This window comes from Acinetobacter sp. ANC 4558 (assembly GCF_002135375.1).
Taxonomy (GTDB): Bacteria; Pseudomonadota; Gammaproteobacteria; order Pseudomonadales; family Moraxellaceae; genus Acinetobacter.
The window spans coordinates 288357-346027 of sequence record NZ_NEGH01000001.1; the positions used below are offsets into that span (position 1 = coordinate 288357).

The window sequence follows — 57671 nt, forward strand, 5'->3', positions numbered from 1 at the left end:
TGCCGAACCATTTAAATCAATTGCAATATTTGCATCTACTTGCATTCGTGAATTTGGAGCATAAATCACACCAGAGCCAAGTGAATATTCAACACCTGTACCTTCTGCTTTACGATAAACTAACTCAGAGAAACCAGACCATTTATCCGTTAATCTATAACCAATATTAGGTATTGCAGTCACTGATAGTTTATTCCCTTCATGCTGATAAAGCATTGTAATTGCAGTATTTAAGTCAGGAGTATATTTATATGATACTGAGCTACCTAAAGTATAAATATCATCATGGTTAGTAAAATATTGATTACCCGTTGCAATTTGAGCTTCTGCTAAAACAGCCATCGATAATTTTTCATCATTTAGATCTATCGCTTGTTTTAAACCAACGCTGATATCTCCTAAGCCATGTTCTTTATCCGTACGCCCTGCTGTTGTACTACGCGACCAACCTGGCCCTTGCCAACCTAAACGAAGTTCTAAATTTTTCATTAACCCCGTTCTAAGCATCATGTCTGCTTTGACTGTGGTTGTTTCTGTAGATTCACTCCCTTGCGTCGTTTTGGTATAGCTGACTGAAGGAAGCGCTTGTTCCCAAGCTAAACTTCCGACTGGCGTAATTCCTGTGCTTATGCTTTTTCCTGGTCGATCAAAAGAAAAATCTGCAGCAAAAACCTGTGAACTTAAACCTGCAACAACCATGAATCCAATTTTTTTTAATACCGACATATTTTTTCTCAATTAAATATTTAATTCTTTCGTCATTTTTGCGCCATGACTACGCAGAAGTTCCAAAGTTTCTTTCTCTTCAGCCAATGCATCTGACCAATCAATTTCATCAAAATCACAATCAAAAAATAGATCGCTAATCGAAGATAAAATCGTTAAGCCTTCTTCATCTACTGTATTCGGGTCTACTTTTTCATCTAAAAGACGTTTAACAACTGGAACACAAGCAGAACTGGCAGCATCCCATAAAGGTCCATATATTTCTTCTACATCCCATAAATGCAAATTCGCTTTGGCATGAATTAAAGCATCTAAAATTTCAAGATGGGCGCGAAGATTTTCTTGCTTTTCACTTTGAGTCAATGCTTCTCCGGACTCATATGCTTCGCAAATCTCTTCCCACCATTTAAATAATCCATCTGACCATACAGAAATAGCTGGTCCTTTTTCAAGAACTATAAAATTAGGGTCAAGACCATTTGCTAAAAGTTCTTGTACTTGCACCACATTTAATTCTTCTATTGCTTGCACAAGTGCTTGTTGAAGGTCTGTCAACATGGAAATAACTCATATCAATAATTCATCACTATTATGCAGAATAAACGACGTTTTGTTGCAAAAAATATGTAAAAGCATAAATTAAATATAAAAAAGCCCAAGTGATTTTGGGCTTTTTAAATCTTATTTGATATTACATGAAGTTATTCATCAGCATCGACAAACTCAGGTTGCACACCACGCGGATTTTCACTTTTTTCGATTACATGCTCAAGACTGCGTTTTAAGCGATCAATTGCACCATGAATAGCCGTATCAATATTATGTCCACGGTGATGAACAACTACAGGCTTTAATCCAGCAGGACGAGCTTCAATCATACATTGAATATCATCATCTCCGCCTTTTGCACCATTTTCATCACTGAAATGAACAGAGAAACTGGTAATTTTTTCACTATAACGTTGAAATTCTTGATTAAGTTCCTCACGCACATATGTAATCAAACGATCACTATTTTGAATGTTTTTATCTGTACGGATTTCAATGTTCATATAATACCATCCTCTTTCTTGCTTTTTGTCTAAATCTTTTTATGTAAAGTTAAAGTAACTTTACACATTTTTACTAATACAATGCACCATATTAGAACATCTTCAATTTATGTTGGAACCTCTCCTTCATATTGAACGATGAACACCTTTTAAGTCTGCAGATTTGTGTTCTTATATCTTGAATATCGGGCCTATATTAAAAATATGCAAGTGAAATTTGAAAAAAATATCAAAAGGATAAATAATAATGACAACATATTACGCATTTGATCAAATACCGATCGATCCATTAAAGACCAATGTCAATGAAACACATTATTAATAGTATGCCGTATATTTTTTATAAAAAAGGTTATTTTTCTTCTTCAAAATAAAGTTTATATTTCATTTGAAATTATATTTTCTTAATATGTTGCATGATTAAAAGTTAAATAATAATAAATATCTATATTAAATCATCAAGTTAAATTTATTTAAAAAGCAATTTATAACATCATAAAGTTGAATCCTTTTTCAGCATTTTAATCATAATTTGGCTTTATTTTTGCTTAATAACCTGTATGATTTACACGCTTTTTTTGGGGAAATCCATCTTTTATGAAATTTTATCAATTTGCTACCACCCTAGCACTTTCTTCTCTTGCAACACTCTCCCATGCGGCGCCAATTTGGCAAGATTTTAACTTAGCTGCATTATATGGCAAAAATTATGCCCTTCCAGACAACATGCGTCATGACAACAACCAAACCACCATTACAGCTGAATATACAGCTAAATTAAAGTATGGTGATTTTTTTGGTTTCGTCGATCGTACTGAAAATGATTTTAGTAAAGATACTTACTTTGAAGCATCACCACGTTTAAGTCTTGGTGCTATCACAGGTAAAAAATTGGAACTTGGTCCTATTAAAGATGTACTGATCGCAGGAACATGGGAAGGTGGTAATAACTTTAATAATTACCTTTATGGTATTGGTTTTGATGTGGAAATCCCATATTTCCAATATGCGCAATTCAATTTTTATAAAGCTAAAAATGATTTAATTAAAGATGATTACCAACTCACATTCGTTTACGGCATTCCATTTAAAATAAGTAATGAAGAATTCCTTATTGATGGTTTCTTAGATTGGTCAACATCTACTTCAGACTCACGTAGCGAACTGAATTGGACAGGTCAATGGAAATGGAATTTAGGTCAACATATTGCGCCAGACACTCGCTTATACTTAGGTGTTGAGTATTCAAGATGGCATAATAAATATGGTATTCCTGGTCTAAATCAAAATGATGTGAGTGCATTAATTAAATATCATTTCTAGTCCTAACCTTTCAAAAAGCAAGGTCAAATCCTTGCTTTTAAGCCTGCCAAGCTCATCATCAAGCTATTTATTGGACTTTTCTATGTCATTCCTTATACGATCTGCTGAAAATCGGGACTTAACTGCGATTCAAGCCATTTATAACCCAGAAGTACTCAATGGTTTTTCAACATGGAATGAACAACCATTCGATTTAAAACATTTTGAGAACCTGCTGATTGAATTAAAAAATCAAAATTTTCCATTTTTGGTCGTCGAAGATACAGAAAATCAAAAAATTGCAGGCTATGCAGATTATTCTTTTTTTCGTTCTTTTACTGGATATCGCCACACCGTAGAACATTCAATTTATGTTTCACCTGAATACAGTGGTCGAGGATTGGGAAAATTACTACTCCAAAGTTTAATTGAACACGCACAGCAAAATAATATTCATGTCATGATTGCAGGTATAGATCATGAAAATGTAGTTTCAATTTATCTTCATGAAAAATTCGGTTTTAAGCAAACAGGATATATGCCTCAAGTTGGCAAAAAGAAAGGATTATGGCGTGATTTAGTACTCATGCAGTTAATGATAAACGCATAACTTTAAGGAGAGGTAAGAAACCTCTTCTTTGATTTTAATACGATCATTTATATTCTCGTTATGTAGTTTTTAAATGCTATGAATATAAAGTAAGTGAGAATTTTAATAACACAGCTCCTATTTTTAATACGTTTTATGACCATATTAACATCTCTCTCAGCCTGAAATGATCTCTGATATAAAGATGATAATAAATTTATTTTGTGCTTAAAATAATATACTTTGAAACTAATTTTTTTTGATGGATACCCTTAAACACTAGTTATACATACTAAATTATCTTAATCATTACATATTTAAAAGTTACTACTTTCATCTAATATTTATTACATTTTTTTAAATAATTCAATAACATGGTATTTTATTGTGCTATCTATATTTTTGTTTGATTGCGCGTAGATAGCGATATGTTAAAAAATTATTTTTAAAGTTATTAAAATATTTTAGGGGAAATAAATGTCTCAATTTTTAAGTTCCAAAGAAACTCATTTTTGTCTTGAAGACTTAATTAAAAATGCTAAAACACAGCTCATTCTCATGAGTCCTTATCTACAGTTAACTACTTTAATTAAAAAACTACTGATCAATAAAAATCATTCAAAAGTTAATGTTCATATTATTTATAGTAAAAGTGACTTACACCCAGATGAAGTGGAATGGATACTTCAATTAGATTATGTCCATTTAAGTTATTATAAAAATCTGAATGCAAAATGCTACATGAATGAAAATGAATGCATTATTTCAAGCTTAAACTTATCTGAGTTTAATCAAATGAATAATAATGAAATGGGAATATTAATTCATAAATATGAAGATCATCATGCTTATAAAGAAGCTTATGATGAAGTTCAAAAAATTATATGTCGTAGCAATACAGTTAATATGACATTAAACAATTTAAAATCAGAAATAACCTTATCGGAGGTCAAAAAAACTCAGGATCCTCCAAGTGCATCAAAGCTAACAACCTCTAAACTTGCTGCTAAACATAAAGTTAAAACATCTAATTTACTCGAAACCTTTGCTGTAAAAGGCTTAATTACGCTTAATGAGAACAATAAATATCATTTAACAAATTTAGGTAAATCTTATGGCGGAGAATTCAAATCTAGTCAATTTGGTGGTTATTTTATTTGGCCTGAAAATATGAATATTTTAAGTTCGCAGGAAGTCTCTTAAAGAGACTTTTATATTTTGAACATGATACTTAAGCCATTATAATTTCATTCAAAAATAGAAATGGTAAATATTACTTCAGACTTTTAAAAGCCCATACATGATGGGCTCTATTTGATGATTTAGTGTGGTTATAGCGTAATATCTGCTAAATTACCTTTTTGCTCTAACCAAAACTTCCGATCAGAAGAACGTTTTTTTGCAAGTAATTTATCTAACAAACCTGTTGTAAAATGACTATCGTCTAGATCCAGTTGTACCAAGCGTCTGGTGTCTGGATCCATTGTTGTTTCACGTAACTGACTTGCATTCATTTCACCCAAACCTTTGAATCGAGTAATCTGAGGACTCTTGGTTTTACACTTTTTCAAGATAGATGTTAGTTCATCATCGTCTAAAGCATAATGTACATCTTTAGCATCATCAATTCGATACAAGGGTGGCATAGCAACAAATAAATGCCCCTCTTCTACTAAATTTGGAAAATGTTTCACAAATAATGCGCAGAGTAAGGTTGCAATATGTAAACCATCAGAATCTGCATCTGCCAAAATACACACTTTTCCATAACGTAATTCAGATAAATCATCTGAACCTGGGTCTACGCCTATTGCAATAGCAATATCATGGACTTCTTGTGAAGCCAAAACCTCATCTGAAGAAACTTCCCACGTATTTAGAATTTTTCCACGAATCGGCATAATCGCTTGGAAATTTTTATCTCGCGCTTGTTTTGCTGAACCGCCTGCTGAATCCCCTTCGACAATAAATAACTCAGATTCTTCTAAGGTATGCCCAACACAATCTGCCAATTTCCCAGGTAATGCAGGACCCGAGACAATTTTTTTACGCTCAACTTTTTTAGCAGCTTTTAATCGTCGACCTGCTTTAGAAATGACCATTTCAGCCAATTGCATCGCAATATCTGAATTTTGATTTAACCAAAGTGCAAAAGCATCTTTCGCAATATTCATCACGACTGCTGAAGCTTCTCGACTAGACAAACGTTCTTTAGTTTGTCCTGAAAACTGTGGTTCTTGAAACTTCAAAGATAAAATAAAATTAATACCATCCCAGACATCATCTGCGGTGAGTTTTAAATTACGAGGTAATAAGTTACGTAATTCACAAAATTCACGAATCGCATCGGTCACACCAGAACGTAAGCCATTTACATGTGTTCCACCTTGTGCCGTTGGAATTAAATTCACATAACTTTCTTGAATTTGCTCACCACTTTCTGCATTCCAACAGATCGCAAAGGCCGCACTTGCCCTCTCAACTTCACCATTAGCTACAAAAGCTGGTGAAGGTACAATTTCACGACCTTCCAACTCATCCATTAAGTAATCGACAAGCCCATTTTCAAATTGCCATACAATTTTTTCATTGTTAATTTGATCAATATACGTAATTTCTAAGCCGGCTGCCAAAACTGCTTTTGCTTTTAAATTATGTTTAAGTACTTTTAATGCAAACTTTGGAGAATCAAAATATTTAATTTCTGGCCAGAATTGAACAGTGGTTCCAGTTGCTCGTTTTGGTGCTTTACCTTCTAATACTTCCAGACCAGAAATGGCTTCACCGTGCTCAAAAACCATTTTGTACAGGTTTCCTTGGCGTTGAACTTGAACCTCTACTCTTGTAGATAAAGCATTAACGACTGAAATTCCTACACCATGCAAACCACCAGAGAACTGATAATTATCGGTACTAAATTTACCACCTGCATGAAGTTTAGTTAAAATAATTTCTATACCACTCTGACCATATTCAGGGTGAATATCAACAGGCATACCACGACCATTATCTTCAACAGATAAAGATCCATCCTTATATACCTTCACTATAATTTTATTTGCATAACCAGCTAATGCCTCATCCACAGCATTATCAATCACTTCTTGAGCCAAATGATTTGGCCTTGAGGTGTCTGTATACATGCCTGGGCGGCGACGTACTGGATCTAAACCAGATAGAACTTCAAGTGATTGAGCCGTATATTGAGACACGTGTTTCGGTTTCCTTATTTTATATTGTCTGACAAAAACTGAATAATCATGGGAATTTTTTCTTCAAAATTATCCATTGCATGATTTCCACCCATTTCAGTAATTAGCATAGACTGATGTGTTGTTAGACTATAATACCGCTGTGCTTCACGATAATCCAAAATTTCGTCTTCTTGTTGTAATAATACCAATAGTTTGCTTGCATCTTGCACAAATGGTACAGCAAGTTTCTCTAAATCGTTTAATTGAGCTTCATCTAAAGTCCAATGTTCTGTTACTTTAAACGGTATTTGTGTTTTTCCATATAATTTTCTAAATAATTTCCAAGGTTGTATTGCAGGATTAATTAGCACAGCTGGAATATTATAATCACTTGCCAATTGTGTTGCATAAAATCCACCTAAACTACTTCCAATGAGAACAACACATTCTAACTGTTCTATTTGCTGTGATATTTTTTTTAAGGTTAAAATTGGTGGCATATTTAAATCAGGTAAATATAACTGATGCTGTGTATTTTTTTCAATGTAAGACCTAAGTAACAACCCCTTCATTGAATTTGGATTGCTCAAAAAACCATGCAAATAGATAATATTCATATTTTGACTACAGAAAATTTTAAATTACAAGCCGTAATTTCATAATAAAAATCCTCTTTTATTTGCACATCTAAAAATTAAAGTTTATATAAATAGAATTATATTCTTTAATATAGTGAAAATGCGTAAAAGATAATATCAATTTTAATATTTTAATCATCAAACAAAATAAAGTGTATCTTCAAATATAGGATGCAAAATCACAATGCCAAGTTTAACACCTCTCCATGAAACATATTGTAAATGGGATCATACACCACCCAGCCAAGCTGATGTGCTTGAAGGTATTTCACAATTAGTCAGCACGCCTCTTAATGATGCTGTGAGAGATATTATTCAAACCGTTCAAGGTGAAATAGCCGTCAATGTTCTTGGACTCAGTTTATATAAAATGCAACAATTACAAAAAAAAACGTATATTCAAAAATTTTATAGAATTTCCTTCGATTCTTTGCAAAATTATGGACATTATTTTATTGCACCAGGGCTACGCCATATTATTGCAAAGTTTCCTAAACTACATAACAAGCCATTAACCCCAAAACAACATCTATTTCTCGGTGCTTTAAATGGAATTTTAGGTGATTACTTACTTGAAAAACATAATCCCATTGGTTTACCTATGACACTATATGACCATTATGGTTGCCTACAACATGGGGAGCTTACGGGACATATTGTGATCTTTATTCACGGTTTATGTATGACTCACCTAGACTGGTCGCATCAACAATATGGCGATATTGGAGAAAAACTTTTAGCTCAGCGTGATCATAACACCATGTTATATCTTAATTACAATACAGGACGACGAATTTCTGCAAATGGACATAGCTTAGCGAACATATTAGAAAATTTGGTTTTAAAAAATCCTAAAATTACGGAAGTTAGCTTAATCGGGCACAGCATGGGAGGCTTAGTTGCTCGCAGTGCTTTATTTTATGGAAAACAGGGTATTCATCAATGGATTCATCACGTAGAAAACTTAGTCTGTATTGGATCTCCACATCATGGCGCCATGCTAGAGCGCTTCAGCTTTAATTTACAAGATAAATTAGGACGACTCCCTATTATTAAAATTATTGGGCAAGTAGTGAATGTCCGTAGTAATGGAATTTTAGATTTACGCTACGGCAGTGTGCGTGATGATGACTGGGAACACAATCAAGCGCGTATAGGTTCTTTAGAAGATAATCGTAAACCCGCTCCTTTACCAAGCCATGTGAATACCTTCTTTATTGCAGGTACAATTGAGCATAAACATAAAAATAATCCAACACGAAAAGTCATTGGCGATTATTTAGTAAGTATCAAAAGTGCATTCGGTGAACATCCAGATCCTAAATTTTATTTAAAAGTTCCAATGTCACATAAAGCTATTTTTTATGGTTTAAATCATTTAGAAATTCAGTATCACCCGCAAGTGGCTGAACAAATTGCACGCTGGTTTTACCCTGCTAAAACTGAAAGAGAAAGTGAATCTATTCTAGAATATATTATTGATATAGACACAGCGAAAGAAAAGATTTTACTTGATCAAAAGCACATTTAAAAAAAGCCAACACATGTTGGCTTTCAATGATTAATGAGAATATCGTCTAAAGAGTTGCCATATACTTACAATAGCAAGCAAGCTAAAAAATACCAAAGACCAAACAGGCAATGATTGCCCTAAGAATGTCCAGTCAACTGCGGCACACTCTCCAGAACCTTGTAGAACTTGCTGAAAAACAGACTTTAAAGGCAAGGTATCTAACCAGTAATCTAAGCCTGGTCCGCAACTCGGAACTTGATCGGGTGGTAAATTCTGTAACCAGACATGGCGAGCCGCTACGCCAGCAGACCATAAAATTCCAACTGTACCTAAAAATGTATAACTACGCTTAAATACATTCGAAATAGGATTATGAATGAATGCAATTAGAGAGAAAAAGCCTAATGCAATTAACCCAATACGCTGAAATATACATAAAGGACATGGTTCTAAGCCTTGCACATGTTCTAAATACAAGGCAAATGCCATACCTATGACACTCGCCAAGAATAACAAACCGCTAACGAAGCGATAACTCCACTGCATCGATAACCTCTTAATTTTTATCTATAATCAGTAAGGTATTCTTGAAATGTCTTACTGGTATCTTTTTCAAGTTGTTTTTGATTTTGAATAGAAATTTCTGCAACTTCATCAAAATACGCCAAAGTTTCAGGGCTTAAAATATGCGCATCATAAACTGCAGCATGCTGAGCAGCTAGATGGCTTCCTAAACCCCATGTTCCACCATGTTCTAAAGTTTCTTCAATCACACTAATAGATAAAGTTTCATCTACATCATGCGCTCGTGTAAGCATCGTTTGCAATGCCTGAACATATAGTTCTGTTTGATATGTTCCATCTAATAATTCAGCTAGAGGTTGCATCTGTTCAAGATGTATCTGAAGCCATTCTTTTACAGCATATTCGTGATTATTCTCTAAAATTTTAGCATTCGGAGCACGACCGCGGTTCACAATTTCTGTTTGGTTTTGTTCAATTTGGTTTTGTTCATCATCGAGTAGTTCTGGGCTATCTTTGAGTAAACAATATAATGCCAATACCTCTAAAAAGCCTGCTGTAACATCATCAATCCCAATAGGACTATATGGGTTCACATCTACAGCGCGTAATTCTACATACCCTACACCACGATTTTGTAGTGCTTGCGAAGGTGTTTCTCCATCTTTAGGCACTTGCTTCGGTCGAACTAAACTATAATATTCATTTTCAATTTGAAGTACATGATCATTGATTTGAGTCGGCTCACCCTGCGCATTTTCCAGTCCTAAACGACTGAATCGTTTATAAGGTGTTTTAACTGCTTTTTGTAAACCTTCTAAATAACCGGATAAATGATTGTAGTGAATACCTAACTCTTTTTGTGCTGAGTTTTGATAACCAAAATTTCCCATTCTAAGTGCAGTTGCATAAGGAAGGAATAAGGTTCCACTTACTAACGGTAATAAATGATGTTCACGTCCAGTCATAAAACACTTACACACTGACGGACTTGCACCCACTAAATATATGACCAGTGGTGTTAAACGAATAAAATTACGAATTAAACCAAAATAACGATGACTACGATAATCTTGTAGAGATAATGCTTTTAATTGTTCATCAACTTCATGTTCTTGAAGCTTTTCAAATAATTGATCTGGAAATGATAAATTATAATGTACACCAGAAATCGTTTGCATTCGACGACCATAACGAATGCCTAAACCATGACGATATAAAGTTTTAAAACGACCAATATTTGATGTGCCGTATTGAGCTAAGCGAATATTTTCCTCTGCATCATCTAACATACACGGCATGGACAGTGGCCATAATTTTTCACCGTTTTCTAAATGACGATGTGCAACCGCATGTATATCTGTTAAATAATGTAAAACTTGCTCAATTGTTTCTTGCGGTGGAGTAATAAACTCCATCAATGCTTCAGAATAATCTGTTGTAATATGAGGATGTGTTAAGGCTGAACCTAAGGTTTTAGGATGATCCGCTTGTGATAAAAAACCATTACTTTGCATCCTTAAACTTTCACGTTCAATGCCACGTAACATACCGATGAAGTGAGAAGAGTCCACCCAGCTTGGTAAAATATTTGCAATATTAGTTTGGGGTTGACTCATTACAATCTCGCTTTTTAAAAGGAACCATTAAAACCATCTATTGATTTAAATTGACCATGATATTTAGGTGACAAATTACAACTAGAAAGTCATTTAGGCAAATTAATTCAATTGTTTTTTGAAGTTTTTATCACAAACTTACTCTATAAGACAGAATGAATTTGTGATTTCATTGGCAATATACAAGTAATAGGTTGTAAATATTATGGATTATGAGCATATTCTAGCATTTTGGTTTCATCCAGATACAGTACCTTTTCATTTCACGCAAAATAATATTTTTGATCAAAGTATTCACGATAATTTTCATAAAACTCATCATCAAGCGAGTCAATGTGAGCTATGGGAATGGCGCAACACAGCACAAGGGCGTCTTGCTGAAATCATTATTTTAGATCAATTTTCTAGAAACTTATATCGTGATTCACCACAGGCATTTGCGCAAGATTCTCTTGCCTTATGTTTAGCTCAAGAAGCCGTTGCATTAAAAATAGATCAGCAACTCTCACCCGAGCAGTGTGCATTTTTATATATGCCTTTTATGCATAGTGAATCTAAACTTATTCATGAAAATGCTTTAAAATTATTCACAGCATTAGGTAATCAAAATGCCTTAGAATATGAAAGAAAGCATAAAGTCATTATCGATCATTTTGGTCATTATCCGCATCGAAATGAAGTTTTAGGTCGTATTTCTACTGCTGAAGAACTTGAATTCTTAACTCAACCCAATAGTCGGTTTTAGTCTCCCCCCTTTACCTACAAAGGAGTACAAAATGAAAAAAATAATCCTCGGGTTACTCATCGGTACTGGTCTTATCATCAGTGGATGTACAACCCTCTCCAAGCCGTTGACTTTCAATCAATTAGGACAGTTTACAAGTCTGCCATTAAACAGCAATATTTTTCGTATTGGTTTTCAAACGAATGCAAATATCAGTTATGGTTCAGCTGAGGAAATTGCATTATTAAAGGCGGCTCAAACGACTGTTCAAAATGGGTTTCAATTTTTTAAAGTAATGAGCGATCCAAGCAACACAGTGCAACAACCAGCACGTCAGGCAGTGGTATATCCTGCTCCAGTGTATTACCCACCTAATTATTACCATCGCTACCCAGGATACTGGTCAGATCCATTTTATAATATGCCACAAGTCATAAATGTAGAACCAGCTCAAGTTGCCTATACCATTGAATGCTTTAAAAATCAAAAAACGGCACCAAATGACGCATTTGATGCAGCACTAATTTTGAAATCTTTAGGACCAAAATATGGACTAAGCCCAACAGGCGAAGTATTACAGCCATCAACTCAAACACCAACTAAAAAATAAAATTTGGACAACCATATGACCATAGAGAGATCAAGCTCGCCTAATCTACAACGGAGTAAAAAACTTGCAACAATTGCATTAATTGTTGCAATAGTGGCGTGGTTTGCTCTCATTCTAAGTGTTAAATTATGGCCCGAATATTCATGGATCATCCATATTTTAATGCTTGCAGCAGAAGCAGGTGTCGTAGGTGGTTTAGCAGATTGGTATGCCATTACGGTATTATTCCGTAATCCTTTTGGTAAAATTCCAATTCCTCACTTTTTACGTGATCATACTGAAATTATTCCACGTAATAAAACACGCATAGCCGAGTCTATGGGGCATTTCGTACAAGAAAACTTTCTATCTCCACAAATTGTAGAAAAAAGTTTAAAAAATACTGACTTATCTTTAGCCATCGGAAATTGGTTGGCTCAAACAGAGAATAGTCAACAAATTACAAAGATGATTCAGCAAACAACACCGAAAATTTTTGAGTTTATTGGGCAAGAACAAATTAGTCATTTTATTCAAAGTAACAGTGTACAGTGGGTTAAAAATACGGAAATTAATATGCTGAGCAGTGAAATGCTACGCGCAGTATTAGACAATGATTTCCATCAAGATGTGCTACAACGAGGACTTGATCTCTTACATGACTGGATGTTAGCACATCCACAAAAAGTTCAAGAATTGACCAAAAAAATGTTCAAAGAATTAGGCGTATGGGGTTTAGCGAAAAGTGCCAGTTGGTTCGGGTTTGATATGCAACAACGCTCCATTGATTCATTTATTCAGAAAATTGAATCCATACTTGCAGATCCTACACATCCTTGGCGCATTCAAATTGAAACCTATGGTCAACACCTGATTACACAGCTCACCGATCATGAAAGTGAAACAAGTAAAAAATTGAATCAGACTAAAAATGCACTGCTCGATAGCCCTCAAGTTCTCAACTTTATTGGTGGTGCCGTTGCAATTTTATGTACTGCAATCAAAGAAGATTTAGAAAAACCAGATTCAGGTATAGCACAAAACATTCGCATTGCCATTCAACAAGTAGGGCAAAATATTATTGAAAATAAGAATGTTAGAATACTCTTGAATGATAAATTTAGCCATGTTGCGATTTCATTGTCAGACCAGTACAGCGAGAAAGTAATTCGTTTTATTAGTGAACGTATTCATGAATGGGATTCTCGTGAAATGATTGATAAGATTGAAAATGAAGTTGGCGGTGATTTACATATGATTCGCGTCAATGGGGTTGTTGTTGGTGCAGTGATTGGTTTAACACTTGGAATTATTCGTGCAATAATCGATCTATTGTTATAACCTTTTGATCTTCATTTACTTATCTAAAATATTGACAAAATAATATAATCAACTCATGTTATGTTTAAGGTACTTTTACGCCTTTTAATTCACGCTATGATTGAAATTCATTCTAAACTTCCCTCCCAAGGCGTCACTATTTTTAGTGTGATGTCTGCACTTGCACAAAAATTAAATGCATTAAATCTATCTCAAGGGTTTCCAGACTTTCCTGCTCCCGCTGCTTTACTTGAAGCACTGAGTCAAGCAACATTGAATGGTCATAATCAATATGCCTCTGGAGATGGTCTATTCAATTTAAGAGCATTATTAGCACAACAGTTTTTAAAACGAGATCATATTCAGCTTGATCCCCTTCAAGAGATAACGGTTACACCAGGCGCAACCATTGGTATTTTCAGTGCAATACAAGCAACTGTTCATGCGGGTGATGAAGTTATTATTTTTGATCCAAGTTATGATAGCTACGCTCCAAGTGTTCAACTGGTCGGTGCAAAAGCAATTCACATTCCGCTTCAAGTACCTCATTTTCATGTAGATTGGGATCTCGTCAAGCAAGCAATTAATGAAAAAACACGAATGGTGATTGTAAATACGCCTCACAATCCAACGGGTTCAAGTTGGTCAAAACAAGATTGGTACAATTTAATTGATTTAATTCAAGATAAAAATATCATCGTCCTATCTGATGAAGTCTATGAACATCTCATCTATGATGGTCAACAACACTACTCAGCATTATCATTTCCTGAATTACGTCATCGTAGTTTTGTAGTAGGTTCTTTTGGAAAAACGTTTCATGTCACAGGTTGGAAAACTGGGTATTGTATTGCTGCACCAGAATTAATGACCGTATTTCGTCAAATCTATCAGTTTGCCAATTTTTGTGGTGTAACACCCATTCAAATCGCACTTGCACAATTTATGCAAGAGCATCCTGAACACATTGATGAGTTGGCAAATTTTTATCAAAATAAACGCGATTTATTTAATCAAGGTATTCAGAAATCTCGATTTTTATTTACGCCATCGCAAGGTACTTATTTCCAAAATTTAGATTATTCGCAGATTAAACCAGAACTCAATGATGTCGACATGTGTCAATATTTAGCAGAGCAGCATGGTATTGTTGCTATTCCTGTTTCTGTGTTCTATCAAAAACCACCGTCGAACTTAAAAATGATTCGTTTTTGTTTTGCTAAAAAAGATGAAACTTTAATTCAGGCAGGCAAAATTTTATCTCAAATTTAAGTCTCCATTTTAGTTTTATTCAAATTTAAACTTCATGCTGATCATGCACGCAATTTTTAGCTTTAATTTGTGTTAGTGTATGGTCACTTTAAAGTATAAAAATGTAATAAATTGGATATCATGAATGTCGTTAAAACAGCAACCACTTGTTAATCAACCTAACCTTTGGAAAACCTTTTTCGTTTTTCTTCTTCCTCTGATAGCGACAAATATTTTACAGAATTTATCGGGTACGATTAATACAATTTTTGTTGGACAAATGCTCGGTGTTCAAGCAATTGCTGCTGTTTCCGTCTTCTTTCCTATTTTATTTTGCCTCATGGCTTTTGTGATTGGTTTATCTGTAGGTGCAACCATTTTAGTCGGTCAAGCTTGGGGTGCCCAAGACCTTGAAAAGGTTTACGACATTGTTGGATCAACATTATATTTAACACTCATTGGCGGAACAGTAATCGCCATTTTGAGTGTTGTATTTGCTGAACCTATTTTAGTGGCTTTAGGGACAGATCCAAGTGTTCTTCATCTATCCCTTTCATTTGTGCAATGGATGTTAGCGAGTAGTCCTCTATTATTTATATATATTGTTTACACGTCTATTTTACGTGGCGTAGGCGACAGTAAAACACCTTTATTAGCGTCAACAATCACCATTATTGTGGGAATGATTATTACACCTGTTTTAATTGCTGGACATTTTGGATTCCCCAAATTAGGGATTATTGCACCAGCTATTGCAACAGCAATTGGTTTTTTTAGTGTCCTCGTTTTTTTAGTCATCTATTTGAATAAGCGAGACCATCCTTTAAAACTCAATATGCTACTCATTCGTCGTATTCGTTATCAGCCCCAGCTCATTAAAGCCATTTTACACTTAGGTGTTCCGACTGGTATTCAAATGGTGACCACTTCATTTGCTGGATTAGTCATTGTTGGTTTAGTCAATAAACATGGTGCAAATGCAACCGCCGCTTATGGTGCAGTCAATCAAGTATTAAACTATATTCAATTTCCTGCATTATCTATTGCGATTGCAGCTTCAATTTTTGCTGCTCAAGCTATTGGAGCAGGTAAATCGGATTTATTGGCGAAAGTTACTCGCACCGCATTAAGTATGAATATATTGTTCACAGGGTCATTAGTGATTTTAGCTTATTTATTCTCTAAATATTTAATGGCTTTGTTTATTACAGATTCTCATGTAATAGATTTAGGACAACAACTTCTATTTATCGTTCTGTGGTCACTTCTCTTTTTTGGCGCAAGTGCAATTTTTGCATCAATTATGCGCGCAAGTGGTACGGTTACTGTTCCAATGATTATTAATATTGTCGCAATTGTTGGAATAGAGCTTCCATGTGCTTATTACTTTAGTGAGTGGTGGGGACTAAAAGGAATTTGGTACGGATATGCTGCAGCATTTGTCAGTTTGTGTTTAATGCAGGGTTTGTATTACCAATTTGTTTGGAAAACAAAAACCATCAAAGCGCTTGTTTAAATTTATAATATCTTTTCACCTATTTTAGAATTTTCATACTGCATTAAGTAAATTTAAATACCTATTTTGAAAGCTATTAATCATTCAATATTAATAGCTTTCAATCTAAATAAATCTTCTCAAAACTACCCTTGATAACCCACAGAAACTGAACCATTAAAACTGTGCTTCAGAAAGCTTCTTTAAATCAATGTATTTCATCCGTAGGTTATACGTGAATACTTACAATTCTACGGTATAAATAACAAGCAAAAGGTCGGCTGTTTTTGATTTATGAATGAAATTTTTTAACTAAAAACTTTACAGATCCACTGATTATTAATTCTTATTTTTTATAATATTCCCCCCTAGCTCCACTTTTAAAAAGATAAAGTTAGAGGAAACTATTTACAAATATTAATTAATTTTTTTCTGCCCAGTACCTTTCTTTTTTCTAATAGTTGTCGCCAATTCAATCACTTTTTGATAGTGTGTCGGCAAAATACGTTGGATCAAATCAAGTGCTTTAGCATCATTTCCAATTAATAAACGTCGTTTATTTTTTTGTACTGCTTCTAAAATTTGACGAGCAGCATCCTCTGGTGGGCATCTCAATAATTTATTAAATGATCTTGTTGCTCTTTCTGGATCTACTCCTAATGTTTTTAAGCTACTATTTGACCGTGCAGAATTCGCAATATTAGTTCGGATACCTCCAGGATGAACACTTAACGCACTTACTCCACTGTTTTCTAGATCTAATTCTTGTCGTAAAGATTCAGTAAAGCCGCGTACTGCAAATTTTGTTGCGTTATACGCAGATTGTGTTGGCTGAGCCATTAAACCAAATAAGCTTGATATATTAATAATATGACCATCACCCGTTAATTTAATTAATGGTAAAAATTCTTTTGTGCCATAAACTACACCCCAGAAATTAATATTTACTATCCATTCCAATTCTTCATAACTTTCACCTTCTACTGTCGAAGCCAAAGCAACACCCGCATTATTAAAAATCATATTCACCCCCCCATGATCATGTACGGTTTGCTCAGCCCAATGTCTGACCTCTTCTAATTTGGCTACATTTACTTTTTGAATCGTCACATTCACACCAGAGGCTTTCATGCGTTCAAGTGTTTCAGCCAAACCTTGCTCATTGACGTCTGCCAATGATAAATGACAACCCTGTTGAGCTAAAAGAATTGCTAACTGTTGTCCTATCCCTGAACCTGCTCCCGATATTGTAGCCACCTTATCTTTAAAATTTTTCATTCATTATCATCCAGTTATTAAAAGTATTATTCGCCTTGAGATTCATCATATTCTATTTTACCGTGCAGTTTATTGTCCTTTAGTGACTCATTCGATCAGCATAAAATGGATCATTTTATCTCTATAAACATTTCAAAATTAATTTCATAAATTATGTGATTAAAATATTAATTATTTCGAATATAAATCAAAAAATTTAAGGAACTTTTTATCTTCTTTTTTATTATGTTGCGCATGAAATGAATTAAAAAACAGAAATCAAAAAAATATAAGCCAAATTGCAATATGTTAAAAAATTCACATAAAATAATAAAAGATTTATTTATAACACGATATTGGTGTAAAATTTGCCATATATTTATTTAAAAAAATCAATTCCTGTACCTTTTGCAATGATATTGTCATAATTAGTCTTTGTAATAAGCCTGTCATAAATAGAAAACGGCTCACCGTTAACAATATAGGGTATTGCTTTGTGAAAGATGACTATATATTAATCGTCGATGACGAACTTCCAATTCGAGAAATGATCCATACCTCTTTAGATATGGCAGGATTTCATTGTTTACAAGCAGAAGATGCTAGACAAGCGCATCAAATGATCGTTGATCAGCGTCCGTCATTGATTCTTTTAGATTGGATGATGCCTGGCGGTATTAGCGGTGTAGACTTATGTCGCCGACTCAAACGAGATGAAAGTTTTTCCGAAATTCCAGTGATTATGTTAACTGCACGTGGCGAAGAAGATCATAAAGTTCAAGGTCTAGATGCTGGTGCAGATGATTACATGACGAAACCTTTTTCTACACGTGAGTTAGTCTCAAGAATTAAAGCTGTGCTCAGACGCTCAAATGCACTTAATGGCGAGAAAACCATTGATGCAAATGGTTTAATTCTAGATCCAGTTAGCCAACGCGTAAGTTTTGGTCAAAGTATTCTAGAAATGGGTCCAACAGAATATCGCTTACTTGCCTTCTTCATGACACATCCTGAACGTGCTTACACACGTGCACAATTATTAGACCAAGTTTGGGGTGGTAATGTGTATATTGAAGATCGTACAATTGATGTCCATATTCGACGCCTACGTAAAGTTTTAGAACCTTTTGGTGCCGATCGTTATGTACAAACTGTCCGTGGTACAGGATATCGTTTTTCTACTCGAGCAGATGTTGCATTAGGTTAAATGTGTTGTTATGTATGAGCCCTACCCAATTCCAGATCTTGCACGCGACCATAAAAAGACTCGATACAGTAGTTTATGGGCGTTTGCCAAACAAGATCTTAGGCTCCTTGCACTCTTTATTGTCATTGCAGGATTAGTTGGATTTGGAGTTGGTTATCTTGGCATTTGTCTCTTAGCCGCTTTTGGGGCTTTTTTTGCCTTACAACTTCGATCATTGTATTTAGTCAATGATTGGATTTCTCATCGCCCTTATGATGTTCCACCTAATTTAAATGGAATTTGGGGAGCATTATTATTTAATGTTTATCGTGCACAGCGCCAAGAACGTATTGTACAAGCTGAAATGGTCGGACTCATCGATCGTGCACAATCATCTCTGATTGCCTTAGATGAAGCTGTTGTTTTAATTGATGATAATCATCAAATAGAATGGTGGAATGTTGCAGCGGAACGCTTATTAGGTATTCAATCCTTAGATCGTGGTCGAAATATTTTAACTATTTTGCGCCAACCCACATTTATTGAATATTTTAATCATATCGATCAATATCCAGATGGCTTAAAAATTAAATCATCGATGCAAGATGAACATTATGTACAAGTGAAAATGACTCGTTTTGGTAGTGAAAGTCGTTTATTAGTCGCGCATGATGTTACCCGTATGCATAACCTTGAACAAATGCGTAAAGATTTTGTTGATAATATTTCACATGAATTACGTACTCCCTTAACTGTACTCAGCGGATATATTGAAACATTCACAGATCAAGAAGATATTAATCCTCGCTGGAAACGTGCATTCGATCAAATGCAATCTCAAACACGTCGAATGAATGCATTAGTCAATGATTTACTTCTATTATCACGTTTAGAAAATGAAAAAAGTATCGCTAAAAATCAAATTATTGATATGCCTAGTTTAATGAATCAACTCTTTGATGATGCGCAAGCCTACAATATAGATTACGGCCATACATTAAACTTAGATATTGATAGCCATTGCGATTTAATTGGTTCAGATATGGAGCTTGCAAGTGCATTTAGCAACTTGATTACCAATGCAATTAAATACACTCCCAAAGGTGGAACCGTCACCATTGGTTGGCATGATGACGGTGATCAAGGTTACTTTACCGTTGAAGACACTGGTATCGGTATTAATCCTAAACATTTACCCCGCTTAACGGAACGTTTTTATCGTGTAGACAGTGCACGTAGTCGACAAACAGGTGGGACAGGATTAGGTTTAGCAATCGTTAAACATGTACTCATGCAACATAATGCCCACTTAGAAGTTGAATCTAAAGAAAATCAGGGCTCTATATTTAAAGCTGTTTTTCCTAAAGAACGTTTATATGACATTGCAACACAAGCATAAAAAAAGCACCTGAGGTGCTTTTTTTATGCTTTATAGATGATTTAAATTAAATGCCCTAAAGCTTTACCCATTTCTACTTCAGTGGTTGCCTTAAAAGCATCATCCCACTGCATTTTATTTTCTTCAAACAAAACAATTGCTGTAGATCCTAGATAAAAGCGTCCTAACTCTGCACCTTTTTCTAAAAATAAATCATGCTGATTTACTTCTAAACGACCTGTCGGTTTTACTTTACCTGTTGCGACGGTCTCAATTCCAGCAACAATCATCGCACCAACCAAAACAACAGCCATACGTCCCACAGACGTATCAAACAAACAAACCATTCGCTCATTACGGGCAAATAGTCCTGGAATATTTTCTGCAGTCGTTTGATTAACTGAAAATAACTCTCCAGGTACATACAATGTTTCGGTCAATGTTCCTGCAAATGGCATATGTACACGGTGATAATCTTTAGGTGATAAATACACTGTAGCAAATTGGCCATTTTTAAATGGTGCAGCCAATTGAGGATCTGCGATCAAATGATCAACTGTAAATTTTTGACCTTTTGCTTGAAAAATATCTCCACTTTCAATAGTACCAATTTGAGAAATTGCACCATCTGCAGGTGAAATAATACTTTGAGGATCTGCATCAATTTCACGAACCCCATTTTTTAATGAGCGCGTAAAGAAATCGTTAAAAGATTTAAATTTTAATGCATTCGTCTGTTCAGCAATGGACATATCAATGCCATATTGTGCTTTAAACGCAGAAATAACCACATTTTTTATTAAAGGATTTTCACTTGCAGCCAACTTTCCAACAACACGTGATAATTGATGTTGTGGTACAACATTTTGTGCCTGAATGAAAATCTGTTTTTTTAAATGTGATGCAAAACTCAAGATGGTGACTCCCCTGTAATGATAGGACTATCGAGGCGATTGCCCCATTCACTCCACGCACCATCATACGCTTGAATGTTCCAACCTAAAAGGCGTCCAATAATATAAGCTAAACCTGATCGATGATGTGACTGACAATACACCACAACAGGCTGGTCTAAATTGAAGCCAAGTTGTTCCAAACGCTGCTGAATACGTTCTAAAGAGTGCAATTTTAAATGATTTTGACGATTAAGGGCAGTACTCCATTCAAAATGTAATGCACCCGGTATATGTCCACCTTTTCTTGCAGCTAAACGTTGCCCTTTATACTCATCCGCTGTTCGGCAATCCCATAATTGTACTTGTTGAAGATTTACTTTTTCTAACAGACTGTCATATTCAATTCTATAAGTCGAATCTAATTGAATAGGTAATAAATTTTCAATTGGTTGAACTTTTTCAGTCTCTGATGATGTCGGTAAATTTTCACCTAACCACGCATGAATCCCCCCATTTAACAAACTGGTATTTTTGAAGCCTAAGCAATGTAGATTCCAAATTAAGCGTCCTGCCCAAGCACCACCTTCATCATCATAAGCAATAACATGATGATCGGGTGAAATATTCAAATAACGTACCAAAGCTTCTAAATCTTCTTTTTCAGGTAATAAACCCGATGTATGTTCTTCTTGTCGAACCAATAATTTAGGCTGTACATGAATCGCATGTGGAATATGAAGTTGTTCATAAACAGAACGGCGACTTAAATCTACAATACGTAATTTTTCATGCCCAAGATAGGGTACAAGTGCTTCAGCTTCAATCAATAATCCGAAGTTAAATGTAGGAACAGTCATCTTCTTATCATATATATTAAATTAATTCTTTTAATCTTATCACAGTTATATTTTACCAATAATGCTTTAAAAAAAATTCATTAGCAAAATATAAGATATAAAAATATGTTTATTCAAAAAAACCAAATTTATTCAATTTGGTTTTTGGCATTTATTTCTTTTAAATTTATTCTGTAATCTCGAATACCTGCTTTAAATAAGCTAAGAAAGTATCGTTATCTGTCATCGTTTTTCCAGGGCTATCTGAAATTTTTGCAACAGATTGACCATTACATTCAACCAGCTTTAATACAATATTCAAGGCAGTTTGCCCCATATCATTGGTCAAGTTGGTTCCAATACCAAAACTGACTTGAAAGCGATCTTTAAAATATTGATGTAATGCCCATGCTTTATCGATATTTAAACCATCACTAAACGTTAACATTTTCGTTTTACTGTCAATTTTTAGCTTTTTATAGTGGATATATGCCTTATCTCCCCATTCATATGGATCACCACTGTCATGACGTAATCCATCAAATAATTTGGCAAAATACAGATCAAAATCACGCAAAAAAGCATCCATTCCAACGACATCAGTCAAAGCAATTCCTAAATCACCACGATACTCTTGTACCCATGTTTCTAAAGCAGATTTTTGGAAATTTCTTAAACGAACGTCTAACGCTTGAAATGCTTGCAAAAACTCATGTGCCATAGTACCAATCGGAGTAATCCCCAACTCTTTTGCCAACAGCACATTACTGGTTCCCCGAAATACCTCAGGTACAGCTAAATGAAAAGATTGAACCACATGTTTTTGCCATTCAAAACTATAACGACGACGTGTACCAAAATCTGATATTAAAAGTGGAGGTTCTGTTATTTTTTGCTCTGTTTTATACTGCTGAATTTGTTTAATTTTTGCTGTAAGACGACGCTGACCCTCTTCTAAAACTTCTGCTGTCCGTATTCGCCTAAAATATAACTCATTCACAATCGCTAATACAAATATTTCAAACATCATCGCTTGAACCATAGGGCCTTCGACCCAAATGTCTAGACGGCCTTGTTCATCAACACCTGCTTTAATAAAACGACGTTTAAGTTGAAAAAGTTCTAAATAGTCGACAAAATCACTTTTTATAAAACGTAAGCTACGTAAATATTTTAATTCATCTTCTTTATATTTTAATTCACAGAGTAAATCGAGTTGCTGATTCAATTCATCTAAAATATCAACGAGTGGATAAGCTGTATCTTCAAGATTACGACAGCGAAAGTGATACACACTATGCGTTTGCGGAAATTTATGCAATACCACCTGAAGCATTGTAAATTTATACAGATCCGTGTCGAGTAACGATTGAATTATGGATTGCATGTTCTACTCATAAAGATATCCTTAACACACTATAAAAAATTAATTCTTAAATGCAAATAAAAAATGCTATTGATATCGTTTTAACACTTTTAGCTTATATTTTGTTTATTTTTTATCTCTATTAATTTTGAACCTGAAACTTTAACCCTTGATCATTCTCTCTACCATTTTAACAACAGATGGTAAACAATATGCTGAATAGATTCCGTTTGCCTCTATCTAATCAAATTTCATTTTTTTCAATTCTAAAGATATTTAATTTCAGTTTTAAAACCTGATAACTTTTGTACCCTTAACTCTCGTTTTGCTACAATCATGCTCGACAAAATATTATAAACGGTAAGCTATGCGCGCATTATTACAACGGGTTGTTGAAGCTAAAGTCATTGTCAATAATGAAGTTACAGGTCAAATCGGACACGGAATTTTAGTTTTTTTAGGTCTTGGAAAAGATGATAATCTAGAAAAGGGTAAAAAACTGATTGATAAAATATTAAAATATCGTTTCTTTGATGATGAGCAAGGGAAAATGGGCTGGAACGTCAGCCAAGCCAATGGTAGTGTATTAATTGTTTCCCAATTTACATTGATGGCCCAAACACAAAAGGGTTTACGTCCAGATTTTGGTCCAGCAATGCCTCCATCAGAAGCAAAAGCACTCTATGAAGAATTAGTTGATTACGCTCAATCTTTATTTCCCAATATTGAAACAGGCATCTTTGCTGCTGACATGAAAGTACATCTCATTAACGATGGTCCAGTCACATTTAATTTAGAAATTGAATAAACCAATCTTGAAAAGCCCTCATAAAAATAGAGGGCTTTATTTTTTATTTAAAATTAGCGACCTGTTTTACTTTTAATAAATTTACGTGCTACTGCAATTTTCTCTTTCACAGGTTTCGGTAATCTTGGTGGAATTAATTTGGCAGCTTGATTGAACCAAACCAGTAAACCAAAGTCACCTTCCATTTTAATCGAACCATCTTGCATGCCTGCCATGAAAAGAGAAGCATCACCTTTAATCAAGGTTTTTACACCTTGCTCACTATCTGCAAATTGCAAAGTGAAGTCTGCAGGTTGCGAATTTCCTGATGCAGTACTGATATGTCCATGATCAACAATAATTTGACGAGCAACACCTAAATCCGTTCCAATTTGAATGCGAAACTGACGTTCATGAACTAATTCGATAAATTTAGGATTCGTACGAGAAAGTTGTTTCATACGTAGCACTAAACCCGCAACAAGAAGATCTAATGGATCTGTACTAACGTCAATTAATGGAAGTTTCACGACAGGGATCGAAGAAAGATTCATGACAGTTAAGCCTATTGTAATTTTTAAAAAGTAAACATGAACATGCTACCACAGCATTCTAATTTTTTAGCTTAAATTTGTACGACATTCACTACTTTAATGCAAAAAAAATGTACGCACTCGTACATTTTTAACGCTTTATTTTCAAATATTATTAGCGACTAGAATATTGTTGACTCTCATCTTCATGTACAGGCGTGTGTTCAATATAATGTCGTTTTGCTGTAGCTGTACGTTCTGCTTTACGGTCTTCTCTTATCAGTAATAACGTCATGCATATCATTGCAAAACAAATTGCAGATAAATAACTATATGTTACTGGCCATTCAAGAACCACTTGCACGCTATATCGAACTGATTCAAGTAATCCCCAAAAGATCATGCCCGCTAACATAAAATTTAACCACCGACGATAAGGAGAAAAGAAAACAGCAATCAAAGCAGCGGCCAATAAGCTTAAGCCCAATATACTTGCTAAATTCGCTGTGGTCATAAAAACCTCCATTAAGCTGGACAGAATACAATTTTAATCTTTCATTCCACTCCTCTTATTACTTTTTTTAAATAATAAGACTGGGTTTGTCTAACGCTTACCAGTGCATTATGATCAGTTTTTATAAGAAAAAAAGAGCTGTATTTTTATTAAACGACATATCTTGTCGCTATATTATATTGTAATTACATTTTTTTACTGATCGAGATTATGAAAAATCAAGTCACTCCTATATTCGAGTGTCATTACAAAAAAATACACCGTATTTTTTTACTGAAAAAAAAAATTTTCAATCCTAATTATTGTTGATTTATATTCTTATGTGACATCTCCATCATCTTTGTTTTTACGACATTTTTAAAAAAAAGTGTGACTAATTAGCCACACTAATAAAAACGATGTATCGCTGATGCAAGAAGTTCATCATGCACGTGTTAGATCTTTATCATGTACCCCTAATAAATAAAGAACACCGTCTAAGCCAACACTTGAAATTGCTTGATTTGCATTTTGTCTAACCAATGGTTTTGCTCTAAAGGCAACCCCTAAACCTGCGATTGAAAGCATAGGTAAGTCATTTGCTCCATCACCTACTGCAATTGCTTGCTCTAACGAAATGCCCATTTCTTCAGCAATTTGTCTCAATAAGAATGCTTTACGCGCGCCATCAACAATATGACCTTTAACTTCACCAGTCACTACCCCATTTTGTACATCTAAAATATTGGCATGAACTTCATCAATTCCAAGTTTTGTCTGTAAATATTCGGCAAAATACTGAAACCCCCCAGACAAAATTGCAGTCCGATACCCCAAAGCTTTTAACGTTGAAATTAAATATTCTGCTCCTTCGGTCACTGTTAAGCGCTCCGCTATTTTAGGAAGTACAGATGCATCCATTCCTTTGAGTAAGGCAACACGCGCTCTAAAACTTTGTTGAAAATCTAACTCACCTTGCATAGCGCGTTCAGTGATTTCAGCAACTTGTTCACCTACACCAGCTTGTATTGCTAATTCATCAATGACTTCTTGCTCTATAAGGGTTGAGTCCATATCAAAACAAACTAAACGTCGATTACGACGATAGATATTATCTTCCTGAACAGCAACATCTACATTTAATTCACTTGATAAGCTCAAACATGCTGCACGCATTGCTGCTGCATCCAACATTTGCCCACTTAAACCAAACTGTATACAAGCACGTTTTGGTTTCGTTGATGACTCATCTAATGATGGGCGTCCAGATAATCGTGTTACTGTTTCTATATTAAAGCCTTGGCTAGACACAATTTTTGTGACAGCTTGTAAATGTTCAGCCTCTAATTCTGGAGCTAAAGCAGTCACAATATAACGAGTTCTACCACCTTCATTGACCCATTGTGCATAATCTGATGTAGATATTGGTTTAAAACGCACTGTTAAGCCAATTTCATGTGCTAAAATCAAAATATCCTTCATGGCTAGGGCTGTTGCAGTCTGATCATCAGATGATACAACAATACCTAAGGTCAGCTGATTATGTATCACAGCTTGACCTACATCGAGGATTTGTAAGGATTGAGCGGACAAAACCTGCATTAATCGGGTGAATTGATTAGGTTGGTCGGGTCCTAAAAATGATATAAGAATGATTTCTCGCATGAATTGACTCTGGTCTGAGCTACAACTATTGTAAGAATCATAATCGAAATTCAGTAAAATTACTTTGGAAGTTTACGTTGAATGCGCCTAGACAAGGGCTATTTGCTAGCCTATTAATTGTTAGTTTTATTTTGCAAACCTTTATTTTGGTTCTTGCAACAACTCATCAGTTAAATGAAAACCGTGCCAATCAGGGACAATTGGTTACGAGTCAATTGGTTACCGATAGTCTTTCTGAACTTGAACCTGCAAATACAGTATCGCTTGCATTACTGGTGGATCGTTATGCGACAAATCCAAATATTGCCTCAATTCGAATTTTGAATGCAAATAATCAAGTGCTTGCAACTGGTGGAATGTCAAAAACACGCCCAGGTGAGATATTCGTTCGTGATGCTTTACTGAATGAAAAGAAAATTGGTGCAATAGAAATTACGTTAATTAAGCCAAGTATTGGTGAAATTTTACGTACTCAATGGTTGGCAATATTGGCTTCATTCATCATTCATGTTCTACTTTGGTTAGCTTACCGCGCTATTGCTCGTCCAAGTCGGACAGAATATTTAGCACGTATTAATAACGAAGCACGTCTTAAACATGAATTACAAACACTTACTCAGGCACTAGAGCAAGAAAAACACAATACAGCCGTTGCAATCGCACAAGTTCAACACAATACACCTCCAACATTAAAAGTCACCAAAGATCTATCATCTGAATATCAAAACGATCATCATCTCGCACTGAATATTCAGTTCTATGATCCGAAACAGCTTTTAGAAACTGTAACTCCCTCTGTATCTATTCCTTATTTTAATCTTTGCCAAATTTTCTTAAATAAAAGTATTGAACGCTGTGTTCAACATTATAAATTGAATTGCTCAGATCTTAAGACCATTCAAGCCTTTTCTACTGATGGTGCAATCATTTCAATTCCTGCCGATAAGCCTGATGCAGCTAAATGCTTAACGATGATTAGTACTGTATTTCAACTCCTTTCTGAAGTGCTCTACAAACGTTATCGTGAAGATAAACGCTTTGTTTTACAAACACGAAGCGCGGTTTCAAGTAGTGTGGAATCTATGCAACTCTCAGCGGCACAGGCAGCGGTACGTTTAGCAACTCAGCTCTCAGCAAAAGAAAGTGCTGTTCACTTATCAAACGAATTATTAAAAACATTGTCTAATCATTATGAGTTGATGAGTTTACCGTCTCCAACCAATGTACTCACTCGTCATGCTTTTATGATTAATGGAATGGATAGTGAATATGCCGAGTTGGCTCAAAATATTCGTACAGAAATTTTAAAAGCGAAACAATCTAAAGCCTCTTAAAAAAAGTGAATAATAAAAGCCTGCAAATGCAGGCTTTTATTATTTTGATCGATCTGCCTTTGCAGCCCAATAACTCGCTAAAGTTGCACCAGAAATATTATGCCATAGACTAAATATTGCACTTGGAACTGCGGTAATAGGTGATAGCGCAAAATGAACGGCTGCTAATGCAACCCCAAGACCTGAATTTTGCATCCCCACTTCAATTGAAATTGCCTTACAATCAGGTTCTGATAAATGAAAGAATCGCCCAGCCCAATAGCCGAACAACAGTCCCAAACCATTATGTAAAATTACGACACCTAAAATGAGCAAACCAGATTCAAGAATTTGTGCTTTACTTCCCGCAATAATCGCCGCAACAATAAATACAATAGCAACAACAGAAATCACAGGCATAACCTGAATATAATGATTTACTTTTTTCTTTAAAATTGCTCTAAAAATAAGCCCTAAAGCAATCGGAAATAATACTACTTGTAGAATAGATGCCAACATCGCAAAAGCATCGATTGCAAGCCACTGACTGGCAAGTAGATAAAAAATTGCAGGTGTCAGTATTGGCGCCAAAATGGTTGAAATAGATGTACAAGCAACGGACAAGGCCGTATTACCTTTTGCCATATAGGTAATGACGTTTGAAGCTGTTCCGCCTGGGCAACAGCCAACCAAAATCACACCAACGGCAATTTCAGTTGGTAAACTAAAAACTTTACATAAAATAAATGCCAATCCTGGCATTACAATAAACTGTGCAAAGACGCCAATTGCAACTGCTTTGGGATGATATAAAACACTTTTGAAATCATTTAATGTCATGGTCATTCCCATCCCAAACATAATAATGCCTAGCATCCATGTGATATATGTTTTTAACCAAATGAATGCTTCTGGATGATATAAAGCCAATCCTGAAAATAAAATGACCCAAAATACAAATGTCTTTTGAATGAATTGCGTAAATTGGGTAAGAAATGACATTTACTGACTCCCGTAAATAATTTCAACTTGTTCTAAATCTTTAACTTGATCCATACAAAATGGAAAGCATTAACCAATTCAGCGCTTCTATGTAGGTATGTAGTGACTATAATTATGCTAAATCTTTCATATATAGACGTTTTACACCTTTCACCAACATATTCTGCCATGCGTGTTGTAAAGAACCATTTAAATCAATTGCACGAGTTGCATCAGCAATGACAAATGTTTTAAACCCAAACTCACAGGCATCTATTGCCGTCCATGCAACACAAAAATCTGTAGCAATTCCAACAATAAAAACAGTATCAATATGTCGTTCTTTTAAATACCCTGCTAAGCCAGTTGATGTTTGATGATCCGCTTCTCTAAAAGCGGAATAACTGTCAATATTTTTGTTAAACCCTTTACGAATAATCAGTTGAGCTGTAGATAGTTGGAGTGCAGGATGAAACGCAGCATCTTTTGTTCCCTGAACACAATGCTTGGGCCATAGCACTTGCGTACCATATTCCACATTAATAGTTTCAAAAGGTTTTTTATGCGCGTGATTTTCTGCAAAAGAAATATGGTCGTCTGGATGCCAATCTTGTGTTAATACAATATTATTAAAATAGTTTGCTAGTTGATTGATATTTGGAATAATTTCATCAGCATGCGCAACTGCTAAATTTCCCCCAGGCGTAAAGCCATTTTGAACATCAACAACAATTAAAGCCGCATTATTGTACATCTATGTTATCCCTATCAAATATTATACGATTTATTCAAAATACATCAGAATTTGAAATACAATTTTATATTCATATAAATAAATTTATAAAGTTTGTTATTGCTTTGATTAAAACATATTGTTCTAAAAGGCTGAATCAGTCATAATTTGCATAAGCATTATTCAATAATTGCTTATTGAATTTTATTCAATCAAAATACTGCAACCATCCACAATTTCTGTTTGTCTACTTTTATTCACGTGGATGGAAAAATAGGATATTTTTAAAAAATGACTCAGCAAGCACAGATCATTCGAGGCTCTATCGTCGCAATCGTCACCCCAATGTTAGAAAATGGCAGTGTAGATTGGAAGGGTCTAGAAAAGCTCGTTGAGTGGCACATAGAACAAGGCACTAACAGTATTGTTGCAGTTGGAACAACTGGTGAAGCTTCAACTTTAAGCATGGCTGAACATGCACAGGTGATTAAAGAAATCATTCGTGTAGCAAACAAACGCATTCCGATTATTGCTGGAACTGGTGCAAACTCAACACACGAAGCTATAGAACTTACAAAAGAAGCAAAAGCATTAGGTGCAGATGCAGCATTATTAGTCACACCTTATTACAACAAACCAACACAAGAAGGTTTATATCAACATTATAAAGTTATTGCTGAAGCTGTAGACTTGCCAATCATTTTATATAACGTTCCAGGTCGTACTGGTGTTGATTTGCAAAATGAAACTGTAATTCGTCTTGCAGATATTCCAAATATCGTTGGACTTAAAGATGCAACTGGTGATATACCACGTGGTCAAGCACTTATTCAAGCATTACAAGGTAAATCACTGACCGTTTACTCTGGCGATGATGTTACCGCTTATCAACTTATGGCTCATGGTGCGCAAGGAAATATTTCTGTTACAGCAAATGTTATTCCAAAGCAAATGAGTGAAATTTGTGCTGTTGCTTTATCTGGTGATCATACACAAGCTGAACAACTGAATAATCAAGTTGCAGATTTACATGACATTCTATTTTGTGAATCAAACCCAATTCCTGTGAAATGGGCACTTCATGAAATGGGTCTTATTGGGACAGGTATTCGTTTACCGCTTACTCCACTTGCAGAACAATATCGCACTCCATTACGTGAAGCACTTCATGTACTGGATGCTATCAAATAAAAAAGAGCTCGTCTTATGCAATTACGTTTTGGTTTCATCGCTGCACTTTCAGCATTAAGTTTTGTTGGTTGTAGTTCATTGAGCATTGGTAATGGCTCTTTAGACTATAAAAAAACGACAACTGTAGAACCTCTAAAATATCCTGAAGGTTCAGTGGTTCGACCAGCAACGCCATTGTATCCCGCTCCAATAATAGATCCGCTAGCATTAGAAAATGCACCGAAGGTTGAGAATCAAAAGGGGAATCGTTTTTCAGCCCCTCGCCCTTCTTCACTCTCTACGGCTAAAGCACCTCAAGTAAGCACAGAAACAAGTAAAATTGCGCGTCCGCAACCTTTGTCAGATGAAAATTTAAATCCACTACTTAAAGTTGATGGAAACTCAGCAACCATCTGGCAATATACACTTTCTGCGCTAAGTAGCCTGAACTACCCTATTACTGGACAAAGTAAAAACCAGTATGAGGTAACGGTTAAGGCTGATGGTCATAGTTATATCGTAAAATTAATGCCAATTAACTCAAGCAATATGTTAATGGTGTTTAATGTTGATCATAGTGTAGCCGAGCAACAAGCTGCTGCTGATCTGTTAGCCCAAATTTACCAAAATTGGCCAGCCTAGTCGTACTAGGCATTTTTTTTGAAGAAGGTTCCTCCATGTTAAAACAAACCTTGCTCTATACTGGTAAAGCGAAATCTGTATACGAAACTGATAGTGCAGATCACTTGATTTTAGTCTTCCGTGATGATGCATCAGCATTTAATGGTGAGAAAATCGCACAACTCGATCGCAAAGGTAAGGTGAACAACCGTTTTAACGCCTTCATTATGGAAAAGCTTGCAGCAGCAGGCATTGAAACTCATTTTGAAAAACTTTTAACACCAAACGAAGTTTTGGTGAAAAAGTTAAAAATGATTCCAGTTGAATGTGTCATTCGTAATTATGCAGCCGGTTCTTTATGTCGCCGTCTTGGTGTTGAAGAAGGCAAAGAACTTGTTCCGCCTACATTTGAACTTTTCTTTAAAGATGATGCTCTTGGCGACCCAATGATTAATGAGTCACAAGCGATTGCTTTAGATTGGGCAACGGCTGAACAGCTTGCACAAATGAAAGAGTTAACTTATAAAGTCAATGATGTTCTAAAAGCTTTATTTGAAGACGGCAACATGTTACTTGTTGACTTTAAACTTGAATTTGGTGTTTTCCACGATCGTATTGTTTTAGGTGATGAATTCTCTCCAGATGGTTGCCGTCTGTGGGATAAAGACACTAAGAAAAAACTTGATAAGGATCGTTTCCGTCAAGGCTTAGGTGGCGTTGTCGAAGCATATGAAGAAGTTGCTGCTCGAATTGGTATCGATTTAAGCGATATATAAATTCGTAGAAATTTTAAAAGAACCGAACATATTGATGTTCGGTTTTTATTTTGCAATAGACATATCGATAATATCGCTCTATTGAAATTTTCAATCATGTGTTTTTTATTGCTTAATCTAATTTTTTTCTTCATTTGGGCGTTTCATTTGAGTGCAATTAAAAAATATTTGATTAATAATTATACAAATAAAAATAATTAATTAAAGATTATAATAAGTTATCAATTTAATAATAAAACCGTACGTCTTTTCGTATTAAAATTCACGTTACCTTTAATTAACCCAATTTCAAGACAGTAATATTTTGCGAAATAAAACACATTTTAAATTAAAAAATGATAAAAATATTCGATAAAAAGCAAATAAATAATCAAATTAAAGCCAGATGAAAAATATTTCATTGATTTATCTTTATATTGTTATCTCTTAATGTGATTAATATTGTAGAAACTTTATTTAGAAAGAATAACAAATATTGCATTAATCAATCGAAATTTTTAATAATTTAGATATCAATATTCACTTTCATAACAAAGTCTTTTGATGAATAATACATACAACAGATAATCTGAATCACCCTTTTATTGAACAGTTACCCTCTAGGATGTGATCTCCCAAAGAACATCCTCTTTTATAGCCCAATTCTCCCCTGAATTGGGCTTTTTTTTATGAAATTTTACAGTAATTTCTAAATCTCTTACATTTCATAAAGCAAATAGTTATTTATAAATATATGTTATGTATTATCTGAAAAATTAAATAAATATTATGCAAATAAACTCTTTTCAAATCATTTTTTTTTGGTTATTATATACGCATATTAAATGATCTTAGCATTAAATATCATTTTCAACCTATATTCCGTTTTATAGCCCAATTCATCTAGAATTGGGCTTTTTTTATTCATTTTAATTGCTCTTGCATCCAACGGCGTTGTTGTAAACGCTCACTTTCAACTTCACGCTTATTCCTTGCAGCTTCATATAATTTTGTATCTTTTAACTCTGGTGGTAAATATTCTTGAGTAATGAAATGCTCTGGATAATTATGAGGATATAAATAATCTACTCCATAACCTTGCTCTTTCATTAGTTTGGTCGGTGCATTTCTTAAATGTAATGGAACAGGTAAATTTGCTGTTTTTTCAGCCAAATCCATGGCTTTATTTATCGCTAAATAAGTACTGTTACTTTTTGCACTTGTTGCCAAATAAACTGCACATTGACCTAATAAAATACGTGCTTCAGGCATACCAATCACTTGCACTGACCGAAAGCATTCGCCAGCAAGTAGCAGAGCATTTGGGTTTGAATTTCCAATATCTTCTGATGCTGCAATTAACATTCGACGTGCAATAAATAGTGGGTCTTCTCCACCCTTTAACATTCGTGCCATCCAATATAATGCAGCATCTGGATCACTACCACGAATTGATTTAATAAAGGCTGAAACTAAGTCATAGTGCTGTTCTCCAGACTTATCGTATCGCGCAATACTTTGTTGTGCTACTTTCACAACTTTGGCATTTGTAATGATATTTTCAACATCAGACTCAAAAGTACTCGCAATTAAATCTAGTAAATTTAAGGCCTTTCTTGCATCACCTGCTGAAAATTGAATTAAAGCATCATAGTCTTCAATTTGAATATAACGTTCTTTTAAAAAAGCATCATTTTTTATCGCATTTTGTAATAATATTTGAATGGCCTCTTCACTTAATGCATTTAATGTATAGACCTGACAACGTGATAATAAGGCACTATTAACCTCAAAAGATGGATTTTCAGTCGTTGCACCTACTAATGTAATCTTACCTTTTTCAACTGCATGTAATAATGCATCTTGTTGCGATTTATTAAATCGATGTATTTCATCAATAAACACTACGGGTGTCAGTAAATCCCCACTATCTGTAATAATTTCTCTTAATTCTTTTACCCCCGTATTAAGCGCAGATAAACTAATAAATGGACGATCTACCGCCTGCGCTAAAAGTAATGCAATTGTGGTTTTACCAACGCCAGGCGGTCCCCAAAAAATAATGGACGGCAAATGCCCTTGATCAATCATCTGACGTAAAGGTGCTCCTTCTCCCAATAAATGATCTTGTCCGATAATTTCGGACAAATCTCGAGGACGAAGGCGTTCAGGAAGTGGAATATTGCTATCTGACATCTTGTTATTACTGTGCTGTGCTTTCAATGAGTCTACTATGTTAGTGCAAAATGGTATATTTCCCTATAACGTTTTATTTATAGCGTACAATACCCATATGAAATATTTAATTAGTGCTTGTTTAGCCAATCAACCCGTTCGCTATGATGGACAAGGTTACAAATTTGAAAAAATTCTCAAATTGTTAGAAAACCCCAATATCATCCTAGCTTGTCCCGAAACATTAGGTGGACTACCAACCCCTCGTGCTCCTGCTGAAATTATTGGAGGTAGCGCAGCTGATGTACTAAAAGGTGTTGCTCAGGTTGTTGATCATGCAGGCAATGATGTTTCAAATGCCTTCATTCAAGGTGCCTTTAAAACATTGGCATTAGCACAATTGCATGCGATCGATATTGTTGTATTAAAAGAAAATAGCCCATCATGCGGCTCACATTTTATTTATGATGGTTCATTTACAGGGCAAAAAATTGTTGCAATGGGTGTCACAACAGCTTTATTGCAACAACATGGTTTTAAAGTGATTTCTGAACTTGAATTTTTAGAACAGCTTGAAAAAGTTTAACGAATCCAACGTACGATATAATCTTCAATATCTTCTTCACAAATGTCTTTTTCAGAAATACAACGTCCACCTGCCGACTTCCTTGCCTCTTTTACACTTAAGCGAGAGCCTGTATTTAAATGATGCCATGTGGGTAATTTTTTTCCTTCATACAATCGTCTATAGGCACAGCTTGAAGGTAACCATTGAATTTTTGTAATAATTTCTGGTGTTAATTGCAGACAATCAGGTACTTTTTCTTTCCGATTTGAATAGTCTGAACATTGTGCAGTAGTACAATCTAAGAGTTTACATGCAACTTTGGTATAGGCAATTTCATTGGTTTCATCATCTTCTAACTTGATTAAACAACATAATCCACATCCATCACATAATGCTTCCCATTCTGCGGCATTTAATTCTGTTAATTGATATTTTTTCCAAAACTGAGATCGTATCTGCGCGGTCATAATCTGCTGTATTTCATTTATATTCCTTTATTATAGCAAGCTTAATATATTTATATAAATTTTATTTATATCAAATAATTATCGTTAAATATGTACATTTTTAAAACAAATAATCACACGTTTAGCTTAGATTCTATGTATATTTTAAATGATCAGACACAACTAAATATAGGGAGAATACCATGTTTCGTTGGGCTATTATTTTTGCTGTGATTGCACTCTTTGCAAGCCTTTTAGGATTAAGTGGGGTTGCAGGTATTTCCAAAGATCTCGCTATTATTCTATTTATTGTTGCAGTCATACTCGCTATTGTTGGTTTTTTAACACGTAAATAAAATTGAATATAAATTGAAATAAAAAAAAGAAGGGTTTACCTTCTTTTTTTTCATCGCAATGTGATACAAATAATTATTCACTTTTATTTTCATGGAATTGATTTTTAAATTGCCATAAAAATTTCATTATACTTTAGTCAAATTCACTTTCATATTAAGGATAGGTCATGACGTCAGCCATTACGACACGTGAAGTTAAATATGTTGCAAAAGATGGAACTGAGCTTATAGGTTATTTTGCTGCACCAAGCTCTCACATCCCTGTTGCAGGTATTCTTGTTGCACCTGAATGGTGGGGACGCAATGAATATACTGAACAACGTACACGTGAACTTGCAGAACATGGCTATGCTGCTTTAGCCATCGATATGTACGGCGACAAGAAAGTGACGACCACTTCTGCTCAAGCCTATGAGTGGATGATGCAAACGTTTGCAGAGCCAGACACTATCGTGAACCGTGCATCTGCTGCATTAGAAACATTAGCGCAACAAGATGAAGTTAATCCTCATACACTTGGTGCAATTGGTTTTTGTTATGGTGGTAAAGTGATTCTCGATTTAGCACGCTCTGGTGCACCCTTACAAGCTGTCGTTACATTTCATGCCAATTTAACATCACAAATTCCAGCTCAAGAAGGAAAAGTGCAGGCAGAAATTCTCGTCTTACATGGCGAACTCGATAGCATGGTGAGCTTAGATGATGTTGCCCATTTCCGTGAAGAAATGCATGCGGCAAAAGTAGAGCATGCAGTGATCATTTTCGAAGACGCAAAACATGGATTTAGCAATCCTTTAGCAGATGAAAGAGCAAAAGCAAATAATGTCGATTTAGGCTATAACGCTGAAGCAGAAAAGCAAGGCTTAGCTGCAATGTATGAACTGCTTGATCATCATTTTAAAACACAATAAATGTTTAAAAATTAATAGTTTATTTAATTTTAAAAGGAGCATAAAGGATGACTGTAAACTGCCCATACTGTAATCATGATGAGTATGACATCATTGATAAAAATGATTTTGGTATCATTTTACCCGAACCTCATGCATTGTCTAAAGGGCATTGTGTGATTACTCCATTGCGACATACAGATTCTTTTTTCGATTTAACCGATAAAGAACGAAAAAGCATGACCAACTTACTTGATTTAGCACGTAATGAACTTAAGTTACGCCATCAACCTTCTGGTTTTCATATTGGATTCAATGATGGTACTGTTTTTGGTCAGCCTTCAGATCATTTTCATATTCATATTATTCCGCGATATGACGGACAAGTGCTGAAGTTAGATGCACGTTGGGGCATTGAGTAAATTTATACTTATCTAAAAAATGGTGCTAAAGCACCATTTTTTGTGTCTTCAAAATTCAATCTTTAAATTTAAGTTATACTATGTGCAGTTTTGTTTCTAGCGTACATAATGCAGACTTTTTCTTTTTCTCAAGCATTACTTTCTTGGTTTGATCTACATGGTCGACATGACCTTCCATGGCAAATTGCAGATGATCCCTATAAAGTCTGGGTATCAGAAATTATGTTACAACAAACTCAAGTCAAAACTGTACTTAACTATTTTGATCGATTTATGACACGGTTTCCGACCGTACAAGATCTTGGGACTGCTGTTTGGGATGATGTTGCTCCCTACTGGGCTGGTTTAGGTTACTATGCCCGCGCTCGCAACCTACATAAAGCAGCAAGCATTGTGGCTCAAAAAGGTACTTTTCCTCAAACCCTAGAAGCGTGGATGGAACTTCCTGGCATTGGTCATTCTACAGCAGGCGCCTTAATGTCTTTAGGTTTACGTCAATACGGCGTAATCATGGATGGAAATGTAAAACGAGTACTTTCTCGCTTTTTTGCAATTGAAAATGATTTATCTAAACCAATTCATGAACGTGAAATGTGGCAATTGGCAACCTCTGTTTGTCCATCTGAACGAAATCATGATTACACTCAAGCCATTATGGACTTAGGGGCAACCATTTGTACCCCAAAGAAGCCTTTATGTTTATATTGTCCAATGCAACCACATTGTAAAGCACATCAACAAGGCTTAGAAACTGAATTACCATTTAAAAAACCTAAAAAGGCCGTTCCTGTTAAATTTGCAAAAGTACTCCTTCTTCAAGTAAGAAATAAACAAGATCAAATTCAATGGTTATGGCAACAACGTCCAAATACAGGCTTATGGGGCGGGTTATGGTGTTTGCCAGTGATTGAAAATGATCATGAATTTGAACAAATTTGCCAACGATTAAGTTTAAAAAAAGCGATTTATGCGATACCAATTCAGCATAGTTTTACCCACTTTACTTGGCAACTTGAAGCCTTTTGCATAGAAGTCGACATTGACCAAATTGAACATTTATCTATTGAACTCGAGGGTCTATGGTTAAGCCCTGAAGAAGCAACCCATTTAGGTATTCCAACAGCCATGAAAAAATTGATCTCTGCAGCCCAATTATGACATAGTCAGATCAAATACTATTTTTCACAAGACCATTCAAAATAAGGATTTATTGTGTTTCGACTGCTTCCGACTTTTAGCCTCATTTTCGCAGTAATCTTTCTTGCAGCCTGTTCAACTACACCCAAAAAAACAACTCAGCCTTTACCCCAAGCACAAGTTTTAAAACTTAAAAATATGTCATTAAGTTCAAAGTTACCCATTCCTGTGCAAGGCGTTAAAACTAAAGACTTGTCGGATACATGGGGAGCATCGCGGAGTCAAGGTCGTGTTCATGAAGGAATTGATATTATGGCGCCTCGTGGTACCAAAGTATTTAGCACCACAGAAGGCTTAATTGCTGACTTACGCAATAACAATTTGGGTGGTAAAGTAGTTTGGATTATGGGGCCTGGCGGTAGTTGGCACTATTATGCGCACTTGGATGGTCACAAACGTGGTTTAAATGTCGGTGATTATATTAAAAAGGGCGATTTAATTGGCTATGTAGGAAATACTGGCAATGCTCGGCATACCTCACCGCATTTGCATTATGGAATTTACCTCAACGGTAAAGGTCGAAACGTAGTGAATCCTTATCCATATTTACGTTAATCTTTAGGAATTATTCATGTCAGAAGCTTTGATTGATCGTCTGGTTATATTTGCAGAATCAGGAAATCAACAAAAAATTGTGTTGAAAGGACAAACACATCAAGGTTGGATCATGGAAATTACAGATGAAGCATTGCTCATTAGTACAGGCTATTCAGAAAAAGTAGGCAAAGATAATTGGATTGTATTCAATGATTTAGAGCATGCAGAATTGTCCTATTGGGATAATCATCAAGACCAATGGGTACTCTTTCATCTAAAGGAAAACTGAAATGATAAATAAACGCTGTGGTTGGTGTTCAGATGACCCTTTATACATAAATTATCACGATCATGAGTGGGGAAAACCAGTTCATGATGAAGCACATTTATTTGAAATGCTTTGCTTAGAAGGTCAACAAGCAGGACTTTCTTGGATTACTGTTTTAAAAAAACGAGAATGCTACAGAACACATTTTTTTCAATATTCCATTGAAGAGATTGCTTCATTTTCAGATGATAAACTCACATTAAAACTACAAGATGCTGGACTGATTCGTCATTTTGGCAAGCTAAAAGCAATTCGTGACAATGCCATCGCATGGCAACAACTCAAGCAGCAAGGTGAAGATGTTGTTGCATGGTTATGGAGCTTTGTGGATTCGCAGTCTAAAAATAATGATGTTCCCGATTATCGACTGGCACCTACCCAAACGATCGAAAGCCAAAACTTATCAAAAGCATTAAAGAAAAAAGGCTTTCGTTTTGTTGGCCCTACGACTTGTTATGCATTTATGCAGGCTGTCGGAATGGTGGATGATCATGAAAATCATTGCCCGTCAAAATCGATACGCTAAGGCTCAGCTATTTCTAACTCTTGTCGAACCCAATCTGCCAAAGTCTGAATAGCTTGTTGAACCGCTGATGACAGCTCATGTCCTGCATTTAAACGAATACAATTGGCATACCGTTTATCTTCACCAAAGACAATTCCTGGCACAATATTAATGCCAACTTGCTGGGCATAACGATACATTTTTAAACTTTGAATGCTGTCAGGCAATTGTAGCCAAAGCGAATATCCGCCTCTTGGCTGATTGAGCCGAATATCAAGGTTGTGAAATGCTTGCATGAGACATTGACGATATTGCTCGACTTGTAACATTAGCTTTGGGCGTAATATATTTAAATGTTCGCGATATGCTCTAGAGTGAATTAAATCGGCTAAACCGAGCTGTAAGGGCGTATTCACCGAAACATTTAAATTAATAATCTGTGCTTTTAAATAATGTAATTTTTGACTAATACAAAACCAACCCACTCGATAAGCGGAAGATAGTGATTTAGAAACTGAACCACAATAAATCACAAAACCATCTTTATCCCAATGGCGAATAGGTAAAGGTCGATGGTGGTCAAAACTGCATTCAGCATAAATATCATCTTCGATTACATAACATTGGTATTTTTTTGCCAACATGGCAATGTGTTGTTTAGCTTCATTGCTCAGGCAAAAACCTAATGGATTTTGATAATTTGCCGTGAGTAAGCAAATTTTAGCACCCGAATGTTTCATTTCTTGTTCTAAACGAGCCAAATCAAAACCATCATGATGCGCAGGAATCTCGACAATTTTACGTTTTAAACTCGCTAATAATTGTAATTGCCCATTAAAATTAGGTGTTGGTACAAGAATGCTATCCCCCTCTTTTGTCAGCACTTGAATAATGACCGACAGCGCAGGCATACACCCATTACTAATAAAAATATCTTCTTTGGCAATAAAAATGCCATCTTCAGCCCAATGCTTAACCAATGCTTCTCTTAAGCCAATGTGCCCTTGCTTATCACTATATAAAAAATCTTCTGGTTTACTGTGCTTCAATGCGCGTTGAATCGAACGTCGCAAAGCATCAATTGGTACCAAATTAGGTGAAAGCTGAATTGAGCCTAAATGAATAAGATTCTGACGAATGGATGCTTCTTGTATTTCTACTTGTAAATCTAAATTAGAAACTTCTCTTGCATGGGAGATAAAATCTAAATGTTGTGGCTGTGCAACCTGATTGATGTGTTGAGCTTGAACGAAATAACCAGCTTTCGGTTTAACATAGATGAGCCCCTGTGCTTCTAGCAACTCATAACAACTTTTTGCTGTGCTTAAACTAATGTGATGTTGCTTAGAAAATTCTCTTAATGACTTTAAACGTTGACCTGTCTTGAGCTCACCAGAATATATATTTTGGGCAATGTGCTGTGCTAAAGCTTGATATCGAAAACTCACAATCTGTACTCATTTTTTATAAATTTTTGTATCTGTAATCATTTTACCACAACCACTATCATTTTCTTGTTCTTTTACATTAGTGATAACAGCATGAAAAGTTTAATGATCATTGGAATCGTCTTTTTTTTACACGCATGTACCTCCGAGGTGAATAAAGATCATCAACAGGCTTTTATTTGTAAATCGCTCATTCAGGGTTATTTAAATGCACAACATTTACAGCACTATGAATTTCATCGCAAAACAACAGAACAACTAAAAATAATTTATATTTATAAACAACCGATTGTTTCCAATCTAATGGTCGACGTCGCTCAAAATACTCAACTTAAATTTGCATGTTTAAGGCCATCCGAAAATAGATTTGAGCTCAAACTGATTACCCCCCATCAAGATGAAGCATCTATTTTATATTTATACCTTAGCAAGAAATAATTACAATAAATTGAAGATTTGAATGATAAAAGTTCATTAATTAATCATAAACTTGAATATCTGTCACATTTTTATTGTATAAAAAATGTGGTAGACATTCAGTCTGTTATAGCAAATGTTTAACATTCAGCATATATTGAGTATGGGTATTTATCCCCCCATAAATGAATCGTGCCTCACTAAAAAAGTCTGCTAAAATAATGCAACTTTTTAAATTAAAAATGAATTTGGAAAAACCTAATGAGTAAAGCCTTACCCATCGCTGTTGCTGTAATTTTAGGCGGCGCTGCACTTGTTCCTGTTTATTATGCTAATCAAAGCCCTGCAACTCAAAGTTCAAAAGCTTCTAAAAATGCTTCTGCCGTTGAGAAAATTAGCTATGCTTTAGGTTATGAAGTTGCTCAGCAAACTCCTCCTGAACTTGATATGAATAGTTTTGTGACAGGTGTTCGTGAAGGTCACGCTCATACAAAACCGGCATATACAGAACAAGAATTACAACAAGCATTTGAACAATTTCAGTTAGAAATGCAGAAAAAACAAGTCGATGATCAAAAGAAAGCTGAAACTCAAGCACAGAAAACTCAAGCTTCAAATAATGCTTTCCTTGAACAAAATGCTAAAAAAGCGGATGTGAAAAAAACAGCTTCTGGCTTGCAATATACCATTACAAAAGAAGGAACTGGCAAATCACCAACAGCGAATTCAACCGTTAAAGTTCACTATACAGGTAAACTTGTTGATGGAACTGTATTTGATAGTTCGGTTTCACGTGGTGAGCCAATTGAATTTCCATTGAATCAAGTTATTCCTGGTTGGACTGAAGGTCTTCAACTGATCAAAGAAGGCGGTAAAGCTACGCTTTATATTCCAGCTGAACTTGCTTATGGTGCTCAGGGTGTTCCTGGTACTATTCCACCCAATAGCCCTTTAATTTTTGATGTAGAACTGATTCAAGTTAAATAATAAAAAATAAGGAGAGCTATGCTCTCCTTTTTTGGAAATCATGATATGAAATTATTAATAACCGCTGTATGTTTTACATTATTAAGTACAACTTTATTTGCCCAAAATGCTAAAGAAAATAATGTAATTAAAAATCAAACGACAAATGCGCAACATACATTTTCATCAAAAACAACAAGTTCTGGTTTACAATATACGGTGATTAAAGAAGGAACTGGGAAATCACCACTGGTAAGTTCAACCGTTAAAGTTCACTACACAGGTAAACTTTTGAATGGCACAGTGTTTGACAGTTCTAAACGTGGTGAACCAATTGAGTTTCCGTTAAATCAAGTCATTCCAGGCTGGACAGAGGGTCTTCAACTCATGAAAGAAGGCGGCAAAGCCACATTCATCATTCCAGCTAAGCTCGCATATGGAACGAGAGGTGTGCCTGGCGTCATTCCACCTAACAGCCCACTAATTTTTGACGTTGAACTTCTTCAAGTAAAGTAAACAATAAGAAAGTATAACTTTCTCTATGATTTTGAGATCTCATTATGAAATTACCCCTATCCATTTTATGTCTAGCGTTATGTAGCACAAGCCTATCGGCTAAAACAATTACCAACAAAAGTTCATTTGAAGATCAAGTGAGTTATAGCTTTGGTTATATTATGGGTCGAAATTATTCTGAAAATTTAAAAAATATTAATTTAGATGCTTTTATTGAAGGTCTAAAAATTGCATCTTCAGGAAAAACCTCAACAATTTCTGAAGAAGAAATGTCAAAAGTTTTGACTCAATTTAAACAACAAACAGAAGCAAAACAATTAGTCATTCATCAGCAACTTGCTGAAACAAATGCAAAAGCTGGAAGTCAGTTTTTAACTGAAAATAAGAAAAAATTGGGTATACACGTGACACCAAGTGGTCTGCAATATCAAGTTCTACAACAAGGTGTAGGAAAAACGCCAACAGCCTCTTCTAATGTCAAAGTCAATTATGAGGGTCGTTTACTGGATGGTACCGTTTTTGATAGTTCTATTGCACGCCAACAACCTGCAGAGTTTCAAGTGAGCCAAGTCATTCAAGGATGGACAGAGGGCCTGCAACTGATGAAAGAAGGGGCAAAATACCGCCTATTCATTCCATCAAACTTAGCTTATGGTGAAATTGGCGCTGGTGATGCAATTGAACCGAACAGTACTTTAATTTTTGATGTGGAATTATTAGAAATAAAATAAGCAATTGATATCAATAAAGCCCTTTCATTGAAAGGGCTTTTTACTTTAATACATTTTTCTTAGTCTGCTAAATACTATCGTCTAATCTTAGACATTAGGCTTTATATCACGTGGGCGAAATCCTGCTAGTAATAATGCAACACCATAGGCAACCACACCAACAATACATAAGCCAATCACTTCAAAAATACGAATCCATTGAGATGCTTCGCTATTGTAATATGTCAAACCAAACCACAACGCAAAAATCATCGCAACATTCGCAACAATAAATTGAATACTGAGCTTTTTCCAATGTCCTGCGAATCGGAAAATATTACGCTGATGTAAATAAAAATAAAGCATACCTGCATTCACTAATGCTGAACCAGAAGAGGCTATCGCAAGTGCCATATGATCTGCATGCCAGCCAATCCATTTGAAAATACCAATAAAAATGACGTTAAAAATAGCATTCGCAGCAACCGCGATTAATCCAACTCGAACTGGCGTTTTCATATCTTGCTGCGCGTAAAAACCTGGTGCAAATACTTTAATTAGCATGAATGAAATCACTCCTGCACTCATACACTGTAATGCTAAAGCTGTCATATAAGTATCTTCTACAGTAAACTGCCCGCGCTGGAATAAGGCTTGGATAATTGGAGTAGAAAGCATAAATAATGCAATGCTGGCTGGCACACCAACCAATATCACAATTTTGGCAGCCCAATCGATCATCCCTCTAAATTTCACTTGATCTTGTTCAGCAAATTTTGCAGAAAGTGACGGTAAAATAACCGTACTAATTGCAACACCAATTAAACCCAATGGTAATTCCGTCATACGCTCAGCGCTATATAACCAAGAGACTGCACCATCTTGCATGAAAGATGCCCAAATAGTATTTAGAAGTAAATTTATTTGTGTGACTGATACACCAAATAGTGCAGGTAACATCAACTTTAAAATACGATCTACACCTTCATGTTTGAAGTCGATTTTAGGGGGTATAAGAAGCTTTCTACGCCATAACTCTGGAATTTGAATTGCGAGCTGTAAAGCACCAGCAATTAATACGGCCCAACCTAATGCCATAATGGGTTCAGCCATATATGGCGTAAGCCATAAAGCCCCTGCAATCATTGCAACATTCAGTAATACAGGTGCAAATGCAGGTGTTGTAAAAGAACCATAACTGTTCAAAATACTACTGGCAAAAGCCGTTAAAGACATAAATAACAAATACGGAATGGTTAAACGGAATAAATCCGTTGCCATCGCAAATTTCTCGGGATCTTGATTAAATCCAGGGGCATACACATAGATAATGGCGGGTGCAATAATCATGGCAATTAATGTCAGTAAGGTCATAAAACTACTTAAACAGCCAAATACACGACTAATTAAGATTTGAACTTCTGCATGTGCGCGTGTGGTTTTATATTCTGTCAATACTGGAATAAATGCTTGGGAAAATGCTCCCTCGGCAAAAAGTCGCCTAAAAAAATTCGGTATACGAAAAGCCACCACGAAAGTATCGAAGTCCTTTCCAGCACCAAAAACATTCAGCAAGACCACATCACGTACTAAACCAAGTACACGTGACAACATGGTCATTGCACTTACAATCACGGTCGATCGCCAAAGCGCCATCGTAACCACCTAGTTAAAAATCAAGTCGCTATTGTAATGAAAGTCTACACGAAGTTTCATTGTTTAATCATTCAACGGGATCACTGTTGATTGATTTTTTAATTGTTTTAACAAAAATCTAAATTTCATCCAGTCAAAATATGGCCCTGGATCAGTCTTTCGACCAGCGGCAATATCTGAGTGTCCTGTCAAATGCTGCTGTATCTTAGGATAAGTCGTTTGTAATGCGGCAACAACTTCAGCTAATTTTTGATATTGCACGTCTTCAAAAGCCAAATCATCACTGCCTTCTAATTCAATTCCAATCGAATAATCATTACATTCTTTTTTTCCTAAATAACAAGAACGACCTGCATGCCACGCTCGATCCTTCAAATTAACAAACTGAAGGACTTCACCTGTTCTTAAAATCAGTATATGTGCAGAAACTTGCATACCTTCAATCGTTTGAAAATAGGGATGCATTGACCAATCTAATTTATTTTGGAAAAACTGCTGAATATATCCACATCCAAATTGTGAAGGAGGCAAACTAATATTATGAATCACTACTAGCTGAATTTCTGTTTCATCAGGGCGTTGATTAAAGTTTGGTGATGGAATTTGCTCTGCGCCAATAAGGACGCCATCAATGACCTGAAAAATCGGTCTGTGTTGCATAAATATACCCTGATTCTGTATTTTAAATATTTACTCGTTACAAATCCTAAAACTTTCTTTTAAAAATCTCAAATCGTGCTTCGTAACTTGGCGAAAAAATGCGATTTTGAAATGAACAATGTTAGTATAGCGCACAATTTTTATGAGTTTGACATATACGGAAATATATCACATGAGCATTTCATCAGCTTTATTGAATCAAGCCATTCAAATCAATATACAACAAGCATTACAAGAAGATATTGGTGAAGGTGATATTACGGCATTACTTACTCCAGAACATGAGCAAGCAACAGCAACTATTATAAGCCGTGAAAGCATGATTTTAGCTGGGCAACCTTGGGTTAATGCACTGATTCAAACATATGATTCATCAGTTCAAGTTACGTGGTTAAAAAATGATGGTGATTTTGTTCAAGCCAATGAGGCATTTCTTAAACTGGCAGGTTCAGCGCGTAGCTTATTAACAGTGGAACGTCCCACGCTAAATTTTGTGCAAACACTTTCTGCCGTTGCCACAAAAACTGCCGAATATGTAAAACAACTCGATGGTTTACATACTCAATTATTAGATACACGTAAAACCTTACCTGGCTTAAGAATTGCACAAAAATATGCCGTCGCTCTTGGTGGTGGTCAAAACCATCGCTTAGGTTTATTTGATGCTTTTTTAATTAAAGAAAATCATATCATGGCAGCAGGCAGTATTGCTCAAGCGATTGCTCAAGCACATCAAATTGCACCAGGTAAACTTGTTGAAGTTGAAGTTGAAACATGGGATGAGCTAAATCAGGCACTTGAAGCAAAAGCGGATATCATTATGCTAGATAATTTTAGTCAACAACAAATGATTGATGCTGTAAAGCATGTAAATGGACGTTGTAAATTAGAAGCTTCTGGTAATATTACCATTGATAATTTACGTCAGGTTGCCACCACTGGAGTTGATTATATTTCTATGGGTGTTTTAACCAAAGACGTCACAGCCATTGATCTATCCATGCGTTTTAATGCTTAACATATCTTGAGCACAATAAAAAACGCACGATTTAAAGTGCGTTTTTTATTAAAATTAAAGCTTACCAACCTAATGCTTGTTGTTGCTTTTGAATAAGCTCTTGAATCCCTTTTTCTGCCAATTCTAACATGGCATTACATTGCGTACGTGTAAATGGTTTCTCTTCCGCAGTTCCTTGAATTTCAATAAATTCACCTGCTTGAGTCATCACAACATTTAAGTCTGTTTGGCAACTAGAGTCTTCTTCATAACATAAGTCTAAAAGCGCTTCGTCTTGATAGATACCCACCGAAATCGCAGCAACTAAACCTTTTAAAGGATCTTGTTTAATTTTTTTCTGTTCAAGCAAAGTATTCATCGCATCAATTAAAGCAACTGCTGCACCAGTAATAGATGCTGTACGAGTCCCACCATCTGCCTGAATCACATCACAGTCAATGGTAATGGTATTCTCACCTAACTTTTTCAAGTCCACCATTGCACGTAAACTACGTCCAATTAATCGTTGAATTTCTTGTGTACGTCCACTTTGTTTACCACGAGCAGCTTCACGATCACTACGTGTATGGGTTGAACGTGGTAACATGCCATATTCTGCGGTGACCCAACCTTGCCCCTGTCCTTTCAAAAAACGTGGTACTGAATGATCAATACTTGCAGTACAAAGAACTTTTGTATGACCAAACTCAACTAAAACCGAACCCTCTGCATAACGTGTATAGTTACGAGTAATTTTTACATCACGTAATTGATCTAAAGTACGTTGGTCTATACGCATAATTTGTCCTAAATATAATTGACGCAAATAAATTGCTGTGCAGTATAACAAAGCCAATGCAAAGATTCTGTGATAACAAGATATATCCTTTATTTTAATCACAAGAATAAATTCAAATTATTTGATTGTTTTTGTTACACTAGCTAATACACTCTTTTGCTGAGTATTTAGATGTCTGTCCGTGAAGAACGTAAACAACAAAGCCGACAAGCCATTATTAATGCGGCATTATTATTAAGCACCTCTGGTCGCTCCTTTACTAACATCAGTTTAAGAGAAATTACTCGCATGGTCGGTGTTGTACCAGCAGCATTTTATCGACATTTTGAAAATATGGATGCTTTAGCATTAGAAATTATTGATCAAGTTTCTTTGCACTTTAAAAGCCTGTCCTACTATCTTGGACAAACGTATTCATATTTACCTGAAGCTAAAATCGAACACTGTTTAGAACTCGTTTTAAATTCTATCGACCAAAATCCTCAACAATGGATGTTCTTAATCACTGAACGTTGGGGAGGGTCAAATATATTAAGAGAAGCAATTTCTAGAGAAATAAATTTTCTCACCCAAGATTTAGCCACTGATTTAAAAAAAGTTGAGGCATTTCGCCACACACCTCAGCAACAAAAATTATGTGTGCTTGCACAAACACTCATTAATTTATCATTTAATTGGGCAATGACTTGGCTCAGCTACCGCCAACAACTGTCAGGTGAACAACTTAAACAACAACAAAAATGCTTTAAAGAACAAACGATTCTACAAATCCAACTACTTTTTCATGGTATTACTTATTGGCGTTCCGAAAAATCTACTGAATCTTAATCATCAGAGAATTAAAAAAAGCCTACATAAAATGTAGGCTAGTATTTAAAATCTATATTCTTATTTAGCTGCTTTTCTCTCTTTCTCAATCAAATAATTCACAACTTGTGGCACTTTTCCATCTTCACCTTGTACTAAGTATTTTCCATTCACAATAATGGCAGGTACACCTGTAAGTTGATACTGTCTTGCTAATTGGTTCGATTCAGCAATTTTAGAGCTAATTGGGAAGGAGTTAAACATGCTATTAAATTTCGCTTCAGGCACACCATATTTCACGAAAAACTGAGCTTGAGATTTTTGATCAAAAATTTGTTTTTTTCCATCATGAATTGCATGAAATAATGGTAGATGAGTTTTAGAACGAAGGCCTAAAGCCTCCAAAACGTAATAACCACGAGCATTACTTTCCCATACTGGATTCATTGCAGCCGGTGTACGCACAAAATGCACGTCTTTTGGCATAGTACGAATCCAATTTTGCATATGTGGCTCTAATTTAAAGCAATGGCCACATCCATACCAAAAAAATTCACGTACTTCAATTTTATTGCCATTGCCAGGAGTGTTAATTTTTCCAGGGTTTGCAAGAACAGTGTAGTCTCTTCCTTCTTCAAAGTTAGCTGCCATCACGCTACTAGACAAAGCTAACATTGCAGTAGCTAAACTGCCCAATACCATTTTTTTCATTGAGTTTATTATCCTCTAAATTTTTACTTAATATATATAAACAATATAAATGAATTATGCCGATTTAGTTTGGTTTATGTGAACTTTTTTATCCCTTTTATCGCTTTTTCTAGAATAATCGCTACACTAGTACTATACAGATGATATTAAATAATATGAATTAATCGAGGTAACCACGATGTCGCAATTGAATGTTGATTTACAAGAAATTGCTAAATTTGAAGCATTTGCAGCTATCTGGTGGGATCAGCATTCTGAGTTCCGACCACTCCATATGATCAATCCATTACGTTTAAATTGGATTGATGAACACTCTGGCGGAATTTCGGGCAAAAAAGTCCTTGATGTTGGTTGTGGTGGAGGCATATTGGCTGAAAGCATGGCTCGTCGTGGTGCACATGTACTTGGTATCGATATGGGCGAAGCACCTCTGAATGTCGCTCGTTTACATGCTGAACAAGAACACGTAACAAATATCGAATATCGTCATATTCCAGTAGAACAACTCGCTGAAGAGCAAGCTGGGCAATATGATGTCGTAACCTGTATGGAAATGCTCGAACATGTCCCAGATCCTGCTTCGATTATTCAAGCATGCTATAAATTGGCAAAGCCAGGTGGACATGTTTTCTTTTCAACCATTAACCGTAATCCTAAAGCCTACCTTTTTGCAATTATTGGGGCAGAATATATTCTGCGCATGTTGGCAAAAGGCACACATGATTACCATAAATTTATTAAACCCTCTGAACTTGCTCATGATATTCGCCAAGCTGGTTTACAACTCAAAGATATGACAGGTTTACATTATAATCCAATCACTAAACGTTATTGGTTAGCACCAAATGTTGATGTGAACTATATGGTATATACCCAAAAAGAAGGTATGCATGTATGAAAGCAGTACTTTTTGATTTAGACGGTACGCTCATCGATACTGCTGCTGATTTCATTCGAATTATACAAAATATGTGTAAAGAAGAAGGTCGAGAGATTGTAGATGCAGATCTCATTCGAACGCAGGTTTCCGAAGGTGCAAGAGCGATGGTTAAACTCGTTTATCCAGAATTAGCGATAGACGATCCCATTTTTCTTGCACACCGCCAACGCTTTTTGGATATTTATGGAACAGATATTGCGGTTGATACGGATCTATTTGAAGGCATGTATCCCCTTCTTACAGCATTAGAAAGTCACCATATCCCTTGGGGCATTGTGACCAATAAGCCACGTTGGTTAAGCGAAGCATTACTTCAAGCATTGAATTTAACTGAGCGCTGTGCTGTTTTAGTCTGCCCTGAAGATGTACAACATACAAAACCTGATCCTGAGCCTATGCTTTTAGCAGCACAGCAAATCAATATTGCACCAGAAAATTGTATCTATGTGGGAGATCATCCGCGTGACATTGATGCAGGACGTGCTGCCAATATGTATACTATTTTAGCGGCATATGGATATTTACCTTTACAATATAAAGATGACTTAACTGCATGGCGTGCTGACTGTATTGTAGAAAATGTAACAGAACTACATCAAAAAATAATAAAATTGGTCATATAGTTAAATCTTCTGCATAAAATTTGCCCTTATACATATGATAAAACGGAGGTAGAAAATGAAATTTTCAGAATATCAACCTCATCCAGAGCTATTAAAAGATCGAGTTATCCTTATTACTGGTGCTGGAGATGGAATTGGTCGTGCAGCAGCAATCAGTTATGCCTTACATGGAGCTACCGTTGTTCTACATGGTCGAACTTTAAATAAACTTGAAGTCATTTATGATGAAATTGAAGGATTAGGTGCGCCTCAACCTGCCATTTTACCATTACAATTATCCAGTGCTTCAGCACGTGATTATGAACATTTAGTCGATACACTCACTACACAGTTTGGTCGATTAGATGGAATTCTACATAATGCTGGAATACTAGGTGAACGGACTGAACTTATGCATTATTCTGCAGATGTTTGGGATGATGTAATGGCTGTCAATTTACGTGCACCATTTGTATTAACACAAGCATTATTACCCTTATTAGAAAAGTCTGATCATGCTTCTGTTATTTTTGCAAGTTCAGGAGTTGGCCGAGAAGTTCGAGAATGTTGGGGAGCTTATTCTGTTTCGAAAGTTGCAATTGAAGCTTTAAGCCTATTATTTGCAAAAGAAAACAGATTGCCAAATGTTCGTTTTAATTGCATTAACCCAGGTGCAACTCGTACTGCAATGCGTGCAAAAGCATATCCTGATGAAGACCCTAAAACACTTCCGTCTCCTGAATCATTGATGCCAGCCTATTTATATTTAATAGGAGATGATAGTTTGCACCTAAATGGACAAAGTATTGATGCTCAAAATTAATTAAAAAATCACTTAATATATAGATAACTTTATGTTTTTATATATGTTCCATCTCCCCCAATAATGACCATGTTTAAACATGGTTTTTTAATTACAATAAAAACACTTTCAACGCAATTTTTGAGATTTTTATGTCTGACTTTAACAATATTTCTGTAACTCATCTTGAAGATGGAATGATTTCATTAATGATTGATCACCAGCCTATTTCTGAAAAATATGGTATGAAATTTGAAGCAAGCATCATTGATGAATTAAAAAATTTAGTCGTCGGAAAAAGTCTTAAACTGTTCGAACAATTTGTATTTTCACATACAGACTTAAACTTTGAACATACATATAAATATGTGACAGCGATTCTTCGAGAAGAGTCTGGTTATCAAATTACTAAAAACTTTACTTATCTTATTAAAATTGATGGTCAGCCTGAAATTGATCATATTATTACCAAACAAGGACAAGCAATGACCGAAGACGATGTCCGTGAATTTATTCAAACTCATATACAAAAATCTTTAAATGACTATACAGACTTTAAATATGCTTATTAAACAAAATGTTAGGTTTTGATATATGATTAGGTTTTTTCTTATAGACTAATATATTGATATGACAAAATTATTTAAGTTCAACGTTTATTGAATAAAAAAACCGACATATTCATGTCGGTTTTAGAACATCAGTCTAAAATTATTATATTTTTTATTCGGCTTTTCTTTTGAAGATCGCCTTTTTTTACCCTACTAGATGTGAATGTATATTGCATTCATCTTTTAATAATTTGAAGTATAGAACATTCATTTATAGAAAAAAACGCAGTAAAAAAGTCGGAATTAGCCAATAAAAAACAAATGGTTATAAATCAAATGCTAACTATTAATCTTGATTAAATAGCTAAAGTATTTTTTAACCAATCTTAAAATATAATTAATATAAAAAAAGCCATATCATTAATGATATGGCTAAGAGGGTATTTAAAATATTCATGATGAATAACTTCTAGAAATTATTATCAAGCAATTGTATGAATAAACCTTGAATGCTATGTAATTTTTCACATAACTAAAGTAATAAAAACTTTATTGATACTGGCGAGCAACATTCGTTGATAACAATAGACCGATCAGGGCTGCAATTCCAATGACAACCCATGTTAAATTCCAACTTCCTACCCCCTCCGCAACTCTTGCAATAAAAGGTGGAATAAATAACATTCCTAAAGAAGAACATTGCTGAACTAGGCCAACTGCAGCAGCAACGGTTTCATTATTTGGTGCACTTTTCACGCCTAAAATAAATAAAATTGCTGGAATTAAACCTCCTACTGCTGAAAAAAGAAGAATCGCAATATATTGAATACTTATTAACGTATAAAAAGGTGAAAATGCTACAAATACTGTCACGAATAAAGTCAGGTAACCAAGCATTAATAATTTTTTCGCTTGAATGCCTCGATGAATCAAAACTGCCGCTAAAATATTTCCAACGATATTCACAAGTGAGGCGCATGCTGTTAAAAAGCCTGCATATATATTGCTAATTCCAACTTGATGATAAATCGTAGGTAAAAATCCAATAATTGTAATCCAAGGACCTGTGTACATTGCAAAAGCTAAACCAACAAACCAGGTATTTTTATGCTTTAAAACAGACTTAAATTGTGTATTCCAAAGATCTTCGAATGTATAAACTTTTTGATTGCTACGTTTCAATACATGACTTAATCCACGCTGCAGTAAAATCATACAAAATACAGACATAACAGCTGGAACATACCACCAACCATGCCAACCAATCATCTCAATTAAATAAGGTCCTAAAATAAATGCTGAAGAAGTTCCTATTGCCATATAGCAACTCCATAACCCTAATCTAAATGATAACTTATTTGCTGGAACTAACTTTCGAATTAAACCAGGTGTGGGTAAAACAACCATTAAAAATCCGAAACTTTCCATCGCTCTCAACATAAGAAGTTGCAAAGGATGGTATACAAAAATAGTGGATATACTAGAGATTATAAGTATAAATTGACCTATTAGAATACTTCTAGCAGCGCCTATCTTTTCACTGAAGCCCCCCATAATTAAACCAAATAATGCACCAGCAAACTGCATTAAAGAAATTAAAAAGCCCGCTTCTATAACAGTTAAATTGAGTGTTTCTTGCAATATAGGAACTGCAGGTGATACTTTACCTAAATGAAATGCAGCAATAATCCCAGAGAACATGAGTACATTTTCAGATGACATTATTTTTGGCAAGTTTGCTTTAGATAATTGCATAAACTCAAAACTTTAGATTGTTCTTATCCAATTTTGAATAATACATTATAAAAAATACATATTTTCAATAATTTATATAGAAATTTTATTCACAAGAAAATAAGATAAATTAATCATTTCGACCAAAATATAAACAGCAATAATCATCATCCCTGTTTATAATAATGTTCATACTATGTTTAATCTCATTTTGGGAAAATCAAATATCGTAAATTTTAATAAACTACAGCTTAGTCTCCATAGTTTCTCTGCATTTTTTATATACATTATAATATAAGTGAAATATTTTATGATTTACGAGGACTTGACATGAAAAAGATTTTGACTACGTTAGCAATTTCTTTTTGTGCTTTATTCGTAAGTGGAATTACATCTGCTTCACCTTCTGATGACTATAATAATTCGGGTTCTGAGTACAAAAAACCAAATACGAATAAAGGTCGAAATTTTCACAATCATGATGATGAGCGTTTTGATAAACGTAAAATGCGAGAGGAACGTGGTGTTAAGCGTTTACAGGAACACAAATGGCAAGAGGGCTATATCTTACCGCAACACTATCGCAGTAACAGTTACAAAGTAGAAGCTCAGCAATACAGTCTTCCTCGACCTTCTAGAAATGAGCAATGGTTTAAAATCAATAATGATTATATCTTAGTCGACTCTGAAAATAATATTATTCAAATTTTAGATCGCTAAGTCACACTCAACATCCGGCTTAACAGATTGATGTTAAGCCCTTTTTCATTCTATTGTATTATCATCAAAGCTTTTATGGTTTTACTTTTTCTCTTCATTTATTTCACAATTCACAATATTTATTCTCATCATTTCTTTTTACTTTTACAGTATTTTTAAATTCTTAAAAATCTCTGCTATGGCAGGTACTCCATTTAATCACCGCATACATACAGAACATTCTCATTTCTCTCATCCTCAATATAATCACAATCGTGATAAATATAAAGTTTTAAGACGAGATCATTCAAAACAAAGTATCAAACCTATAAGAGATTGGAACGCAGGACATTTGCCCCATCAATTTCATCTATCTGTCCATACGGTCAGCTATAAGGATGTATTTCTCTTATATAAGCCAAATCACAACCTACAGTGGCTAAAAATTAATGATGATTATGTTCTAATTAATGTGAAGAATAAAAAAATAGTACGTATTATTGCTTAATTGATTCACAAAATGTCTCATCTATTTTATCAAACACTGATTAAATCATCGGTGTTTTTTTATTGTCCTTTTTTGATTAGAATTGAAACTATATTTTATGCATTTGAGCCCAATATGGATATGAATCCTTCGGAAACAACACAAAGTACAACTCTACAATATGTACATTGGTTTCGTCATTCTGCACCTTATATTAACGCTCATCGAAATAAAATTTTTGTCATTATGTTTGACGGTGAGGCAGTTCAACATGATAATTTTAAACATATTATTCATGATATTGCATTATTACATTCTTTAGGCATACACCTGATTTTAGTCCACGGTGCACGTGCACAAATCAATCAAAATTTAAAAATTAGTCAACTCAAAACACCATTTCACCAACATAAGCGTATTACAACGCGCGAATCTTTAAGTGCAATAATGAATGCTGTAGGCTCAATTCGTTTGCAAATTGAAGCATTGCTTTCAATGGGTTTAGCAAACTCACCAATGTATGGTGCACGAATAGATGTTGTTTCTGGAAATTTAGTGACCGCTAAACCTTATGGTATTCATGATGGCGTAGACTTTCAGTTAACAGGTGAAGTTCGTACAATTGATATTGAAGCGATTCACAAACATTTAGACAACCAAAATATTGTTTTACTTGGACCAACTGGTTATTCAACTACAGGAGAAGTCTTTAATTTATTAGCTGAAGAAGTTGCAACAAAAACTGCCATTCACCTGAAAGCTGATAAACTCATTTTCTTAGGAAAACAACATGGTTTACTCAATGAACATGGTCAACTACAACGAGAAATTTCACCACACCAATTAGACCAGCATATTCTCAAATTTGAAGATCAAAACCCTGATATTGCAATGCATTTAAAGACAGCTCGAGATGCTTCCTTAAACGGTGTTCACCGTGTTCATCTTATTTCATATGCAAATGATGGTGCACTTTTAGAAGAATTATTTACTCGTGATGGCTCAGGAACAATGATCACTGACGCGCATTATGAAGAAGTTCGTACAGCCAATATTCAAGATGTTGGCGGGCTAATGAACTTACTTCGACCATTAGAAGAAGAAGGAATTTTAGTTTATCGTTCACGAGAACGCTTAGAAAGTGAAATTGAGAAATTTGCAGTGATTGAACGCGATGGAACTATTTTAGCTTGTGCAGCACTTTATCCAATTCCAACAACAGGTAACGAACTAAAATCAGCAGAAATTGCATGTGTTGCAGTTCATCCAAGTTATCGAAAATCCAATCGAGGCAGTCAAATTTTACATTATTTAGAAGAACGAGCGAGAGCCCTTGAAATTAAACAACTGTTTATTCTTACAACACGCACCGCACATTGGTTTTTAGAACAAGGATTTATACAAACATCTGTCGATGACTTACCGAATGCCCGACAAGCTTTGTATAACTATCAGCGAAATTCTTTAGTGTGTAAAAAACCACTTTCTTAAGTGGTTTTTTTAAATTTTATAGCTTTTTTTTTCATAAAATTATCTATAAAAAATTATATAAACCATGATTTTAAATAGTACTAAATCAGATATCTAAATATAGAGATGTGATATTGAATATTAAATATTATTTTTCAATATGTTATTAACTTAAAAAGTAGTGTAATTATTGAAATACTTATTCCTCATAATAATAAGCTTTTCTTATTTTTATTTATCTTATTTTTTCATTTAAAATCCCTTAAATGTTATTTTTTCAGAATAAGAAAACACCTTAATTTATACCCTATTCATCATATGTTTTTTTGGGAGCTCACGATTCATGGGTATACTAACAACGACGAATTTATTTTCTAAAACGCTAATTCTTTCTTCGATTGTTGCTAGTGCAATGATACTTTCAGCGTGTGGGAAAAAAGAATCAGAAAGTATCACCTTAAATATCGGCTTTCAAAAATATGGAATTTTACCCATTGTTAAAGAACGTGGCGTATTAGAAAATGCATTAAAAGAACAAGGGGTGAATATCAAATGGGTTGAGTTCCCTGCTGGCCCACAGCTCCTAGAAGGTTTAAATGTGGGTAGCGTATCTTTTGGAGAGTCAGGAGAAGCACCACCTATATTTGCACAAGCAGCAAACTCTAATCTTATTTATGTGGCGAATCAGCCCCCTGCACCTGATGCAGAAGCATTAATTGTTCCTAAAAATTCAAAAATTAATTCAATTCAAGAACTAAAAGGCAAACGTAT

The 57671-nt window shown here is 35.0% G+C and carries 61 protein-coding genes and 1 pseudogene (2 of these 62 cut by a window edge); 38 read left to right on the top strand and 24 right to left on the bottom strand.

The features are described 5' to 3' along the window. From B9T31_RS01390 to B9T31_RS01400, 3 genes are all read right to left on the bottom strand, one after another. Positions 1-726 carry the 5' portion of a transporter gene (locus B9T31_RS01390; RefSeq protein ID WP_086180171.1) on the bottom strand. It extends 42 nt beyond the left edge of the window, so only the first 726 of its 768 coding nucleotides appear in the window; its start codon is at positions 724-726; its stop codon lies off the left edge, out of view. Positions 727-738: 12 nt separating this feature from the next. Further along, entirely contained in the window at positions 739-1284 is a 546-nt protein-coding gene (locus B9T31_RS01395) for an ankyrin repeat domain-containing protein (RefSeq protein ID WP_086180172.1), read from the bottom strand. 143 nt (positions 1285-1427) lie between these two features. Then, on the bottom strand, positions 1428-1778 hold the full coding sequence (locus B9T31_RS01400; protein ID WP_086180173.1) for an HPF/RaiA family ribosome-associated protein: 351 nt from the start codon (positions 1776-1778) through the stop codon (positions 1428-1430). A 597-nt stretch (positions 1779-2375) separates the two neighbouring features. Between B9T31_RS01400 and B9T31_RS01405 the strand changes: the two genes are divergently transcribed. From B9T31_RS01405 to B9T31_RS01415, 3 genes are all read left to right on the top strand, one after another. Next, positions 2376-3101, top strand: a complete 726-nt coding sequence (locus B9T31_RS01405) for an outer membrane protein OmpK (protein WP_086180174.1) — start codon at positions 2376-2378, stop codon at positions 3099-3101. An 82-nt stretch (positions 3102-3183) separates the two neighbouring features. Next, positions 3184-3690: a GNAT family N-acetyltransferase gene (locus tag B9T31_RS01410; RefSeq protein WP_086180175.1), complete on the top strand. Its 507-nt coding sequence runs from the start codon at positions 3184-3186 to the stop codon at positions 3688-3690. A gap of 456 nt (positions 3691-4146) precedes the next feature. Next, the gene (locus B9T31_RS01415; RefSeq protein ID WP_086180176.1) at positions 4147-4872 is read left to right on the top strand and encodes a phospholipase D family protein; all 726 of its coding nucleotides are present in this window, start codon (positions 4147-4149) and stop codon (positions 4870-4872) included. Between the two features lie 128 nt (positions 4873-5000). On the opposite strand, the gene parE is transcribed toward B9T31_RS01415, so the two are convergent. Then, on the bottom strand, positions 5001-6881 hold the full coding sequence (gene parE / locus B9T31_RS01420; RefSeq protein ID WP_086180177.1) for a DNA topoisomerase IV subunit B: 1881 nt from the start codon (positions 6879-6881) through the stop codon (positions 5001-5003). Between the two features lie 14 nt (positions 6882-6895). Continuing rightward, positions 6896-7480 carry a YqiA/YcfP family alpha/beta fold hydrolase gene (locus B9T31_RS01425; protein WP_086180178.1) on the bottom strand — a complete coding sequence of 195 codons (585 nt, stop codon included), beginning with the start codon at positions 7478-7480 and terminating at the stop codon, positions 6896-6898. Positions 7481-7685: 205 nt separating this feature from the next. On the opposite strand from B9T31_RS01425, the gene B9T31_RS01430 reads away from it, so the two are divergent. Next, positions 7686-9032, top strand: coding sequence for an alpha/beta fold hydrolase (locus B9T31_RS01430; protein WP_086180179.1), 1347 nt, complete (start codon positions 7686-7688; stop codon positions 9030-9032). A gap of 30 nt (positions 9033-9062) precedes the next feature. On the opposite strand, the gene B9T31_RS01435 is transcribed toward B9T31_RS01430, so the two are convergent. Continuing rightward, on the bottom strand, positions 9063-9560 hold the full coding sequence (locus B9T31_RS01435) for a disulfide bond formation protein B (RefSeq protein ID WP_086180180.1): 498 nt from the start codon (positions 9558-9560) through the stop codon (positions 9063-9065). 17 nt (positions 9561-9577) lie between these two features. Then, positions 9578-11155, bottom strand: coding sequence for a glutamate--cysteine ligase (gene gshA / locus B9T31_RS01440; RefSeq protein ID WP_086180181.1), 1578 nt, complete (start codon positions 11153-11155; stop codon positions 9578-9580). Between the two features lie 205 nt (positions 11156-11360). Between gshA and B9T31_RS01445 the strand changes: the two genes are divergently transcribed. The 5 genes from B9T31_RS01445 (at position 11361) to B9T31_RS01465 (ending at position 16555) form a co-directional block, all read left to right on the top strand. Then, positions 11361-11900, top strand: coding sequence for a DUF924 family protein (locus tag B9T31_RS01445; protein WP_086180182.1), 540 nt, complete (start codon positions 11361-11363; stop codon positions 11898-11900). Between the two features lie 31 nt (positions 11901-11931). Next, positions 11932-12489 (top strand): CC0125/CC1285 family lipoprotein, encoded by a 558-nt coding sequence (locus B9T31_RS01450; RefSeq protein WP_086180183.1) that lies wholly within the window; start codon positions 11932-11934, stop codon positions 12487-12489. 15 nt (positions 12490-12504) lie between these two features. Then, positions 12505-13809, top strand: coding sequence for a DUF445 domain-containing protein (locus tag B9T31_RS01455; RefSeq protein WP_086180184.1), 1305 nt, complete (start codon positions 12505-12507; stop codon positions 13807-13809). A 96-nt stretch (positions 13810-13905) separates the two neighbouring features. Next, positions 13906-15060 (top strand): methionine aminotransferase, encoded by a 1155-nt coding sequence (locus tag B9T31_RS01460; RefSeq protein ID WP_086180185.1) that lies wholly within the window; start codon positions 13906-13908, stop codon positions 15058-15060. 124 nt (positions 15061-15184) lie between these two features. Continuing rightward, a complete protein-coding gene (locus B9T31_RS01465; protein WP_086180186.1) occupies positions 15185-16555 on the top strand; it encodes an MATE family efflux transporter in 1371 nt (456 codons plus the stop codon). A gap of 396 nt (positions 16556-16951) precedes the next feature. Here the strand turns inward: B9T31_RS01465 and B9T31_RS01470 are convergent, their stop codons facing one another. Then, a complete protein-coding gene (locus B9T31_RS01470) occupies positions 16952-17812 on the bottom strand; it encodes an SDR family NAD(P)-dependent oxidoreductase (RefSeq protein ID WP_086180187.1) in 861 nt (286 codons plus the stop codon). Positions 17813-18287: 475 nt separating this feature from the next. Between B9T31_RS01470 and phoB the strand changes: the two genes are divergently transcribed. Continuing rightward, positions 18288-18998: a phosphate regulon transcriptional regulator PhoB gene (phoB, locus tag B9T31_RS01475; RefSeq protein WP_086180188.1), complete on the top strand. Its 711-nt coding sequence runs from the start codon at positions 18288-18290 to the stop codon at positions 18996-18998. A gap of 10 nt (positions 18999-19008) precedes the next feature. Beyond that, entirely contained in the window at positions 19009-20376 is a 1368-nt protein-coding gene (gene phoR, locus B9T31_RS01480) for a phosphate regulon sensor histidine kinase PhoR (RefSeq protein WP_086180189.1), read from the top strand. 41 nt (positions 20377-20417) lie between these two features. Here phoR and asd read toward each other — a convergent pair whose 3' ends face one another. From asd to pncB, 3 genes are all read right to left on the bottom strand, one after another. After that, positions 20418-21269 carry an archaetidylserine decarboxylase gene (asd, locus tag B9T31_RS01485; protein WP_086180190.1) on the bottom strand — a complete coding sequence of 284 codons (852 nt, stop codon included), beginning with the start codon at positions 21267-21269 and terminating at the stop codon, positions 20418-20420. Continuing rightward, positions 21266-22108: a sulfurtransferase gene (locus tag B9T31_RS01490; protein ID WP_086180191.1), complete on the bottom strand. Its 843-nt coding sequence runs from the start codon at positions 22106-22108 to the stop codon at positions 21266-21268. Before B9T31_RS01490 ends, asd begins: the two co-directional genes overlap by 4 nt. Positions 22109-22274: 166 nt before the next feature. Continuing rightward, positions 22275-23474 (bottom strand): nicotinate phosphoribosyltransferase, encoded by a 1200-nt coding sequence (pncB, locus tag B9T31_RS01495; protein ID WP_086180192.1) that lies wholly within the window; start codon positions 23472-23474, stop codon positions 22275-22277. A gap of 346 nt (positions 23475-23820) precedes the next feature. Here pncB and dtd point away from each other — a divergent pair, with 346 nt between their 5' ends. Continuing rightward, complete coding sequence (dtd, locus tag B9T31_RS01500) at positions 23821-24261, top strand: D-aminoacyl-tRNA deacylase (protein ID WP_086180193.1); 441 nt, start codon at positions 23821-23823, stop codon at positions 24259-24261. Positions 24262-24314: 53 nt separating this feature from the next. On the opposite strand, the gene B9T31_RS01505 is transcribed toward dtd, so the two are convergent. The 3 genes from B9T31_RS01505 to serB all read right to left on the bottom strand — a co-directional run bounded on the left by B9T31_RS01505 (position 24315) and on the right by serB (position 26931). Beyond that, on the bottom strand, positions 24315-24794 hold the full coding sequence (locus tag B9T31_RS01505) for an SCP-2 sterol transfer family protein (RefSeq protein ID WP_086180194.1): 480 nt from the start codon (positions 24792-24794) through the stop codon (positions 24315-24317). A 154-nt stretch (positions 24795-24948) separates the two neighbouring features. Continuing rightward, the gene (gene aciT / locus B9T31_RS01510; RefSeq protein ID WP_086180195.1) at positions 24949-25287 is read right to left on the bottom strand and encodes a ciprofloxacin tolerance protein AciT; all 339 of its coding nucleotides are present in this window, start codon (positions 25285-25287) and stop codon (positions 24949-24951) included. 423 nt (positions 25288-25710) lie between these two features. Next, entirely contained in the window at positions 25711-26931 is a 1221-nt protein-coding gene (gene serB, locus B9T31_RS01515) for a phosphoserine phosphatase SerB (RefSeq protein WP_086180196.1), read from the bottom strand. A 77-nt stretch (positions 26932-27008) separates the two neighbouring features. Between serB and B9T31_RS01520 the strand changes: the two genes are divergently transcribed. Further along, the gene (locus B9T31_RS01520) at positions 27009-28265 is read left to right on the top strand and encodes a hypothetical protein (protein WP_086180197.1); all 1257 of its coding nucleotides are present in this window, start codon (positions 27009-27011) and stop codon (positions 28263-28265) included. A 39-nt stretch (positions 28266-28304) separates the two neighbouring features. Here B9T31_RS01520 and B9T31_RS01525 read toward each other — a convergent pair whose 3' ends face one another. Further along, entirely contained in the window at positions 28305-29246 is a 942-nt protein-coding gene (locus tag B9T31_RS01525; RefSeq protein ID WP_086180198.1) for a bile acid:sodium symporter family protein, read from the bottom strand. Positions 29247-29358: 112 nt separating this feature from the next. Further along, positions 29359-29979, bottom strand: a complete 621-nt coding sequence (pncA, locus tag B9T31_RS01530; protein ID WP_086180199.1) for a bifunctional nicotinamidase/pyrazinamidase — start codon at positions 29977-29979, stop codon at positions 29359-29361. Between the two features lie 270 nt (positions 29980-30249). Between pncA and dapA the strand changes: the two genes are divergently transcribed. From dapA to purC, 3 genes are read left to right on the top strand one after another with little or no spacing between them, the layout of a single operon-like run. Then, positions 30250-31149 (top strand): 4-hydroxy-tetrahydrodipicolinate synthase, encoded by a 900-nt coding sequence (gene dapA, locus B9T31_RS01535; RefSeq protein WP_086180200.1) that lies wholly within the window; start codon positions 30250-30252, stop codon positions 31147-31149. A 15-nt stretch (positions 31150-31164) separates the two neighbouring features. Further along, positions 31165-31770, top strand: a complete 606-nt coding sequence (locus B9T31_RS01540) for a lipoprotein-34 precursor (NlpB) (protein WP_086180201.1) — start codon at positions 31165-31167, stop codon at positions 31768-31770. A gap of 35 nt (positions 31771-31805) precedes the next feature. Then, positions 31806-32525, top strand: a complete 720-nt coding sequence (purC, locus tag B9T31_RS01545; protein ID WP_086180202.1) for a phosphoribosylaminoimidazolesuccinocarboxamide synthase — start codon at positions 31806-31808, stop codon at positions 32523-32525. 903 nt (positions 32526-33428) lie between these two features. Here purC and B9T31_RS01550 read toward each other — a convergent pair. Next, the gene (locus B9T31_RS01550) at positions 33429-34700 is read right to left on the bottom strand and encodes a replication-associated recombination protein A (protein ID WP_086180203.1); all 1272 of its coding nucleotides are present in this window, start codon (positions 34698-34700) and stop codon (positions 33429-33431) included. Between the two features lie 97 nt (positions 34701-34797). Between B9T31_RS01550 and B9T31_RS01555 the strand changes: the two genes are divergently transcribed. Further along, entirely contained in the window at positions 34798-35265 is a 468-nt protein-coding gene (locus tag B9T31_RS01555) for a DUF523 domain-containing protein (protein ID WP_086180381.1), read from the top strand. Here the strand turns inward: B9T31_RS01555 and B9T31_RS01560 are convergent. Continuing rightward, on the bottom strand, positions 35262-35714 hold the full coding sequence (locus B9T31_RS01560; protein WP_086180204.1) for a YcgN family cysteine cluster protein: 453 nt from the start codon (positions 35712-35714) through the stop codon (positions 35262-35264). The two genes, B9T31_RS01555 and B9T31_RS01560, sit on opposite strands and share 4 nt — an antisense overlap. Before the next feature lie 182 nt (positions 35715-35896). On the opposite strand from B9T31_RS01560, the gene B9T31_RS01565 reads away from it, so the two are divergent. The 7 genes from B9T31_RS01565 to B9T31_RS01595 all read left to right on the top strand — a co-directional run bounded on the left by B9T31_RS01565 (position 35897) and on the right by B9T31_RS01595 (position 39949). Further along, a complete protein-coding gene (locus B9T31_RS01565; protein WP_086180205.1) occupies positions 35897-36049 on the top strand; it encodes a DUF1328 domain-containing protein in 153 nt (50 codons plus the stop codon). A gap of 167 nt (positions 36050-36216) precedes the next feature. Continuing rightward, the gene (locus tag B9T31_RS01570; protein WP_086180206.1) at positions 36217-36960 is read left to right on the top strand and encodes a dienelactone hydrolase family protein; all 744 of its coding nucleotides are present in this window, start codon (positions 36217-36219) and stop codon (positions 36958-36960) included. A 47-nt stretch (positions 36961-37007) separates the two neighbouring features. Beyond that, positions 37008-37361 carry an HIT family protein gene (locus tag B9T31_RS01575; RefSeq protein WP_086180207.1) on the top strand — a complete coding sequence of 118 codons (354 nt, stop codon included), beginning with the start codon at positions 37008-37010 and terminating at the stop codon, positions 37359-37361. A 108-nt stretch (positions 37362-37469) separates the two neighbouring features. Next, complete coding sequence (gene mutY, locus B9T31_RS01580) at positions 37470-38519, top strand: A/G-specific adenine glycosylase (protein ID WP_086180208.1); 1050 nt, start codon at positions 37470-37472, stop codon at positions 38517-38519. A gap of 54 nt (positions 38520-38573) precedes the next feature. Further along, positions 38574-39113, top strand: a complete 540-nt coding sequence (locus tag B9T31_RS01585; protein ID WP_086180209.1) for a M23 family metallopeptidase — start codon at positions 38574-38576, stop codon at positions 39111-39113. Between the two features lie 16 nt (positions 39114-39129). After that, on the top strand, positions 39130-39384 hold the full coding sequence (locus B9T31_RS01590) for a hypothetical protein (RefSeq protein WP_086180210.1): 255 nt from the start codon (positions 39130-39132) through the stop codon (positions 39382-39384). Position 39385: 1 nt separating this feature from the next. Continuing rightward, positions 39386-39949 carry a DNA-3-methyladenine glycosylase I gene (locus B9T31_RS01595; protein WP_086180211.1) on the top strand — a complete coding sequence of 188 codons (564 nt, stop codon included), beginning with the start codon at positions 39386-39388 and terminating at the stop codon, positions 39947-39949. Here B9T31_RS01595 and B9T31_RS01600 read toward each other — a convergent pair. Next, positions 39946-41376: a PLP-dependent aminotransferase family protein gene (locus tag B9T31_RS01600; RefSeq protein WP_086180212.1), complete on the bottom strand. Its 1431-nt coding sequence runs from the start codon at positions 41374-41376 to the stop codon at positions 39946-39948. The genes B9T31_RS01595 and B9T31_RS01600 overlap by 4 nt on opposite strands. A 93-nt stretch (positions 41377-41469) precedes the next feature. Between B9T31_RS01600 and B9T31_RS01605 the strand changes: the two genes are divergently transcribed. The 4 genes and pseudogenes from B9T31_RS01605 (at position 41470) to B9T31_RS01620 (ending at position 44006) form a co-directional block, all read left to right on the top strand. Further along, complete coding sequence (locus tag B9T31_RS01605; RefSeq protein WP_086180213.1) at positions 41470-41814, top strand: hypothetical protein; 345 nt, start codon at positions 41470-41472, stop codon at positions 41812-41814. A gap of 240 nt (positions 41815-42054) precedes the next feature. Next, entirely contained in the window at positions 42055-42780 is a 726-nt protein-coding gene (locus B9T31_RS01610) for an FKBP-type peptidyl-prolyl cis-trans isomerase (RefSeq protein ID WP_086180214.1), read from the top strand. A gap of 168 nt (positions 42781-42948) precedes the next feature. Next, positions 42949-43275: pseudogene (locus B9T31_RS01615) on the top strand (FKBP-type peptidyl-prolyl cis-trans isomerase); the annotation flags it as partial. 44 nt (positions 43276-43319) lie between these two features. After that, entirely contained in the window at positions 43320-44006 is a 687-nt protein-coding gene (locus B9T31_RS01620) for an FKBP-type peptidyl-prolyl cis-trans isomerase (protein WP_086180216.1), read from the top strand. Between the two features lie 87 nt (positions 44007-44093). Here the strand turns inward: B9T31_RS01620 and murJ are convergent, their stop codons facing one another. Beyond that, positions 44094-45650, bottom strand: coding sequence for a murein biosynthesis integral membrane protein MurJ (gene murJ, locus B9T31_RS01625; RefSeq protein ID WP_171264659.1), 1557 nt, complete (start codon positions 45648-45650; stop codon positions 44094-44096). Positions 45651-45704: 54 nt separating this feature from the next. Then, a complete protein-coding gene (gene ampD, locus B9T31_RS01630; protein WP_086180218.1) occupies positions 45705-46301 on the bottom strand; it encodes a 1,6-anhydro-N-acetylmuramyl-L-alanine amidase AmpD in 597 nt (198 codons plus the stop codon). Positions 46302-46473: 172 nt separating this feature from the next. Here ampD and nadC point away from each other — a divergent pair, with 172 nt between their 5' ends. Continuing rightward, entirely contained in the window at positions 46474-47319 is an 846-nt protein-coding gene (gene nadC / locus B9T31_RS01635; protein ID WP_086180219.1) for a carboxylating nicotinate-nucleotide diphosphorylase, read from the top strand. 61 nt (positions 47320-47380) lie between these two features. On the opposite strand, the gene rph is transcribed toward nadC, so the two are convergent. Beyond that, positions 47381-48097, bottom strand: coding sequence for a ribonuclease PH (rph, locus tag B9T31_RS01640; RefSeq protein WP_086180382.1), 717 nt, complete (start codon positions 48095-48097; stop codon positions 47381-47383). A 171-nt stretch (positions 48098-48268) separates the two neighbouring features. On the opposite strand from rph, the gene B9T31_RS01645 reads away from it, so the two are divergent. Continuing rightward, a complete protein-coding gene (locus B9T31_RS01645; RefSeq protein ID WP_086180220.1) occupies positions 48269-48925 on the top strand; it encodes a TetR family transcriptional regulator in 657 nt (218 codons plus the stop codon). A 60-nt stretch (positions 48926-48985) separates the two neighbouring features. On the opposite strand, the gene B9T31_RS01650 is transcribed toward B9T31_RS01645, so the two are convergent. Beyond that, on the bottom strand, positions 48986-49615 hold the full coding sequence (locus tag B9T31_RS01650) for a thiol:disulfide interchange protein DsbA/DsbL (RefSeq protein ID WP_086180221.1): 630 nt from the start codon (positions 49613-49615) through the stop codon (positions 48986-48988). A 178-nt stretch (positions 49616-49793) separates the two neighbouring features. Between B9T31_RS01650 and ubiG the strand changes: the two genes are divergently transcribed. The 4 genes from ubiG to B9T31_RS01670 all read left to right on the top strand — a co-directional run bounded on the left by ubiG (position 49794) and on the right by B9T31_RS01670 (position 52531). Continuing rightward, positions 49794-50513, top strand: coding sequence for a bifunctional 2-polyprenyl-6-hydroxyphenol methylase/3-demethylubiquinol 3-O-methyltransferase UbiG (ubiG, locus tag B9T31_RS01655; protein ID WP_086180222.1), 720 nt, complete (start codon positions 49794-49796; stop codon positions 50511-50513). Continuing rightward, positions 50510-51178, top strand: a complete 669-nt coding sequence (locus tag B9T31_RS01660) for an HAD family hydrolase (RefSeq protein ID WP_086180223.1) — start codon at positions 50510-50512, stop codon at positions 51176-51178. Before ubiG ends, B9T31_RS01660 begins: the two co-directional genes overlap by 4 nt. A gap of 55 nt (positions 51179-51233) precedes the next feature. After that, on the top strand, positions 51234-51980 hold the full coding sequence (locus B9T31_RS01665) for a YciK family oxidoreductase (RefSeq protein WP_086180224.1): 747 nt from the start codon (positions 51234-51236) through the stop codon (positions 51978-51980). 131 nt (positions 51981-52111) lie between these two features. After that, complete coding sequence (locus B9T31_RS01670) at positions 52112-52531, top strand: hypothetical protein (RefSeq protein ID WP_086180225.1); 420 nt, start codon at positions 52112-52114, stop codon at positions 52529-52531. Positions 52532-53059: 528 nt separating this feature from the next. Here the strand turns inward: B9T31_RS01670 and B9T31_RS01675 are convergent. After that, positions 53060-54265 carry a CynX/NimT family MFS transporter gene (locus B9T31_RS01675; protein WP_086180226.1) on the bottom strand — a complete coding sequence of 402 codons (1206 nt, stop codon included), beginning with the start codon at positions 54263-54265 and terminating at the stop codon, positions 53060-53062. 309 nt (positions 54266-54574) lie between these two features. Here B9T31_RS01675 and B9T31_RS01680 point away from each other — a divergent pair, with 309 nt between their 5' ends. The 4 genes from B9T31_RS01680 to B9T31_RS01695 all read left to right on the top strand — a co-directional run. Further along, positions 54575-54964: an RcnB family protein gene (locus tag B9T31_RS01680; RefSeq protein WP_086180227.1), complete on the top strand. Its 390-nt coding sequence runs from the start codon at positions 54575-54577 to the stop codon at positions 54962-54964. 178 nt (positions 54965-55142) lie between these two features. Further along, the gene (locus B9T31_RS01685; RefSeq protein WP_086180228.1) at positions 55143-55451 is read left to right on the top strand and encodes an RcnB family protein; all 309 of its coding nucleotides are present in this window, start codon (positions 55143-55145) and stop codon (positions 55449-55451) included. A 120-nt stretch (positions 55452-55571) separates the two neighbouring features. Beyond that, positions 55572-56921 carry an amino-acid N-acetyltransferase gene (argA, locus tag B9T31_RS01690; protein WP_086180383.1) on the top strand — a complete coding sequence of 450 codons (1350 nt, stop codon included), beginning with the start codon at positions 55572-55574 and terminating at the stop codon, positions 56919-56921. Positions 56922-57243: 322 nt separating this feature from the next. Then, positions 57244-57671: the start of a sulfonate ABC transporter substrate-binding protein gene (locus B9T31_RS01695; protein ID WP_086180229.1), read on the top strand. The gene runs 550 nt beyond the window's last position; the window shows 428 of its 978 coding nt (coding positions 1-428); the start codon lies at positions 57244-57246; the stop codon falls past the right edge of the window.

Bases quoted from the DNA above. Each gene is read 5' to 3' on its own strand.
- B9T31_RS01400 (WP_086180173.1), bottom strand. From the start codon at position 1,778: ATGAACATTGAAATCCGTACAGATAAAAACATTCAAAATAGTGATCGT.
- ampD (WP_086180218.1), bottom strand. From the start codon at position 46,301: ATGCAACACAGACCGATTTTTCAGGTCATTGATGGCGTCCTTATTGGC.
- serB (WP_086180196.1), bottom strand. From the start codon at position 26,931: ATGCGAGAAATCATTCTTATATCATTTTTAGGACCCGACCAACCTAAT.
- B9T31_RS01505 (WP_086180194.1), bottom strand. From the start codon at position 24,794: ATGAATCTTTCTTCGATCCCTGTCGTGAAACTTCCATTAATTGACGTT.
- B9T31_RS01405 (WP_086180174.1), top strand. From the start codon at position 2,376: ATGAAATTTTATCAATTTGCTACCACCCTAGCACTTTCTTCTCTTGCA.
- B9T31_RS01570 (WP_086180206.1), top strand. From the start codon at position 36,217: ATGACGTCAGCCATTACGACACGTGAAGTTAAATATGTTGCAAAAGAT.
- rph (WP_086180382.1), bottom strand. From the start codon at position 48,097: ATGCGTATAGACCAACGTACTTTAGATCAATTACGTGATGTAAAAATT.
- B9T31_RS01685 (WP_086180228.1), top strand. From the start codon at position 55,143: ATGGCAGGTACTCCATTTAATCACCGCATACATACAGAACATTCTCAT.
- B9T31_RS01610 (WP_086180214.1), top strand. From the start codon at position 42,055: ATGAGTAAAGCCTTACCCATCGCTGTTGCTGTAATTTTAGGCGGCGCT.
- B9T31_RS01645 (WP_086180220.1), top strand. From the start codon at position 48,269: ATGTCTGTCCGTGAAGAACGTAAACAACAAAGCCGACAAGCCATTATT.
- B9T31_RS01395 (WP_086180172.1), bottom strand. From the start codon at position 1,284: ATGTTGACAGACCTTCAACAAGCACTTGTGCAAGCAATAGAAGAATTA.
- B9T31_RS01435 (WP_086180180.1), bottom strand. From the start codon at position 9,560: ATGCAGTGGAGTTATCGCTTCGTTAGCGGTTTGTTATTCTTGGCGAGT.
- dapA (WP_086180200.1), top strand. From the start codon at position 30,250: ATGACTCAGCAAGCACAGATCATTCGAGGCTCTATCGTCGCAATCGTC.
- B9T31_RS01550 (WP_086180203.1), bottom strand. From the start codon at position 34,700: ATGTCAGATAGCAATATTCCACTTCCTGAACGCCTTCGTCCTCGAGAT.
- B9T31_RS01415 (WP_086180176.1), top strand. From the start codon at position 4,147: ATGTCTCAATTTTTAAGTTCCAAAGAAACTCATTTTTGTCTTGAAGAC.
- B9T31_RS01425 (WP_086180178.1), bottom strand. From the start codon at position 7,480: ATGAATATTATCTATTTGCATGGTTTTTTGAGCAATCCAAATTCAATG.
- B9T31_RS01620 (WP_086180216.1), top strand. From the start codon at position 43,320: ATGAAATTACCCCTATCCATTTTATGTCTAGCGTTATGTAGCACAAGC.
- purC (WP_086180202.1), top strand. From the start codon at position 31,806: ATGTTAAAACAAACCTTGCTCTATACTGGTAAAGCGAAATCTGTATAC.
- B9T31_RS01430 (WP_086180179.1), top strand. From the start codon at position 7,686: ATGCCAAGTTTAACACCTCTCCATGAAACATATTGTAAATGGGATCAT.
- B9T31_RS01660 (WP_086180223.1), top strand. From the start codon at position 50,510: ATGAAAGCAGTACTTTTTGATTTAGACGGTACGCTCATCGATACTGCT.
- B9T31_RS01525 (WP_086180198.1), bottom strand. From the start codon at position 29,246: ATGTCATTTCTTACCCAATTTACGCAATTCATTCAAAAGACATTTGTA.
- B9T31_RS01460 (WP_086180185.1), top strand. From the start codon at position 13,906: ATGATTGAAATTCATTCTAAACTTCCCTCCCAAGGCGTCACTATTTTT.
- B9T31_RS01650 (WP_086180221.1), bottom strand. From the start codon at position 49,615: ATGAAAAAAATGGTATTGGGCAGTTTAGCTACTGCAATGTTAGCTTTG.
- mutY (WP_086180208.1), top strand. From the start codon at position 37,470: ATGCAGACTTTTTCTTTTTCTCAAGCATTACTTTCTTGGTTTGATCTA.
- B9T31_RS01565 (WP_086180205.1), top strand. From the start codon at position 35,897: ATGTTTCGTTGGGCTATTATTTTTGCTGTGATTGCACTCTTTGCAAGC.
- B9T31_RS01450 (WP_086180183.1), top strand. From the start codon at position 11,932: ATGAAAAAAATAATCCTCGGGTTACTCATCGGTACTGGTCTTATCATC.
- B9T31_RS01590 (WP_086180210.1), top strand. From the start codon at position 39,130: ATGTCAGAAGCTTTGATTGATCGTCTGGTTATATTTGCAGAATCAGGA.
- B9T31_RS01560 (WP_086180204.1), bottom strand. From the start codon at position 35,714: ATGACCGCGCAGATACGATCTCAGTTTTGGAAAAAATATCAATTAACA.
- B9T31_RS01465 (WP_086180186.1), top strand. From the start codon at position 15,185: ATGTCGTTAAAACAGCAACCACTTGTTAATCAACCTAACCTTTGGAAA.
- B9T31_RS01680 (WP_086180227.1), top strand. From the start codon at position 54,575: ATGAAAAAGATTTTGACTACGTTAGCAATTTCTTTTTGTGCTTTATTC.
- pncA (WP_086180199.1), bottom strand. From the start codon at position 29,979: ATGTACAATAATGCGGCTTTAATTGTTGTTGATGTTCAAAATGGCTTT.
- B9T31_RS01665 (WP_086180224.1), top strand. From the start codon at position 51,234: ATGAAATTTTCAGAATATCAACCTCATCCAGAGCTATTAAAAGATCGA.
- dtd (WP_086180193.1), top strand. From the start codon at position 23,821: ATGCGCGCATTATTACAACGGGTTGTTGAAGCTAAAGTCATTGTCAAT.
- gshA (WP_086180181.1), bottom strand. From the start codon at position 11,155: ATGAGTCAACCCCAAACTAATATTGCAAATATTTTACCAAGCTGGGTG.
- argA (WP_086180383.1), top strand. From the start codon at position 55,572: ATGAATCCTTCGGAAACAACACAAAGTACAACTCTACAATATGTACAT.
- pncB (WP_086180192.1), bottom strand. From the start codon at position 23,474: ATGCAATCCATAATTCAATCGTTACTCGACACGGATCTGTATAAATTT.
- nadC (WP_086180219.1), top strand. From the start codon at position 46,474: ATGAGCATTTCATCAGCTTTATTGAATCAAGCCATTCAAATCAATATA.
- B9T31_RS01490 (WP_086180191.1), bottom strand. From the start codon at position 22,108: ATGACTGTTCCTACATTTAACTTCGGATTATTGATTGAAGCTGAAGCA.
- B9T31_RS01470 (WP_086180187.1), bottom strand. From the start codon at position 17,812: ATGAAAAATTTTAAAGATAAGGTGGCTACAATATCGGGAGCAGGTTCA.
- B9T31_RS01595 (WP_086180211.1), top strand. From the start codon at position 39,386: ATGATAAATAAACGCTGTGGTTGGTGTTCAGATGACCCTTTATACATA.
- B9T31_RS01575 (WP_086180207.1), top strand. From the start codon at position 37,008: ATGACTGTAAACTGCCCATACTGTAATCATGATGAGTATGACATCATT.
- phoR (WP_086180189.1), top strand. From the start codon at position 19,009: ATGTATGAGCCCTACCCAATTCCAGATCTTGCACGCGACCATAAAAAG.
- B9T31_RS01605 (WP_086180213.1), top strand. From the start codon at position 41,470: ATGAAAAGTTTAATGATCATTGGAATCGTCTTTTTTTTACACGCATGT.
- B9T31_RS01675 (WP_086180226.1), bottom strand. From the start codon at position 54,265: ATGCAATTATCTAAAGCAAACTTGCCAAAAATAATGTCATCTGAAAAT.
- B9T31_RS01670 (WP_086180225.1), top strand. From the start codon at position 52,112: ATGTCTGACTTTAACAATATTTCTGTAACTCATCTTGAAGATGGAATG.
- B9T31_RS01445 (WP_086180182.1), top strand. From the start codon at position 11,361: ATGGATTATGAGCATATTCTAGCATTTTGGTTTCATCCAGATACAGTA.
- ubiG (WP_086180222.1), top strand. From the start codon at position 49,794: ATGTCGCAATTGAATGTTGATTTACAAGAAATTGCTAAATTTGAAGCA.
- B9T31_RS01455 (WP_086180184.1), top strand. From the start codon at position 12,505: ATGACCATAGAGAGATCAAGCTCGCCTAATCTACAACGGAGTAAAAAA.
- B9T31_RS01555 (WP_086180381.1), top strand. From the start codon at position 34,798: ATGAAATATTTAATTAGTGCTTGTTTAGCCAATCAACCCGTTCGCTAT.
- B9T31_RS01410 (WP_086180175.1), top strand. From the start codon at position 3,184: ATGTCATTCCTTATACGATCTGCTGAAAATCGGGACTTAACTGCGATT.
- aciT (WP_086180195.1), bottom strand. From the start codon at position 25,287: ATGACCACAGCGAATTTAGCAAGTATATTGGGCTTAAGCTTATTGGCC.
- B9T31_RS01540 (WP_086180201.1), top strand. From the start codon at position 31,165: ATGCAATTACGTTTTGGTTTCATCGCTGCACTTTCAGCATTAAGTTTT.